The sequence below is a fragment of the Nocardia sp. NPDC056541 genome (assembly GCF_042794235.1).
Taxonomy (GTDB): domain Bacteria; phylum Actinomycetota; class Actinomycetes; order Mycobacteriales; family Mycobacteriaceae; genus Nocardia.
The window spans coordinates 1-55108 of sequence record NZ_JBHTUD010000009.1 but is presented as its reverse complement, the minus strand read 5'-3'; the positions used below and the strand labels follow the sequence as shown (position 1 = coordinate 55108).

Here is a 55108-nt window from a genome sequence, read left to right as displayed (position 1 = left end):
GGCATCACCAGCAGCGCACCGATGGACCCACCGCCCGCGGACTGCCCGAAAACGGTGACGTTGGCGGGGTCGCCACCGAATGCGGCGATGTTGTCCTGGACCCAGCGCAGAGCAGCGATCTGGTCGAGGATGCCGCGATTGTCCGGAGCTCCGGTAATGCGGGCGAAACCGTCGACGCCGACTCGATAGTTCATGCTGACCACCACCACGCCGGCCGCTGCGAGCAGCGCACCGTCGCAATGCGGGTTGGCGGTGTCGTTCTCGAGGTAGGTGCCGCCCTGGATCCACACCATCACCGGCAGTTTCGCGGCCCCGAGGTCGGGTGACCAGACATTCAGGGTCAGACAGTCCTCGGATCCGTCATCGGTCGAGCCGGACGCCGACGACATCACCGAACCGCCATTGCGGACCTGTGGAACCGGAGGGCCGAACATCAGCGCGTCGCGAACGCCCTGCCACCGCTGTGCAGGCCCCGGCGCCGCGAACCGTCGTGCGCCGACCGGCGGCGCTGCATAGCTGATCCCCCGAAAGACCGCGACAGCGCCTTCCCACCGGCCGCGCACAACACCGGCGCCCGTGCGGATTTCAGGTTCGTTGCCCACTCGATACTCACTTCCTGGTGTCAGAGGCCGCGCATCGTCGACCACATCGACGACCACGGCTGTATCGGACCCACGCATTCCCAGATCGTGGCATCGGTGGTGATGCCGGGAATTCCGAGCGGGTAGTCGGTTCGGCCCGCTGGGACGACGGAGGTGAACCAGCGACGCAGATCCGCTTCGGTACCGCCGACGTAGACGACGGTATCCGCGGTATCCGGCGGGACGCCGAAGTAGCCGAAGCCGCGGTTCGGACTGAAGACCGGCGGTAGACCCGCAGTGGAACGAGCGTGATCGAGCGCTGACGCTTGCACATACCATTGCGTCACGACCACGGCCGTGCGCTGCCGGTGCGGCGGTAATGCGCGGTAGGCGTTCGCGGTAGCCGCCACCAGCTCGGGCCATCCGAGTTCGCTGTATGCCGAAGGTCCCAGTGCGGCAGCGAGATCGGGGGCAGGGGCGTAGTCCGAGGCGGCACGCCACGGCGTCACGTACACGACGGCCGCAACCATCGACAGCGCTGCCGCCTGCACCGCGACGATGGTGAGCCAGCGTCTGGGTATCGCGGCCGATCCCACGGCCCCGGCCGCGATCACCACCGGGTAGATGCCCGCACCGTAGCCGCTGCGACCGCCGCTGATCGCGATGATCGCCACCGCCAGTAGAAACGCCACACCGAGGAACCGGTAGCGGCGCAGGAGCGGCGATCGGCACAACTGCCACACACCACACACCACGAGCACCGCGGCGAGCGGACCCCACCATGGCAAGGTGCGCGGGACGAACCACAGCGAGCCGGCGAAACCGCCGGTCTGGCCGCGAACCACCGCCCCCATGCCCAGATGCGGCCAACCGTTCATGGCCTGCCAGATCAGCCCCGGCGCCGCCGCTAGTACCACAATGCTCGCGCTCCACCACAGCGCCGGTCGCCGCAACAACGCCCTGGGCCCCAGCCAGGCCACGGCGACGACCACCGCGATCCAGAAAATCGGGATCAACCATTTGACCTGCACGGCAACGGCTGTCGCGAGCCCAGCCGCCCACAGCAACGCATCGTCGCGGGTCCGGACCCAGCGCACCAGCAGCCAGGTGAGCACCGCCCACAGCAAGGTATCGATGGCGTTCGTCGACAGAGTCTGCGCCTGGCCGAGTACGAACGCCGATGTCGCGCAGGCGATCGCTGTCACTGACTGGGCTCCGCGAGCACCGCCCAGTTCGCGGGCGATGGCCGCGCTCAACACCACTACGGCGAGCGACGCCGCCACTGCCGGAATGCGCAATGCGATGAACGATCCGGGAAACAGCCAGTCCATCGAGCGCGCGAGCAGCGGCACCAGTGGACCTTGGTCGGCATAGCCGAACGCGGGGTGCTTGCCCGCGGCAATGAAATACAGCTCGTCGTAGTAGTAGCCGTACCGCGTCGCGGACAGCGTCGCGACGATGCCGAAGACCACTGCCACCACCGTAACAGCGAACCCCGCGAAGGGCGGGCGTGGATCATCGGTCGTAGAAGGAGATCGAGCTGAGTCGACAACCACCCCTGGCACGGTGTCCGACACTACCGGCTCGGCGGGAACGACAAGCATGCAAACGATCCAGTCCTGGCCTACGCCAAGGGTTTCGGGCCTCGGAGGCGCTGTCGCATCGACACGCGTCCGACGCCGCCCCCCTGTCGGCGGACAACGGCATCAGCTTCGGTCTGCTGCGGTGCCGCTATCGCACACCGATGCTGCCGACGATCAGATCGGTCAGCGCCGAGATCGCTTCGTCAGGCGTGGTCGTACCCAGGTTCAGTTCCGCGGCCAGTGTTTCGGCCGCGCCGAGCACGCCGACGCAGCGCAGTCGCAGTGCTGTGGCGGTGAGTGGCGAGAACGGTTGCAGGGTGGCTGCCATCCAGTCGCGGTAGCTGTCGAGCATGTCGTGCTGGATCGCCTGGACGTCCGGATTGCCTTTCAGGGCGGCGGAAATCGCGTCGAATTCGGGCATGTCGGTGGCGCAGGCGAAGTAGGCGGTGCTCATGACGCGGGCGATCTCGTCGACGGTGGGGGTGGCGTCGCGGGCGGCTTGTTCCGAGGCCAGGCGGTGGCGTTCGTCGAGTTGACGGTAGAGCGCGAGGAGCAGTTCGGGGCGGGTACCGAAGTGGTCGTAGACGATCGGCCTACTCACGCCCGCAGCTTCGGCGAGAGTGGCCAAGGTCAGGCCGTCGGTGCCTTGCTCTCGTACCAGCGTCAAGGCGGTGTCGAGCAGCTGCTCGCGCCTGGCCGGCTTCGCCAATCTGCCCGATCGTGTGGTCATCGTCCTCCCTTGCGCCATGTCCACAGCTTAGCTACAAAGAGTAAGTTACAATTTGTAGCTTAGCGGAGAGGGATTTCACCATGGAGCAATCGGTACTGATCTTGGGCGGGTCGGGACAGGCGGGGTCGGACACCGCCGCCCTGTTGCGTCAATGGCATCCGACCCTGCCGTTGACCATCGCGGGCCGTGATCTCGGTCGTGCGCAACGGGTCGCCGACGCCGTCGGCACTGCCACGGCGGTGACGATCGATCTGTCACGCCGCGACCTCGGTCTCGCCGACGCCGACTACTCCGCGATCGTCGCGACCCTGTGGGACCATCGGCTCAACGGCCTGCACTACGCACAGGACCGTGGCCTGCCCTACCTCAGCATCTCCAGCGGCCTGCTCGACATCGGCCCGGAGATCGTCGCGGGCGCACAAAGGTCCAGTGCGGCGCCGGTTCTGGTCGCCAGCCACTTGATGGCGGGCATCATCGTTCTCGCCGCACTGGATTCCACGCGCGAGTTCGACCGGGTCGACACGGTCCGAGTCGGCGTCGTGCTCGATGACACCGACACCGGCGGACCCGCGGGAATCGCCGACCTGGAACGCTGGTCGGCCGTCACCACGGCGGGTCTCGTGCGCCGCGACGGCGTCTTCACCTGGCTCGCCGAGACCGACGCGCAAGCCGACGTCCGCACCGTCGACGGCACCGCCCTGCCCGGCCAGAGCATCCCGGTTCTCGACGTGCCCAGCCTGGCCCTCGCTACCGGCGCACCGAACGTCCGGGTCGACTTCGCGGTCGGTGCCACCCCGAGCAGGCGCCGCGGTGAACCTGCCTCCGTCGAGGTTCGGATCGATCTCGCCGGAACCGGCCGGAACGGCGCACCGCTCAACAGAACACAGCACCTCGTCCATCAGGACGGTCAGCGACCGCTGACCGCAGTGGGGATCGCACTCGGCGTCGAACGGCTGCTCGGCCTGCGCGGCGACCGTCCCGCACCGGGCATCCACACCCCGGAGGCATTGATCGACCCCACCTACGCCGTCGAGCGGCTGAGCGAGATCGGTGCCGCGTGGCATCGAAACGGCGACGGCCCCCGGCCATAACCGGGGGCCACCGACTCCTACCGCACCGACCGGAAGAACTCGCGCACATCATCGATCAGTAGCTCGGGCGCTTCCATCGCGGCGAAGTGGCCCCCGCGGTCGTATTCGGTCCATCGGACGAGGTTGTTCTGCTTCTCGGCGATGCCGCGAATCGTGGTGTCACCGGGGAAGACCGCGACCGCTGTGGGGACACCGGAGCTGGGCAGGTCCGCGCCCCACTGCTGGGATTCCTTGTACAGCCGCATCGAGGAGCCCGCGGTCCCGGTGAACCACAAGATCGCTGTTTCGGCGAGCATGGCGTCGCGGTCGAGGGAATCCTCGGGCAGCGCGGCGGCGGGGTCCTTGTAGGTGTTGACGACATCGACGACCCACGCGAGCAGACCTGCTGGTGAATCGGCGAGGGCGTGGGCCAGGGTGTGCGGGCGGGTGCTGTGCACACCCGCGTAGGCAGAAGTTTCGTTGCTGCTCCAATCCTGGAGCGCGGCAAGCTTTTCCTGATCCTGCTCGGTGTAGCCCGCACCGTCGTCGTTCCAGGCGGGGATGGTGATCGCGGCGTTGAGGTGCACACCGGCGACCCGCTCGGTGTCGACCCGACCCACCTGCGGGGCAATGAACGAGCCCGCGTCGCTACCCTGCACGCCGTAGCGCTGGTAGCCCAATTCGCCCATCAGCCGGGCGATCAGGTCCGCGGATCGCTCGGTGGCCGCCTGGCCGGGCTGGTGGGTGGGTCCGGAGAAGCCGAATCCGGGCAGGGTCGGGATGATGAGGTCGAAGGCGTCGCGCGGGTCGCCGCCGTGCGCGCGGGGGTCGGTCAGCGGTCCGATCGTCGCACCGAAGTCGGTGAACGGCCAGCCGTGCACCAAGACCAGCGGCAATGCGCCGGATTCGGGTGAGCGCACGTGGGTGAAGTGCAGGCGCTGCCCATCGATCTCGGTGACGAACTGCGGGTGGGCGTTGCGTGCGGTTTCCGCGGCGCGCCAGTCGAACCCGGTCCGCCAGTAGTCGGCGAGCTCGCGCAGATAGGCGGTGGGCAGGCCGTAGGTCCAGCCGGTGCCGGGCAGGTCGTCGACCCAGCGGGTGCGGGCGAGCCGCTCACGCAGGTCGTCGAGGTCGGATTGCGGGATGTCGATCCGGAAGCTGTCGATGTCGCTCATACCGACAACGCTAGGCAGCACTTAGGTCAGTACTGTTCCTAAGTTCGCGGCATGATGGAGAGATGTCCGAAACATCCGCTCGGCTGCTCCGGCTGCTGTCGCTGTTGCAGACCCGCCGCGCGTGGTCGGGTGCCGAACTCGCTACCAAGCTCGATGTCACCGCGCGCACCGTGCGCCGCGACGTGGAACGGTTGCGCGGATTGGGCTATCCGGTGCAGGCATGGCAGGGCAGCGCGGGGTATCGGCTGGGAGCGGGTGCGTCGATGCCGCCGCTGCTGCTCGACGACGAGGAGGCCGTGGCCGTCGCGGTCGGCTTGCGCACCACCTCGGGCGGCACGGTCACCGGTATCGAGGACGCCTCGCTACGCGCGCTCGCCAAGCTGGAACAGGTGCTCCCCTCGCGACTGCGGCACCGGCTCACCACCTTGCAGCAATCGATGGTGCGGGTCGCCGCCGAAGCACCGCGGGTGGCATCCGAGACGCTGCTGACGATCGCGCAGGCGTGTCGATGCCACGAGCGTCTGCGCTTCGACTACACCGATCACGCCGGTCGGACGTCTCGCCGCGATGTCGAACCCGATTCGCTGGTCAATGTGAGTAGGCATTGGTATCTGGTCGGGTGGGATGTCGATCGAGCCGATTGGCGGTCGTTCCGCGTCGACCGGCTCGAGCCGCGAGTGCCGACGGGCCCACGGTTCACCCCGCGACCGCTGCCCGACGGTGACGCGGCGACCTATCTGTCCCGCAGGCTCTCGGTCGCGTCGTGGCCGTGGCGCACCGTCGTCACCCTGCACGGGTCGGCCACCGAGGTGGCCGATCGGGTCTGGCCGGGCATGGGCGTCCTCGAAGCGGTCGACGATGTCAGCTGCCTGTTGCATCTGGGCGCCGATTCCCCGGCCGCACTGGCCTGGATGATCACCGCCCTGGACATCGGATTCACGGTCACCGACCCGCCTGAGCTCGTCGCGGCGCTGCGGACGGTGAGCGAACGATGCCGTGACGCGATCGTTGATGCACCCGGTGCCGACTTACAGCGTGTGCCATTTCCGCGTTGACGGCGTCGCGGAGTCACCTCGACCTTGCTGCGCGGCGGCCGGCGCCCCGACCAGGCGAAGGATTCAGTCGCACAGCGCGTGGGTGAGCATCCCGCCGAGATCGACAGACGACGATGTGCCGGTATAGGCGATGGTGACCGCGAGGCCGGACCCCGTGGCACCGGCGACAGTGGAGAAGCCGGGGATGCCGCCGATGTGGCCGACATACTGCGCACCGCACGGCAGCTGGGTGTACCCGAGGCCGAGACCGTAGGACATGCCGTCACCGTTGCCCATGCCGATGCCGTCGAGCATCTGCGCGAGTTGGGGTTGGGGCACGACCCGACCGGCCAGCAGCGCGAGAAAGAACCGATTCACATCGGCGCCGGTGCTCACCAGCGCGCCCGATGCCCACGGCACCGACGGCTCCATCAGGGTCGTGTCGGTGAGTGTCCCGTCGACGGTGGTGTAGCCGGTCGGATGCGGTTGACGGAGACCGGTTTCGCCGGTGGCGGGCAGGTAGGTATTCGACAGGCCGAGCGGTGTCAGGATGCGGTCGCGCAGTTCGTCGGTGTAGCGATGCCCGGTCACGGCTTCGATCAGCATGCCCGCGACGATGTAGTTGATGTTGGCGTACTCGAACCGGCCGCCGGGCGCGAACTTCGCCGGATGTTCCAGGGCCAGGGCGACCTCCTGAGCCGGGGTGAAGGTGCGGCCGTTCTTCGCCGCTTCGTGTTCGTCGAGCTCCGGGGAGCGGGCCGGCTCGGGCAGCCCGCTTCGATGGCCCAGGATCTGGCGGACGGTGATCGCGCGCCCGTCCACGCCCGCACCGGTGAGCAATCCGGGCAGATACGTGTCGACGGACCTGTCGAGGTCGACGCGGTGTTCGGCCACCAGCTGCAACACGATCGCGGCGGTGAACGACTTGGTGACACTGCCGACCCGGACATGTTGGGGACCATCGGTTCCGATCGGGGTCGCCGCGCCCGCGTCGGCCAGTCCGGAACCGATAACGGTGTCGGCTTCGTGCTCGGTCAGCGTGGCGATGGCTCCGACGGCACCGGAGCCGACTAGCCCGTGGAGGTCGCCGCGCACGCTGTCCACACGAGCCGAGGCGAGGGGATCGGCCGTGCTGATCGTGCAGGCGGACAAGCCCAGCACGACGGCGAATATCGGCACAGTGAGGGTTCGAAAACGCATGATCGAACGGTAGGAAGCCGAGGCCCGCACACGCATCGGACTGCGGTACTACCCCCGCCTCGGTCTTCGGTAGCGGGGCAGGGCGGTCCGGTTGCCCTGCCCCACTACCTCATCCGATCAGTTCCGGCGCAACGCCAGCACCGGAATGGTGCGGATGCCCTTCGTCTTCTCCTCGTATCCAGCGAAACCGGGATACCGTCGTGCCTGCTCGGCGTAGAGGCGGTCGCGTTCGTCGCCGGTCACTTCGGTAACGGTGACCGGAAAGGTCTCGGTGCCGACCTCGGCGTCGGCCGCGCCCGCCGAGATGAGGTTGTAGTACCAGTCGGGATTGGTGGGGGCACCGGCTTTGGACGCGAAGACGTACATGAGCTTCGGGTCGTTCTCGTCGGCCAAGTACATCATCGGCGACACCAGTTGCCGGTCGGTGCGCCGCCCTCGGTGATGCACCAGCATCATCGGCGCACCCTCGAAGGGCCCACCGACGCGGCCTTCGTTGGCTCGGAACTCGGCGATGATCTTGCTGTTCCAGTCCTGTGATTCGCTCATGCCTGGCATCTTCTCCCCCGGCCCGCTCGTGCGCGAGCAACCACGCTCACGGCTCGTCGAGTACTTCTTGCAGGCGGGTGGCGAAGGTGACGGCATCGTTGACGAATCCGATGTGGTCGCCGGGGAACAGGACCGGGTCGACGCCCAGCGCCGATGCCAGTTCCCGCGAGGTGCGATCGCAGAACTGACCGGTGGACTCGGCACCGATCCCGACGATCACCCGGGTGGGGATCGAACGCAGCAACGGCGGGTCCGGTACCCAGGCGGTGGTCGGGCGCAGTTCATGGGCGAACCAGAAACGTTCGCTGGCGACCTGTCGGGGATCGCGGTCGCCGCCGAAGATCTCTACGAGCATCGGTTCCGGGATGGCAATAGCGGCTTGGGCGAAGAACTTTCGCCAGGCGCCGATCACATCGCCGGAGGCGTAGGTGGCGACGATGTCCTCGGTGAGTGGGCGCTGGGCTTCGGCGTCGGGGAGCAGTTCACGCAGCGGCGCTTCATGGGCCACGACAGTGGTGACCAGGTCGGGGTTGGTCTGGGCCAGGGCCAACGCGGTGACCGCGCCACCGCTGGATCCGAACACCACGGCGGGGCCCGCGCCGAGATGGGTGATGAGCTGGGCGAGGTCCCCGGCGCGGGCGAGCACCGTCGAATCCTGATTCGGGTCGTCGAGGGGGCTGCCGAAATGCCCGCGCGGATCGGTGGTGAGCACGGTGTTGGTGGTGGCGAGTTGTTCGGCGGCCGCGGCGAACGAGGCGGCGTTCATCGGGGCACCGACGAGGACGAGCAGCGGTCCCGCACCACGGACCTCGTAGTACAGGCAGGCGTCCGGCACCACGAGGGTGCCGGTGGTGACGGCGGAACTGGCGGTCATGAGGCTCTCCCGGATCTCGGCTACAGGTAGCACTCATACAGACGGTGCGCGCCGGAAGAACTCATCGCTCGCCACGAACATTCTTTTCAGACAGTCTCTTCCGCAGGTCAGGCGAATTCTTGCGGTTGCCCTGGGGTACCGACGTGCAGGCCGTCGCCGATCGCGGGCAATGCCACGGTGACGATCGTCGCGTCGAGCTCGACGACGAACAGGCTCAGCGAGCACACGGCCAGCGCGTGGAGTGTACAGACGTGCACTGAATGCTCTTGAGCCCTCCTCGTCGAAGGACGGCAAGTGCGCGAACGCGACGGAGAGAGCGAGCCTTGGCGCGCCCGACGAGGTGATGCGTCAGGGGCGCTCGGTGGGCAGTTCGCCGTATAGCTGCCGCGCCCGAGCAGTCAGCAGCGGCAGCACAACGGTGCGCCAGGTCGGCAGGTCCACAGCTTCGGATCGTCCTTCGACCAGTACGGACGCCTCGGACAACGCGTCGGCATCGTCGACGTCGACCCCGGTCACCTGGACGATCTCACGCCGCAGCAGCGTCACGAACTCCGTCGCGGTCTCCGGCGGGACCTGCGCGCAGACCTTGTCCCGCACCGCATTCCAAGCCACCGGGTCCGCGGGCGACCCCCAGTGGCGCGGTCGCCGATCGAAGAGCCGGGCTATCTCGGAAGAATCTGGCACCCGCCGAATCCTACCGAGACCCGCTCGCCGCCGCCGCGGCGACTTCCCGCGAACGCCGCAGCGGCATGGAGGAATCCGCGCGGGGGCGCACTCAACGGCGGCGGCGGAGCTCGTCAGCGCTGGCCCGCAGCGTTCCGGCGACCAGTTCACGTCCCTCGTGCGCCAGATCGACCACCTCGCGCGCGCTCTTGCGGCCCGCGTCGCCCAAGATGGCGGCGAGCGCGGTCCCGGTGCGGCGTGCCGCGATGGACAGCTCGTGGATCAGTTCTCGGCCGGGTTCGAATTTGTCCATCTCGGTGGAACTCCATTCGCAGTGCGGGCCAGCTCGGATGCCTGGCAACACATCAGTGTACAGTCGTGCGCCGAACTCGTGTCAACCCCCGAATCCGGCACTACAGTCCACCCGCCACCTGAACACAAATCGGTGCGACGCCGCATGTCCTGAACGCATCCTCCTGGCCACCGGAACACCGGTGCCGCGCAGCCGGGGAGCTGCGCGGCACCGGGGCGGCGAGTTCAGTTGTAGGAGTTGGCAACCCCGTCGAGCAGGTGCTCGAGGGTCTCGTAGGCCGGCACGTCGACGACGTCGATCAGATCAGCGGCCACCGGCACCGAACGTTCGGCGGCGACCGAGGTGAACTGGGCGGTGTCGCCGGTACGGAAGCCGTGTTCGGCGGCCAGGCGACGCAATTCGGCGTTGTCGGTGAGCAGTTTGCCGATCTTGTCGCCGGTGGCGTCGAGCGGGACGAGGGTGTGGCTCGACAGGACCGTCGGGGTCGGATAGGTCAGCACCATGTCCGGCTTGATCCGGCCCTTGCCCGCGGCTTCGACGAACTGCGCCTCGTAGATGCAGACCAGCGGGGTCGGGCCCATGCCGTTGGTGAGGTACTGGTTGAACGGTCCGTCGCTGCTGTTGTCGGTGTAACCCTGGGCGAGGAACAGTTTCGACAGTGCCGGCAACACGTGCTGTTCGGCGGTGGCGCCGCGCACGATGGTGTGGTCGTTGGCGACATAGCTGGCGATCGAGAGGTACATGGCCGCGGAGTTCGAGCTGCGCGGGTCGGTCGTCGAGACCAGGATGTTCTTGGCGACCGGGTAGGTGGTGTTGTCGGGCAGGTCGTCCCACTGCACGCCGGTCCCGGCCAGCTCCAGATACTTGCCCATGTCGAACGTCGCGACCGGGCCGGGCTTGATCACCCCGGCCGCTGTGAGCAGGTCCGCGATCGGCCGGTAGGTGGCGATGGCGATCGGTGACGAGAACGGCGTGTACTTGGTGGTGATGTTGCGCTGGCGCTGGATTCGCTCGGCGGCCGGAATGCTCGACGGGAACGCGAAATCGAACGCACCGAGGTCGACGGTGGTCGCGATCTGGCGCGAACCGGCCGGTTCGACCTCGACCCGCAGGCCGTTGTCGGCGAGCACCTTCGCCACGCGCTCGTCGGCGAAGAACGACATCTTCTCCGACCCCACCACCCCGCGCACCACCGTCACGGCGGCGACAGGAGCGGCGGCCGGCGCATCGGCGCCGCCGGGCAAGAGCACGACTCCGGCGACGACACCGGCCACGACCACGGCCGCGCCGATCGACAACGGCACCACCGCACGCCTGCTCACCGCCCGCTTCGGCGGTTCGTCGGTGGTGTTCGACTCGCGCGCGATCAGTTCCGCGGCGCGCACGCCGGCCGCGGGGGCGGGAACCCGTACCGTCGGGTCGGGATCGGCGAGTTCGCGGCGCACGATCCGCTCGACCAGGATCGGCACGAACTCCCGGATCGGTTTACCGGTGAATCGGTGGTGCGCGGCGCCGACCGCCGACGTCACCTGGTCGACGGGGACGTTCTCGGACAGGTCTTCGACCAAACTCTCGGTCATGCGCCGCATAGCCAGCTCTTCACGCTGGACGGCATCGGCAGCTACGCCGGGGACTACGCGCGACACCACATTCTCCTGGGCTCACATTCGGGCTGCGGACGCGGCGCGCCGAACAGGGCCCTCCCCGTGCGCACGCCGCGGGCCACGCTACCGTCGCGCAGCACAGATACCCCAGCCGTGAGCGAGGGTGCACGCAGAGTTCAGCGCTCGCTCGACTGCCCGCAATGTCACGTTGTCCGTGAGTTCGCGTAAACCTCGAATCTTGAAGTCGCAGTGTGTGATTCGCTACTGCAGCTCGGTAGCGGCCCGAACCGGCGGCGGCTGCTCCTCGGTCGCGGACCCGCGCGCCGCCTGCATCGCCGCCCGCCCGAGCCCACCGGCGAGCAGTTCCATCACGGCGATCACGACCAGCCCGGCACCGGCCATCGTGGCCAGCCCGGTGACCGTCTGGAAGGTGATCGCGATGATGGCGATGCCGATCGCGGTGGTGGCGAGCCCGCACAGTTCGTGCGCCCAGCCGTCCTCGACGCTGTCGTCCCACGCGGCGACCAGCGCGTGCACCACACCGCGCACCGACCAGCCGATGCCGATCCACAGGGCCAGCAGTTCGATATTGCCGCCCTGGAAGGCCAGGCCCGCCAAGATCCCCGTCAGTGCGGCGCTGACCAGTACCAGCACCCGCAGCGGGAACGCGATCCGTGCCATGAACGCCAGATACACCTGCACCACGGTGCTCAGGATCAGCGAGACCCCGAACAGCGTCGCCAGCGTGGATTCGTCGCGCCCGGGCCACAGCAGCAGCGCCACACCGAGCAGGAACGAACATCCGCCGGCGACGAGCATCGCGGTGCGGGTCCGATCCGCGCTCCCGGTCATGTCAGCCGCTCCAGCAGGTAGGGCGCAGTCCGGCTGACCGCACTGTCCGCCACCTGTTTCGGTGTCCCCTGCGCCACGATCCGGCCTCCCTGCCCGCCGCCGCCCGGCCCCATGTCGATCACGTGGTCGGCCCCGGCGACAACGGTCATGTCGTGTTCGACCACCACCACACTGGCGCAGCTGTCGACGAGCGAATTCAGTTGTGTCATCAGGATATCGGTGTCGGCCGGATGCAGCCCGGTCGTCGGTTCGTCGAGCAGGTAGACCGTGCCCGCGCGCCGGGCCCGCTGCAATTCGGTGGCCAGTTTCACCCGTTGGGCCTCACCGCCGGACAGTTCGGTGGCGGGTTGGCCCAGCCGCAGGTAGCCGAGGCCGACATCGCGCAGCGTGCGCAGGGCACGCGCGACGACGTCGACGTCGTCGAGGAAGTCGGCGGCCTGGTCGACGGTCAGATCGAGCACCTCGGCGATGGTTTTGTCGCGGTAGGTGATGTCGAGGGTTTCGGGGTTGTAGCGCGCACCGTGGCAGGCCGGGCACGGACTGTAGGTGCTGGGCAGGAACAGCAGCTCCACGGTGATGTATCCCTCGCCCTGGCAGGTCGGGCAACGGCCTTCGGCGACATTGAACGAGAACCGGCCGACGCCGTATCCGCGGGCTTTGGCGGCGTCGGTCGCGGCGAAGAGTTTGCGGACCGTGTCGAACAGGCCGGTGTAGGTGGCCAGGTTCGACCGTGGGGTGCGCCCGATCGGCGCCTGATCGACTTCGACGACTCGCACGATGTCCGGGTCGGCGGCGGCGGTCGTCGACACAGCGTGCAGCAGAGTGGATTTGCCCGAACCGGAGACGCCGGTGATCGCGGTGAACACGCCGAGGGGGATGTCGGCGTCGAGGTCGTGCAGGTTGTGGCTGGTGACGGCGCGTAATCGGAGCTCGCCGGTCGGGGTGCGGGCCGCGCGCGGTGGGCGGACGATCTCGTCGAACAGGTAGGGCCGGGTGACCGAGTCGGCCACCTGCCGCAACCCCTCGACCTCACCGGCGTAGAGCACCTCACCGCCGTTCACACCGGCGCCGGGACCGATGTCGATGAGCCAGTCGGCGTGGCGGACGACGTCGAGATCGTGTTCGACCAGGAACACGCTGTTGCCCGAGCGCTTGAGCCGGTCCAGCACTGTCGTCAGTGCCGCGGTGTCGGCCGGGTGCAGTCCCGCCGAGGGTTCGTCGAGAATGTAGACGACACCGAACAGGCCCGACCGCAACTGCCCGGCCAACCGTAATCGTTGCAGCTCACCGCCGGACAGTGTCGGGCTCTCCCGGTCGACGCTCAGATAGCCGAGCCCGAGCTCGATGAGCACATCGATGCGGGAGGTGAGGTCCTGGGTGAGAACCGCCGCGGCTTCCGTGCCGGGGGTGTAGGGGCGCAGCACCTCGACGAGTTCGCTGAGCGGCAGGTCGGCGAGCTCGGTGATGTTGTACCCGGCGAAGGTCACCGCGAGCGCTTCGGGTTTGAGTCGTCGCCCCGCACACAGTCCGCAGACGGCGGTGTGCAGGTATTCGGCCGCGCGGGCCCTGGTCGCCGCGCTCTTGGATTCGGCGTGCGAGCGCAACAGCAACTGCTTGGCGCCGGTGTAGGTGCCCTGATAGGGGCGGTGGATGCGGTGCGGTTCGCGCACCGGTTCCACTGTGACCACCGGCTTCTCCTCGGTGAACAGGATCCATTCGCGGGCGGCGGGTGAGAGTTCACGCCACGGGCGGTCGATGTCGTAGCCCAGCGCGCCGAGTACGTCGCGTAGATTCTTGCCCTGCCAGGCACCGGGCCACGAGGCGATCGCGCCCTCGCGGATGCTCAGCGACGGGTCCGGGACCATCGACGCCTCGGTGGCCTCGTGGACGACGCCCTGTCCGTGGCAGCGCGGGCAGGCGCCTTCGACGGTGTTCGGGGAGAACGCGTCGGAGTAGAGACGGTTGGTGCCCTCCGGGTAGTGCCCGGGGCCCGTCCTGGCCGGGGTGTCGGGATAATCGCCTTCGCGGGACATGAGCATGCGCAGCGTGTTCGAGATCGCGGTGACGGTGCCGACCGTCGAGCGTGACGACGGCGAGGATCGGCGCTGGGCCAGGGCCACCGTCGGCGGCAGGCCGGTGACGGTGTCGACATCGGGCGCTTCCACCTGGTTCAGCAACCGGCGGGCATACGGTGCCACCGACTCCAGGTAGCGGCGTTGCGATTCCGCGTAGAGCGTGCCGAACGCCAACGAAGACTTGCCGGAACCCGACACTCCTGTGAAGGCGACCAGGGCATTTCGTGGCATGTCCGCGTCGACATCACGCAGGTTGTGGACCCGGGCGCCACGCACCCGAACCGAAGAATCGACCTCGTGCGAATCCACAGCTACCCACCGTACTCCCGGGGGAGCAACCTTCGGGGCGAACGCGCCCGTTGCCGAGATATTAGAAGAACCACCCCAATTGCGGGGCACGGTCGGTGGTGAAGGCTTCGTCGAACGCACGCAATGCCTTCGGGTCCTCGACGGCGATCCGGTGCGCGGCGGCGAACGTGTTCGCGCGATGGGCACCGAAGTAGAGGGCGCCGAGAATATTGATATCGAAGCCGAGAGTCGCTGTCCGGGTGGTCGGCTCGCACTCGGCGACGCCGTCGCGGATCCGCAGGGCGAAGTTCCCGCCGGCGTCGCGGAACGGATCGCGCACCGCCACGACGGTATCGAGGTCGGCGCGGTAGGCGCGGGCGGTCAAAGCGGCGGGGACATCCATGACCCGCGCCCACAGTGCGTCACCGCGGTGGGTCATCTGCACGGTGCGCGGGTCGGTGAGCATGTAGGCGAGCGGATCGTCGTCGGCGATCTCGGCTTCCACGGTGTCGACGAGGTCCATACCGAGCAGCACCCGCCACAGCGCGGCGTGCGCGTCCGGGGTGACCGCACGCAATTCCCACACCGAGGCGATGTCACGGTTCTCGCGCCGCGAGCGCCGATACAGGGCATAGCCGTCGGCGTGCAGCAGGACGAACAGCGTCGTCGCACCGTGGCGGTGGCGTTCTATGTCGGCGAAGAACAGGTCCCACTTGGCATCCGGCCGAACCTGTGCCCCCGCCGTCACCTGCTGCCAGCGCTCGTAGATCTCGCGGATCCGCGGGGCGGCATCGTGCAATGTCTCCAAGGTGACGCCACCGGGATCCGGTGTGGTGGAACGGAATTCGGCACGCCGCGGATCGATGGAGATCGCGGTGTCGAGGACGGCCACCTCGTAGCCGAACCGCCCGTAGATCGTGCCCTCGCTGGCGGTGAAGATCGTCAACGGCAACCCGTCGGCCTCGGTCCGAGCATGCTGGGCCCGATACAGCTCGCGCAGGATCCCCCGCCGCCGGTGCGTCGGCGCCACCGCGACCCCCGACACCCCACACGCGCGCACCGTCCGCTCCCCCGGCACCGTGATCGTCATCGTCCGATCCACCGTGTGCCCGACGATCCGGTCACCCTCCACCGCGACCAGTGACCGTTCGACCGGAAAGACCGCTCCCCGGTATTCGTTCTCATCACTCCCGTACCGCATCCCGAACCCGGCCTCCTGCAACCCCGCGATCGCCGCGGAGTCCGCAGGAGTCGCCGTCCGAACGCACACGCTCTTCGCCGATGCCATGCTCGTACCCTGCCACGCCACCCCGCCCCGGCACATCCGGTTTTCTCCCCGGCAGAGCACGTGTCGGTCCGTCCCGCACGGGCAGCGCTATGCCCAGTCGGTCACCACGCTGATCAACTCGACAACCGGGCCCAGCGCCGAGGGCGCGGCGACCGAACCGGCTCCGCCGACCCACAACGACACCGGCACCCGATGGAATCGCACGGCAGCGGACCCCCAGGGCACATCGGTGTGCGCGACGCCGTCCACAGCCGGGCCGAGGTTGCCGTCGGCCGACCCGGCCGGTGTCACAACGACCGTCGGGTCAGTCGTGTCGCTCAGACTCTGAGCCTGAGCGGTCGCGCGGCCGGTCAGCAGATCGATGACGGCGGCGATCGCGACCGGATCGCGGGTCGCGTCGTAGATCCAGCGCCGGCCGAGCACCCCGTGCTCGGCAGTGCCGATCAGCGCCGAGTCGCCGCCGTGCAGCGGTGCCCCGCGATAGGTCATCGGCACCTGATACAGCACCTGGTCGGCACCGGAACCGTCGACGAACAGCACGAATTCGATCCCGACCTCACCGGCCGGGTCGTCGAGGCGGAAGCCACCGACTCTGTCCAGGCACGGGGTCGTGCCCAGGTACCACTGCCGACTGGGCAACCACGCCGCGACGAGATCGCGCTTGGACGGGGTGACGGTGGTCTGATGGATCACTGCCATCGGGGGCCTCAGCCTTTCGCGGTCATGGCGCGCACGTCGGGCAGGGTGCCGATGCGCTGGGTGGTCGGACGGCCGGGGGCCGCGGTTTGGGGCGAGCCGGTGGTGCGGAGCAGGGTCCGGATCTGGTCCGGGGTCGCGCGGCCGGGGCCGGTGGTGCGAATGCCCTGGTAGGCGGCGATGGCGCCGACGACGATCGGAGACGCGCTGGAGGTGCCGCTGAATTCGTCGGTGTACCAGAGGTCTTCGTCGGGACCGCCTTGCAGGTCGCCGTAGCCGGCGGTGGTGACTTCGCGGCCCCAGCCCTGGGCGTCGAGGCGGGCGCCGTGGTTGGAGAAGTCCAGGCGCGAGCGGGCGGGCCCGTGGTCGCGGCCGTGCAGGCCCGGCGGTGGGGCGCCCGCGCCGACCAGGATGGCACCGGAATCGGCGGGGCCCGCGCGAAACGGGTTGTGCCAGGTGGCGGGGAAGTCGCCGGGGCGGGTGTCGTAGACGGCGTCATCGAGGTTCTCACCGCCGTTGCCCGCCGCTTCCACGACGACGATGCCCCGGCTCACCGCGTAGCGGATGGCGGCGAGGTCGTCGGGCCACCATTCCACCGCGATGTAGCCGCGCTGATCGGGGGTGGCCTGGTAGTCGAATCGTGGTCCGGGGCGGTGCAGTTCGATGAGCACGATGTCGCCGGGACGCAGGGCGTCGGCCGCGGAGCGGATCGCGGCGGCCGAGCCGATGCCGAAAATCGAGATGGCCCTGATGTGGGCGTCGGGTGCGATTCCGGTGACGCCGAATTCGTTGAGGTCGCCACTGATCTCGCCGGCGACGGCGGTGCCGTGGTTGCGCCATCCCAGATCGGCGGAGGCGGTACCGCCGATGACTCCGCCCTGGTTCTGTCGCAGATCTTCGTGGGTGAACCGCCACGCACCCTCGACGTCGATCACCCGCACACCGGTGCCGAGCCCGCCGGGCCTGCCATGGGCCCACACCGCGTCGATGCCGTGCGGCGCGGCGTCGAGATAGGCCTGTCTGACCCGGAAATCGGGTGTCACAGCGGGCGCTCGCGGTGCGACGATGTTCTCCGCGAGGGGTGCCAGCGGCGGTTCGGCCGCCGGCTTGACGTAGGCGGCGGCGACGGTGTCGTCCTCGCGCAGCCGGTGCGCGAGCTCTCCGAGGTCGCCCAGTTCACCGTGCACCGAGTAGTAGCTGAGGTACTCCCCCGCGACCGGCGCCTGCGGGGTGTCGGCCAGGCGGGCCGCGAGCCGGTTGTCCGGGCCGAAGATCGGTACCAAACGCGCGGTGGCCGGCAGGAGCTCGTCGACCCTGGTGCGCACGGACCGGTTCTCACGCAGCGCGATCGGCGTGATCTCCGGGCCGGTCGGCGTGGTGACGACGATCAGTTCGCCCGGCGGGACCGAGGGTGCGGGCACCCCGGGTCGGCGCTGCCTGCTGGATCGGGTGGAGGCCATGGCTACCAGTCAACCGTGCCCCGCGCCCGCCCGCTACCGTTCTGCCACACCGGCTTTGGCGACACGCCGCTACCACACCGCGGCGACGGCCCCGATCACGGCGATCGCCCCGACATACCCCAGCACCAGCCGGGTATCGCGCAACCAGCATCGACTGCGTTTCAACCCCGCCCGCCACGCCCGCCAGTATCCGGCGAACGCGAGCGCACCGAACCCGACCACCGCCCACGGCCCCACCAACCACGTCAGCAACGCCACCGTCGCGACCACACACAAGGTCAACGGGTCGTGCGGTTGCTGCCCGCGCATAGCCTCCTCGTAGTAGACCCCGCGTTCGCTCACCGCACCTCCACCGGCAACAACGCCCGCCCCGCCGGTGCCGCCGCCGACAACCGCTGCCGCGACAGTGCGGGCCAGGCCTGCACCGCACAGAACGGCGCGCACTGATCGGCATCGGCACGGGTCCCCACGTGCACGCAGCACTGGGTGAGCCGTTCCTCGATCATCGTCGACATATCCATGAACGGTTTCACCGTGATCCGCACAACGCGTTCCCCGAGCAGTGTGCGCAACCGTTGACGCCGCCCCGGCAACGCCGACGACGCCAGCGTGAGCAGCGTGGACATTCCCAGATCGCAGTTCTCGCAGATGTTTCGCCACACCCGCCCGATCTCGGGATGCGACAGCGACGACTGCTCCGAGAGCAATCCCAGCAACGATTCCTGGACCGCTACCCGCAGTTCGGCGGGCAGCGCCGAGTCCGCGATCCGGTTGGACACCAGTCCCAGCTGCTGCTTCAGTCTCTCGTGTCCGATCAGCGAGACCAGCGACCGCCATTCACCCGCGTCGTCACGCAGCAGGTAGCCCACCGAGCAGCAGTGTGGATGCGAGCACGGCAGTGCGGTGAGGTCACGCCAGGTCACCAATCCGTCGGTCTGGGGGCCGAGTCGGGCCAGCACACCGGTGTGGGTGAGCCGGTTCATCGGGTTGATCGTTCCCGAACGCCCGGAACCGAATTGCGGTTGGATCGAGACCCCGCCGACGAACGGTGTGTCCATGGCGGTGCGCAGGACCGCGCCGATCTCGTCGTCGTTCACACCCAGGGCCACGGTCATCACCAACGTGGTGAAGACGGCGTTCGACGACAGCCGTCGCAGTGCCTGCTGTTTACGGACACGCAGGTCACCGCCACGGTGATGGCGCGAGGCCTGCGCGGTCTCCCCGTCGTATTGCAGATACACCTCGACCCGGTCGCGATGGGCACGCAGCAGCGCCAGCAGTTCGTCGTCGACGGCGATGCGCAGCCCGTTGGTGTTGAGCAGGATCCGGGTGATCGGCCGTGCGGTCAATTCGGTCAGCAGCCGCGCCAACTGTGGATGCAGAGTCGGTTCGCCGCCGCTGAGCATCAGTACGTCCAAGCGCCCGTTCTCGCGGGCAAGGCGCTGATCGACATTGGCCAGCACGTCCTCGACCGACACCACCCCGCGCAGTTCGGGCGAGGAGTCGGCGAAACAGGTGGGGCAGCGCAGGTTACAGCTGTCGATGATGTCTTCGAGGAGAATGCAGGTGTGCTGGGTCTGCATCTCGGGCAGCCCCCGTAGATACGCCGAGGGCACCGGGTCGAAATTGCCCACGGTGTCGGGCAGGTGCGCTTTGGTCGGAGCGGTCCATTCTTCGAGGTAGGCCAGGATTTCGGGGTCCTCGTCGTAGAGGGTGCGCACCATGCCGTGGGTTCGACACCCTCGTTCGAGAAAGACCTTCCCGTCGCGTTCGGCGAGCCACCCCGACAGTCTCGCGACATCGGGCAGCGCGGTGTCGGGGTGTTCGTCGTGGCAGCGGGGACAGAACGCGGTCACGTAGCGCAGGATCCGATCGCCCCGCAACGGCATCCCGGTCATCGCGCCATCCCGAACATGCCCGTGTACAGCTCCGGGTTGATGGCCGTGCACAAACCCGCCGTGCACACCGTGACCAGCGACCACCCGATCATCAGCCCCATCCCGAACCCTTTGGGCGCGGGCCGTTTGCGCCGGATCAACAGCCAGCCACCCCCGAATGCCGCTGCCGCGCTGACCACCGCGGTCAGCCCGAACAGCGCTTTGGTCGCGGCGTCGTCATCGAGGGAGGCGACGACCATGAACACGAAGAATCCCGCCATCGCGTTCGCCACGATGAACGCCATCGCCCCCGCCAACGCCATCGCCGCGACCTGACCGCCCTGGCCCGGCGGTTTCCCGCCTTGCTGCGGCGGTGGGGGCGGCATGTTCGGTGGTGGGCCAGGAGGAAAGTTCATGCCACGACCTTTCGTCGAAGTACACCGTCGTAGTTCCCGCGCCGGTAGCCGATGCTCCAGCGCACCGCGACCAGGACCAGTCCCGGCACCAGGAACCATTGCGGGCGCGTCAGATCCAGCCATACCGTGTCGTTGGCGCGGGTGAACTCGACCAGGAACCGGAAGATCGCGTACGCCCCGACGTAGAGGGTGAACAGCTCACCCGGGGTGCTGATCCGGTCTCGCAACCACCACAGTGCGCCGAAAGCGGCCAACTGGAACACGATTTCGTAGAGAAAGCTCGGATGCATCGCGACACCGGCCACGCATCCCGGGCACTGCGGCACCGTCGCGGGTGCGTGGATCGCCCATGGCAGGTTCGTCGGCCGTCCCGGTGCCTCGGTGAGCAAGCAGCCGACGCGCCCCACCGCCATGCCCAGCGCCACCGCGGGTGCGAACAGGTCACCGGTCCGTTCCCGATATCCGATGATCTTTTTCGCGATCAACACGCCCACATACGCGCCGAACAATCCGCCGAGCACGCTGCGCGCACCGAACATCCAGCTCTCGTACGGATCGAGGGTCTCGACCAGACTCGACAACCGCATGCCGATCGCCCCACCGACCAGTGCCCCGGTGACCGCGACCAGGGACTCTTCGCGCAGCGCGTCGCGGCGCCTGCACTCGGACACGAACACCACCGCGGCCACGGCGACACCGAGCGCGACGAAGAACCCGTGCGTCGGGATCCCCCACATCAGCTGCGCCACCATGGCGAAAGGTTAGCGGGCCCACGGGCCGGCACGCGTGAGTGAAACTACTCCCGAATTCGGGTACTACCCTGTTCGTTGGTGAACGCCGGTGCAGGAGTGAGTGTTTCGTTTAGAATGATGCACGGTGAGATCCTCACCCCCGGTGCCGCTCCTCGGGTACCAGCGTCAATCATCGCGATAGTTCCACCATCTCGGAATTCCATCGGATACGCAGCCATACAGGGGGTCAATCATGTCTACAGCTGTCGATTTCGCGGCCAGGCTCATCGAACCGCGGGCGATCGTCGCGGCGGGCCATTCGGCGGTTCTCGCCTACATCTCACCGAGCAGGCCGGGTGCGAACTTCGGTGCCAAACCGATCACCGCCGACTACGCTCGCGCGCTCACCGCCGCCGGGCTCGACATCGTCTCCATCTGGCAGTACGGCAAACCCGGCGACGCGACCCCCTCGGACTGGACTACCGGTTTCGAGGGCGGTCGCCGGATGGCCGAACAGGCGTCGGCCACCCACCTGAGCGTGGGCGCGCCTGAACACGCACCGATCTTCTTCGCCGTCGACGAGGACATCTCGCTGTCGCAGTGGAACAGCACGGCCGTGGAGTTCTTCCGGGGCGTGAACTCGGTACTGGGGACCGCCTGGACCGGGATCTACGGGCATTCGCGAGTGTGTGCGTGGGCGATCGAGGACGGGGTGGTCGGCGCACGCGGGGAATTCAGCTGGGCATGGCAGACGCGGGCCTGGTCGGGTACCGAACGGGAACCACGCGCGGTGCTCTACCAGCGGGTGATCGACACCCCGAGCAACCCCGGACCGATCATCGACGGCACCCGCGTCGACGTCAACGACATCCTCGCCCCCGACTTCGGGCAGTGGGCGCTCGACCGTTCGGTATCGGTACCTCAGTTCACCGAGATCGACCGGCTCGGACCCTCGCACTCCCCGCGCGAAGGGGCTCGCATCACCAATTTCCTGTTGCACACCCAAGAGGGCAACGGCACCGCCGAATCCCTTGCCGCCTACCTCAACAACCCCGCCAACGGGGTGTCCTACCACTACACACTGCGCGACGCGGTGGTGGTGCGCGTGGTGCCCGAGGAGCTCGCGTCCTGGTCGGTGCTCTCGGCGAACCCTTTCACGGTGAATCTGTGCTTCGCGGGCAGCCGGATCGCGTGGTCGCGGCAACAGTGGCTGGCCATCGACGGCGACCTGCGGATCGCGGCGTTCCTCGCTGTCCGCAGCGCGCACCGGCACGGGTACTCGACCGAGGTGATCGAGCCGGATTACCACGTCGGCGACGGGATCTCCGACCATCAGTACGTCACGAGGGCACTGGGCATCGGCTCGCATACCGATGTGGGCCCGAACTTCCCGTGGGATGTGTTCGCCGCCCACGTCGCCTCGTTCGCCGACGGGACCGGACCGAACGCGATCGATGTCCGTGCCGCCGCGTCCCCGTGGTTGGGCGCGCGGCGCACCGACGGTGAACTCAGCACACCGGACGGGGTGGGACGTTTCGCCGAATTCGAGCACGGCTACGTGTACTGGCATCCGAGCACCGATGCCCACGCCGTCCCCACCGCGGTCATGGACAAGTACGCGGAGTTGGAGTGGGAGACAGGCCCCTTGGGCTATCCGACGGCCGAGCACACCGAACTGCCCGATCCACGCGGGTCCGGCCCCGGGCTGGCGCAAGCGTTTCAGGGCGGCATGGTCTACCGGCGCGCCGGCCAACCCGCGTACTGGGTGCACGGTGCGATCGGTGCGCGGTGGGCGGCGGCCGGGTACGAGAACGGCGAGCTCGGCTGGCCGGCCTCCGACGAGACCGCCCACGACGACGGGGTCTACCAGGCGTTCGAGTTCGGCCGGATCTACTGGGTGCCCGAACAGATCGTCGCGCTGCGAAATTCCGGCGAACCCGACACTCCGCTGTCCCGGCCCGCGTGAGAGGTCAGGCCAGCAGGATCGCGAGGGTGGTGGCACCGGCGCCCAGTAGCAGTGCCACCACCACCAGGATCGCGATCAGTCGCGTCCGTGAGGTCGGTCCGGTGTAGGTTTCGTCGGCGTTCAGCATGTCGTCGATGTCGATGGCGGCGAACTCACGCGTCGATTCGAGAGGGCCGGGCTGCTCGGTCATGTGCGTGACGCTAGTCCAGGTCACTGCTCGCCGCCCCCGATACCCCCGCTCATGTTTGCGGTACCGGGGTGCGGGTGGTGGCGAGGAGTTCGTCGAGCTGCGCTTCGGCGCGTTCGGCACGGGCCAGCGTTTGTTTGCGGGCGTCGTCGAGCGCGGCCCACCGTTCGGCGGCTTCGGTGCGCACCTGCTCGAGTGCGGCTGCCGCTTCGTCGCGGCGCTGCTGGGTTTCGGCGGTGGTGGTACGGCGCAGCTCGGCGAGTTCGGTACGGGTGCGGTCGAGTTCACCGCGCGCGGTGTCGAGTTCGGTGCGGGCCCGGCGCCACTCCTCGCGTGCTTCGGCGGCGGCCTCCACGCGTTCGGCGGTGGCTTGTTCGGCGCGTTCGGTGGCACGGTCGGCGTCGGCGGCCCGCTGGATCGCCAGGTCCCGTTCGGCGTTCGCGGCGGCGATCCGGGCCTCGGCGTCGCGGCGCTGGTGCGCGATCTCGGAGTCGGCGCGCTGTTGGGCACGGGCCACGGTGTCGTCGGCTTCTTGTCGCGCCGCGTCGATGTCGTCGGCTGCTTGTTGGTGTGCCGCACGTACTTGCGCCTCGGCGTCGCTGCGCGCGGCGAACACATCTTCGGAGGCTTGTCGGGTGAGCGCGTCGACCGAGGCCACGACTTCGTCCCTGGCCGCGAGCGCTTCCCCCACCGCCTGTTCGGCGTGTTCCGCGGCCGCCACCGCCTCTTCGGCCACTGATTCCGCCAGTGCGCGTGCCTCTTCGGCCTCGCGCCGCGCTTGTTCGGCCGCCACTGTCGCCATCTCCGCCTCGGCGATCCGGCGAGCCGCGTCGGCTTGGACAGCCTGGACCTGGGCCTCGGCCACCGACGGATCCCCGATTGTCTGCAGCTCGGCGACCGCCGCGTTCAGCGTGGTCCCCAGCTGCTCGGCCAGTCCCCGGAATTGCCCGAGCAGCTCATCGGCCCGCAGACGCGCCACCGTCACCGGCCCCTGAGCCGTCACAGTGACGGTAGGGGCCGCACTCTCGGACTCCTGTTGCTGCCGTTGCCTTTCCCGCCACGCCCGCCACCGCGTGTGGTCGGGGTGATCGCAGTACTCGGAGGGACGACCCGGCCCACCGGCGCGGGTAATGGGACGGGCACAGCCCGGATAGTTGCATACGCTCGACACGGGTGAATCGTAGCGTTGGTTTCGTCAATAAGTTACGTATTACACGAAACGAAATCCGTGTCGCCCCTTCGCGAGTCGGATCCGGCCATTCCCAGTCTGACCTCCGATAAGTGAACATTATCGGTGGTCAGGATCTGAGATCGTTTCGAATGACCTTGAATGATTTACGTTTACGTTTGGTCGAAGACAACGAAACGAAATAGCTACGGAACTCATGAAAAACTGTGCTCGCCTGTACGGGCGTACCAATGACCGATTCACTGTGAGCTCGCGGCCGATTCAGCGACTGCACGAAACCCGTGGCCCTGGAAATCAGATGCTCACCCTTGCCAGTCGACATAGCGTCACCCGATGGTCCGCGGCCCAAGGCATCACACGGTTTCGAAGCTCAGGACGCCCCTGGGCGGGAGACGACCGCGCCTGTTGTGGTGATGGGTTCGCTCGGGATCGCCACCTCGGGCGTGTTCATCGCACTGGCAGCGGTCTCCCCCGTGACTGCCATCTTCTTTCGATGTGCGCTGGCCGTGCCCGCACTGTGGCTGCTCGCGCAGGGAACGTCGTCGGACGGTCCACTGTCTCGGCGGCCGGTCATGGTCGCGGCGATAGCCGGGGTACTGTTCGCCGCTGACGGGCTGAGCAGCACAGTGAATGCCGCCGTCCTCATGCTGGTCCCGGTCGGCGCGCTGGAGTCGGCGGCGCTCTTCCTCGATGAGAACCCCGCGCAGCTTTGACTATTCGGATGCGTCGTGATGCTTGCCGCCGCCTACACCGCAGCGACTCGGGGCGACCACCGTCGATCGCTTGGTTGATCGGAGCCGGTGTCCGGCAGCGGGCTGCTCACCTCCGATCTCGCGTTGCCGGAACGGAGCACTCGGGCCGTCGCCCGCGCTGTCCTCACCGCGCCGATCTCACGGACGAACGCGGGTGGCGCCTTGCCTCGTGTCGATGGCCGAGGTGGTGTGGAGATGCTGCAGATCCGAGCGGCTGATCGTCACGGCCGCGATGACGACGCCGACCGTGACGCCGATCAGGGTGTCCACGATCCGGCTGACGCCGATCTCGGGCGAGAGGTGCACCCCGAGGCCGACCATCAGCAACGCCATCGGCGTGACCGCCAGTGAGGTGAGCGCGTAGCTGCGTGCGGCCATCACTTCGGCGCTCACCTGGAACACCACAATCACCACGGCCGTCGCCCAATACCCCAGGCCCGCCGCGATCAGCAGCGCCCCGATGACCGCGCCGCCGACATTGCCGAGCAGTCGCTGGATGCCGCGCTGCACGGTCATCGCGTACGAGACACCCTGCATCGCGGCCATCGCACCCATCGACGCCCACAGCGGATGGGTGAGCCCGGCGGCCGCCGCGAACCACCCCGCGCAGGCCGAGGCGAGCGCGATGCGCGCCGCGTTGCCGAGGACCGCGCGTGAGCGCAGTCCGGACAGGCCCGTCGCCAAAAACCCCTCGGGACGCGGCAGCGCGGACGCCCCGACTTCGGCGCCACGGTCGAAAATGATGCTGCGCCGCTTGATCTTGCGCAGTTCTGCCTCGTGCCCGACCACGTCGAGCAGTCGCGTTCGGTCCCCCGCTGTCCAGTCGTCGACCGCGGCTTCCGCCTCGTCGAGCAAGGTGATCAGGTCACGGTGGTGTCTGGCATCTCCGCCCCGAACACCGCTGAGCGCCACCTTCTCCCGCGCGTGCGCGATCGCGACGCGGGCCGGTTCGACGGACCCACCGCGATCGAGCGCGGCGACAGTCGAGAGCGCCCGGGCGACGGCCAGCCGGGCGGGCCCCAGGGGTAGCACCAGCAGTGGCGCCGTCTGCGCGAGCAGTCCCACCGCGGCGCCGATCGCCGCGACCGAGCACACGCGGACGACATCGCCGGGGGCACTCACGTATCCGATCGCCGCGGTGGCCGCGAAGACGAGAATCACCGGGCCGGGACCGGTGATCCGGAATGCCGATACCGACATCGCCGCAACCGCGGCACCGACCGACATCAACGCGACCTCGGCCCACATCGGCACGTGCGCGAGGGCGAGCAGCCCACCTCCTGCGACGAAAGCGACAACCAGCACACCGACGAGCGTCACCTTGGCAGCGACCCGAACCATCGGCTCGTGCCGCGCGAAAGCGGAGGCCAGTGCACCGAGTACCGCGAAGCCGACGTACTGCCGCAAATCGAACAGACCACAGCCGACGAAGACCAGCGCTGCGGCAACGCCGACGCGCAACGAGGCCGCCACGGTCGCGTCGGCAGGCCGAACCTCGAACGCACGCCGCCAGGTGGACGCGGAGATCGAGTGCGCCAACGCGCCACGGGAGTGCCGCAGCCGGGTGGCGGTGGGCGGGTTGTGTAGGTCGGAAGTCGCGGCAGGCACGCTGCCATCCTAAATGTATTTTACTAGTAAAGTATATCTGAAATAGTGTGAGACCGATCGCTAGGATGAGTACATGGCCGACACCTCCCCCGACTTCGTCGACGGCGTTCGAGCCGAATGGGCCGAGACCTATCCCGAGGTGGACACCTCCACGATCGAGGTGATCGGGCGGATCAACCGGATCAGTTCGCTGGCGCTGCACCAGCTCGACCGGGCACTCGCGCCGAGTGGCGTCAACCGCGGCGAATTCGACATCCTGTGCGCCCTGGCCCGCGCCGGCCGCCCACTGCGCGCCAGCGAGGTGACCGCGAGGACCATGACCAGCGGCGCTTCGACCACCAAGCACGCCGACCGGCTGACCAAGATCGGACTGGTCGAACGGCTGCCGTTCGAGCGCGACGGCCGGGTGGTGCTGCTGCAGCTGACCGCGGCCGGGCGCGATCTCGTCGACACCGAACTGCCCAGCCGCGTAGCACGCGACCATCGGCTGCTGGAGGGACTCGATGAGCAGGAGCGGCAGACGCTCGCGACCCTGCTCCGCCGGGTATCGCGCAACACCGACGCGGCCGCCTGGCCGGCCCCCGGATCATGAGCCTTCCCGGCGGCTTGGCCGTCACAGCTGCGCACCGCGTCGGAGGGTGATCACACCGGGACTGCTCGGACCTCAGCCGCTCAGCGCGGCACGCATGGCCTCGGCGGTGGCGGCGGGGTCATAGTCCTCGGCGACCCCGCCGACCAGGATGATGTCGCCCTCGATGTGCCGCGAGCGCAACGGCGCGATCTCCTGGTACGCCGGTGAGTCCCACCAGGCGCGCGCCTGGTCGATCCCCGGGAAGCCGATCATCACGATGCCCCCGCTCCAGCTGCCTTCCTTCACTTCGTGTGGTGTCACGTGCACGAGAAAGCGGCCTCCGTACGGCTCGAAGGTGGCGGGAATGCGCTCGATGTAGTCGGCGATGTCCGCGTGCAGCGGGGCGTCCTGCAATCTGGCGATGGCGTAGGCGGTCATGATTCTCCTCGGCTCCGTTGCGGCTCGATGCTCGAAATCGCGTTGTCGTCACCAAGTTAGGTGGCCGACAGCGATCCGGAATCTGTCGTCTATAGGTACTGAGGAGACAGCCACCACGGCTCTACTGCGGCGCCTGGAAGCCGCCGATCTTCTGTTCGAGCAGTTCGGCAAGCCGCAGTGGGGTGCGGTCCTCGAACTGCGGGCCGATCAGCTGCACCCCGACCGGTAGGCCCTCGGGTGAGCGTCCCGCCGGGATGGCGGTGGCGGGCAAGCCGGGCATCGTGGCAACACCGGCCCAGACAAGCTGGTCGAGATACGGGTGATCCGCACCGTCGATGTCGAGCCGGCGGCCCACCAGGTCGGGGTCGTGATCGTGGGCGAACGCGGGCGTGGGCGTGATCGGGCACACGACGGCATCGAATTCGGTGAACAGTCGCCGCCAGCCGGCGCGGTGGAGTTCGCGACTGTTGTTCGCTTCGAGCCAGTCGCGGTGGCTGAACACCAGCGCGCGTTGGCGCACCGCGACGAGACTGCGATCGTCGACGCTCAGCTGTGCGACTCGGGTCCGTAGTTGCTCGTAGGCGTCGACGGGAAAACGTGCGCCCGCGCCGGCGAACAGCAACTGCATGTAGACCGTCGCGGCTTCGGCGAGATCCGGCAGCAGGGAACTGTGTCGTGCCACGCGGGCGCCACTGTCGACCAGCGCGTCGGCCACCCGGTTCACACCTGCGCGCACCGCGGATCCGGTCGGGATGAGCGGATGCTCGTCGAGGATCAGGACACGGAAGTCGGCGAGTCGCTCATGGCGCGAAGGCGGTAGTGCCAGGTCGTATGCCACACCGTTCGTCAGCGGGTCCGGTCCCGCCATGACGTCGAGGAGCAGGGTGAGGTCGCGAGCCGTACGCGCCATCGGACCGACAACCGCGAGGTCGAGATCGGTCGGCAATGCCGTCGCGGGCGGTGCGACCATGCCGCGGCTCGCGGCCAGCCCGAGTGTCGGCTTGTGTGCGTAGACGCCGCAGAAATGCGCGGGGGTGCGCAGAGAACCGCCGATGTCGGACCCGATGGACAGCGCACCGAATCCGGACGCCAATGCCGCCGCGGACCCGCCGGAGGATCCACCGGGGGTGCGAGCGTGATCCCACGGGTTGTTGGTGGTGCCGTAGATCTCGTTGAAGCTCTGCACGTCCTGCAGTCCCAGCGGCACATTGGTCTTGCCGAGCACCACCGCGCCCGCAGCGGCGAGCCGCGACACCTGCACCGCGTCCGCGGGCGGAGAGTAGTTCGCGAATTGCGGCATGCCCCAGGTCGTGGGAAGCCCGGCGATGTTGTAGGACTCTTTGACCGTCACCGGAATTCCGAGCAGTGCGCTGTCGGCACCGCGGGCGCGTGCCTGGTCGGCACGGTGTGCGGCCTGCCTCGCACGGTCGAAATCACGCACACAGATCGCATTGATCGCCGTGTCGTCACGCTCGATGCGGCCGATTGCCTCCTCGGTCAGTTCCACCGATGACACCGCACCCGCCCGCAGCGCGGAGACGAGTTGTTCGGCCGATTGAAAGCTCCACTCCATGAATCCGACCGTACCGAGCTGCCGTGGGCTCTCGCTCTCGCTGCGCGCGCCCCTGTCCGCCAGATATGACCAACGGTTCACCCGCACTGCGGAATTCACGTCCAGGTTGTGCCGTCGACAGAGAATCATCCCAGTTCACAGCGCCGACGCCACGGGGCACAGGCGCACGTCGGCCACGAAATACCGCTGCGCACAACGCGAGGGATGTCTCACTGCGCATCTCGACGATCGAGGTTTTCGACAGTGGGTGTCCTGGGTAGTTCGTTCAGGGCAGTCGCCCCGCCCTCAACGGATGGACCGCGCTGCCGCGGTGCCGACGGTCGTCCGCCGACTGATCGGCACCGGAATCTCGCCGAATCAACTGCCAGGAGAAAAATGCGTTCTGTCACAGCCGGTGCCGTCGCGGTAGCCGTCGCCGCCACCATCGCCTGCCTCGCCGGGCCGGCCAATGCCGTCGACAACCCCGCGGAGCCCAACGAGATCATCACCATCGACCTCAATCTGCTCGGGTGCTCCATCGGCGCCGGGCTCGGTGGCGAACTCGCCGCCGCGTTCACCGGAGCTACGACGGGCTCGGCCACCGGATCGAGCAGCAGCGTCGACACCGGCTTCGCCTCCCGCCTGCGTGCGGCCGGCTGCTTGCCGTCCTGGAAGTAGCCAGACGAACACCGACGCCGAGTCACCGGGACGCTGTCCTGCTGGTGACTCGGCGTCGGTCTCGTACAGAGTCCGCTGGCGGCCGACTCCCGCTTCGGGTACGACTGGAGGCGAGCAGAGGGGGAAGCTGTGCGGGAATCGAAAAGCGCGACATCAGCGATCGGTCATGGGGCAGGTGGGCGAAGAGTGCGTTCCACCGAGGAATGGCTCGCCTACTTCCAGCAGAATGCGCTCCGGCAGCGTGAGATTCCGTGGCAATCGAACGGGGTCGGGGCATCTCCCGCCGAGATGGCGCCCCTTCGCCGGTCGCTGCAGGCCTGGCAGCTCGGCGAAACATCGGATGGACAGCATCTGGCGGCGTCCGCTGACCGATTTGCCACTGCCACCGACGATCCCGCGTATCGCGATGTCATCGACCTGTTCATCCGTGAGGAGCAACGCCACGGCGCGCTGCTGGGCCGGATCTTGGACGATGCGGGCATCCCACGGCGACACGCTGATTGGGGCGACACACTCTTTCGCAGACTTCGGTACAGCATCACCGACATCGAGGTCTGGACCACCCCCGTGGTCATGGTCGAAGTTCTGGCGATGGTCTATTACAACGCGATCCGTCGGGCTACCGACTCACCGGTCCTGCGTGCGGTCTGCGCCCAGATCCTCGCCGACGAAGTGCCCCATGTGCGGTTGCAATGTGAGCGACTCGCGGTGCTGCTGCACAACCGCTCCCGCACCCGCTACCGCTGCACCATGCTTGTCCACCGTGTCCTGTTCCTCGCAGTGATGCTCCTGGTGTGGGTCGGTCACCATCGCGCGCTGCGCGCCGGCGGGTACACATGGACGCACTACCGCCGGGCCGCCTACACCACGATGAACCGAGCATGGCGACGCATGGATCCGCAACGCTACGTCTGGACCTGATTCAGCCCAGCAGCTTTTCGATCAGGTCGGCCGCGCGCATCGTCCCGCCTTCGGCGTGTGTGTCGGCGCGCAGCCGAGCGCAGCGGCGAGCGACGTCCGGATCTGTGACCATGTCGTGCAGAGCCTGGCGGAGGTTCGCGGCGGTGGCGTCCGCGGTGTCGATGCGGCGCGCAACGCCCAGTTCCACGAGCCGGTCCGCGTTCATGAACTGCTCGGCGCCCTGGGGCACGGCGATCATCGGGACACCCGCCAGCAGTCCCTCGCCGCAGCCGCCCATGCCGGCGTGGGTGACGGAGGCGTCCGCGCGTTCCAGGATCGCCCGCTGGGGAACCCAGGAGTGCACTTCGACATTGGCGGCGATGTCGCCGAGCTCGCTCGGGTCGGTGTGTTTGCCGATCTGCAGAACGACGTGCCAGCCGGGGAGGCCGCCGAAGGCTTGGAGGCACTGGCGGTAGAACTCGGGTCGGCGGGTGTATGCCGAGCCCAGGGAGATCAGCAGGACCTTCTCGGCGTGGGCGGGGCGGTCCCAGCCCGCTGACGGGCGGGTGTCGAAGCAGGGGCCGACGAAAGTCACTGTGCCGGAATCGACTCGGTCGGCGTGCGGTTGCATCGCTCGGGGAATCAGCGCCAGCGCCTGGTCGGGCACGCCGGAGAAGTCGTCGACATCGGTGGTCGCGGCACCGCAGTCGGCGAGCCAGCGTGTGAATCTCGCCTGGTAGTCGTCGGCGCCCGGCAGCTGCCGCAACGGTGCAGCGACTTCGTTTTCGTAGCCCTTCCACGCCACGAAAGTGGGCGAGAGCTGGATCATGTGGCGGTGTTGGGTTTCGGCGAGGGCGCGGCCGGCGTAGGCGCCGATGTCGTAGAGATAGAGATCTGCGGGGTCGTGGTCGTAGGCCGCGCGTAGCTGAGGCAGCGCGAGCTGGGCATTGTCGAGGAACAGGTTCATCACCGCGACAGGGTCTTCGGGCCAGGTGTTGTCGGCCACCGGCAGCATCGAGGTGCACGCGATCAGCTCGGCGCCGGCTTCGGTGATCAGGTCCGCGACGGCCGGGTCGTTGGCGTAGGTGACGCGATGGCCCCGAGCCACCAGCTCACGGATCACTTCCAGGCTCGGCAGGACATGGCTGACGATGGGGATGCCGATCATCGCGATATGGGCTGGACGAGAAGGCATTTCGCTCACTTCGAGGATTCGGCGGCGGCTTCGAGGTCGTCGATGCTGCCGGACATGATCGTCGGCACGTGTGTGGTGATGTGCTCGGCGGGCCAGTCCCACCACGCGACTGCCAGCAGGCGGGCGATGTCGCGGTCGCCGAAGCGGGTGCGGATGAGGCGGGCGGGATTTCCGCCGACGATGCCGTAGTCGGGGACGTCGCCGGTGACGACGGAGCCGGTGCTGATGATGGCGCCGTGGCCGATCCGCACGCCGGGCATCACCGTCGCGCCGTTGCCGAACCAGACGTCGTTGCCCACGACGGTGTCGCCTCGCCCCGGCAGGCCGGTGAGCAGGTCGAAGTGGTCCGACCAGGAACCGCCCATGGTGGGAAACGGGAAGGTCGACGGGCCGTCCATGCGGTGGTTGGCCCCGTTCATGATGAACCGCGTTCCGGTGCCCAGGGCGCAGAACTTCCCGATGATCAGTTTCTCCGGGCCGTAGTGGTAGAGGACGTTGCGGGTTTCGAAGGCGGTCGGGTCGTCGGGATCGTCGTAGTAGGAGTACTCGCCGACTTCGATGAGCGGTGAGGTGATCAGCGGCTTCAACAGTACGACTCGCGGCTGCTCGGGCATGGGGTGCAGCACGGTCGGGTCGGCGGGAACAGGCGAGTGATCGTGCTGCACAGCGGAACTCCTTCGGCGCGTGGGCTATCCGGTGGAGGCCGAACACCTACGGCTTCCTAATACGACAACTGTCGCACTAAGCTACGACGGTAGTACTGTCCCGTCAAGCGATCGGATTGCCGACAATGAGATCCGCATCGGATGCTTCCGAACCCCCGTCCCCGGCACGCTCGCGTCCCGGTGGCCGAACCGCCCGCATCCGAACCCAAGTGCTCGACGCCGTCACCGCCGAGCTGGCCGAACACGGCTACGACGCGCTCAGCATGGACGTGGTCGCGGCCCGCGCGAACGTCCACCGCGCCACGGTGTATCGCCGCTGGCACGACGTCGGCGGCCTGCTCGCCGACCTCTTCGACGCGGCGGGCGGCCGGCAATGGCACCCCCGCGACACCGGCTCCCTACGCGGTGACCTCGCCGCACTCAACCACGAGATCCAGGATTCGTTCACCGAGGTGCCCTCGCTCGCGATGGCGCTGATCGCCGCCTCGTTCCGATCCGAGGAAGCCGCCCGAGCACTGCGTCGCCTCTGGGATGACCGCTACACCCAGTCCGAGATCATCGTCGAGCGCGCGATCGGTCGCGGCGAGCTGCCCTCCGAGGTCGACGCACGAGCCCTCCTGATCGCCGCGACCGCACCGATCTACCACCACCTGGTCCTGTTACGTACCCCACCCGGTCCTCATCTGCCCGACCTCGCGGCGACCAGCGCCGCCCTCGCAGCAGATGCGGGCGCATTCACCCGATGACCCCTCCCACCGATCGGGGACGCGGTCACTGCGAGGACGGCGAGGCGGCACGCGAACGGCTACGTGCGCACCAGCTTCGAGACCCTCGGTCTATACGAGGGTTCCGTGGCCGACGGTGACGTTGCCGTACAGGTTGCGCGCGAAGACCTGAACGGCCTCTCCGTTCCCCGTCGACTGATCGACGGGTTCCATCCGGTTCTGCACACTGCCGTGCAGGGCGTTGACCTCCAGCCGCGCCGCGCTACCCGGCCGGATGCCGACCTCGAGATCGCCCATCGACGTCTCCAGTCGCAGCACCCCTCGCGCGGCCTCGTCGACGCGGATGTTGCCCTTGGCGGTCTTCGCGCTGACCGAACCGCTCGGGCGTTCGACCACGATGTCACCGGCGGACACTTCGAGATCGCACCGGTCGAATTCACCGACGCTCACCAGTCGACCCATCGCGAGGGTCGCGTCGAGAGCGGAGCCGATCGGCACCTCGACGGTCACCGAGACCGACGGGTTGCCACCGAACGGGGTGAAGGACTTCCATTTCTTCGGAGCCTCGACCGTGAGCGTGCCGTCGGCGAACTCGACCCGAAGCTGTTCGGCGGCACGGACATCAGCCTTGCTGGCGGTATCGACCGGGCGGACCTCGACCACAGTGTCGGCGCGATCGGAGGCAACCACGGTGACGTCACCACAGGGCACATCGACGGCGACGGCGACCGGCTGCGGCGTCTGGAAAGTAGGCATCTGTACTCCTAGGCTACGAAGGTTGTACGTAGATGTATACGTACATTGCGTGCTCTCACTATAAGTAGATGTATACGTATAGCGCAAGCGCGAGTTTTCGCCTGTGCACAGATGATCAGGGAGCGAGCCTCGCGACATCGGGCGCGTAGACCGTCATCCAGTGTGGACGCAGGCGGTAGTAGACCACCTCGTTGTCCCAGTCGAAGGCGTCGCCGCCGTAGAAGTCCTGGAAGTACGCCAGCAGTTCCGGCCAGCCCGTGCCGGGCTCGCCGCCCAGCGGGTTGAGGATCTCGACCGTGCCGTGGGTGAACACGCCCAAGTTCTCACCGCGCAAGTGCGCGACGCTGGCAGCGGGCCTGGCCGCGAGGTGGCGCGCCTTCGCGGCAGTGCGCGCCGTGCCGAAGTGCCAGTGTCCGTGCAGGAAATGTCCGTCTACCGCGCTGATCCGAGGTTCACCCTTCGCCGTCACGGTGGACAGCGCGAGGGTGCACATGCCGGTGAGGGTCTGGGTGAGTTCCGCTGCGGTCAGCGTGTTCTCGGCGTCGATGATCGATCGCAAGTGGGATGTGGCGCTGGTGAGCGAGGCGTCGAGAAGCGCCTGAAGTGCTGCGAGATCTTCTGGAGTTTCACGCAAGGCGGTCCCTTATCTGTGGATGGTGCGGCAACGGACGATTCCCATCCTCGACCACAACCTTGACATCTTGTGTCAGGTTTCCGTCCGATCTTCGCCGCCCGACAGGCAGATCGACATTGCCCGGCGAGGGCGTGCATCAACGTCTTCGCGTCGGGGAGTCGGTCGAGGTCCAGCTCCTGACAGCGGCGGCGAGGCGACCGTTGGACAGGCGTTGACAGTGAATTTACTATTTTGTAAATTACTCATACGTCAATAGGAGGAGTCGGCTTGCTGTCCGTGTTCTGGGACCACATCAACAACCCTTTGATCTACGCAGTTCCGTTCTTTCTCGTCTTCATCGCCATCGAAGCGCTGAGTCTGCGCCACGCGGACGCCGAGGACACACCGCGGGCCTACTCGCCCATCGACTCGCGCACCAGCATCACGATGGGTTTCGGTGCGATGGGCGCGATGGCACTGTTCAAGCTCGCGACGCTGTTCGTGTTCGTGATCCTCTACGCCGAGCTGGCGCCGTGGAAGTTGCCCACCGGCTCCTGGTGGTACTGGCCGCTGTTGCTGGTGGTCGTCGATATCGCCTGGTACTGCAATCACCGGTTCTCCCACCGTGTCCGCATCGGCTGGGCCGCACATCAGGCACATCACTCGAGTGAGTACTTCAACCTCGGCACCGCCCTGCGACAGAAGTGGAACCCCTGGTCGGAGGCGATCTTCTGGGCGCCGCTACCCCTGCTGGGCTTCGCACCGTGGACGATCTATGTGGCCTTCGCCTTCAACCTGATATACCAGTTCTTCACCCACACCGAGACGATCGACAAGATGTGGCGCCCGCTCGAATTCGTGTTCAACACCCCGTCCCACCATCGCGTCCATCACGGCAGCGACCCCGAATACCTGGACCGCAACTACGGCGGCATCCTGATCATCTGGGACCGCATGTTCGGCACCTTCCAGGCGGAACTGCACACTCCCACCTACGGTCTCACCACCCCGGTCGGCACCTACAACGTGCTGCGCCTGCAGTACCACGAGTACGCCAACATCGTCCGCGACGTTCGCCGCGCGAGCCGGTGGCGTGACCGGCTCGGCTACGTCTTCGCGCCGCCCGGGTGGCAACCGGCTGTGCGGGAACCCGTGGTGGGTGTCGCGAAGAAGCAGGCGGCATGAATTCCGTCGACGCCGCGGCCCTCGTTCTCCGGCTCACCCTCGGCACCGTCGTCCTCGCTCACGGCATCAATCACGCCTGGGGTGACGGCAAGCTGACCGGCACGGCGGGCTGGTTCGCCTCGATGGGTCTGCGTCCAGGGATGGTGCACGCGGTGCTCGCCACGGTGACCGAGATCGTGGCCGGCCTGCTGCTCATCGTCGGGCTGCTCACGCCTTTCGCCGCGGCCGCGGTTGTCTCGATCATGATGGTCGCCTTGGTCACCGCGCACCGAGACAACGGGTTCTTCATCTTCCGACCCGGCCAGGGCTGGGAGTACACCGCCGTCCTCGCCGCGACTGCCGTGGTCATTGCCATTCTCGGGCCGGGTCGCTGGTCGGTTGATCATCTGGTCGGCATCGCGATGGACGGCACAGCACCGCTGATGATCTCGGTCGTGCTCGGCGTCGTCTCTGCGACGCTGCTGCTCGGTGTGTTCTGGCGGCCCACACCGCGCGACAGCCGCTGAGCGAGGTCAGCCCTCCTTGATGCTGTTCAGGAAGAACTCTCGGATATCGGCGGCGAGCAGGTCGGGAACCTCCATCGCGGCGAAGTGACCGCCTCGGTCGAATTCCGACCAGTGCCTGATGTCGTAGAGCTGCTCGGCCAGCGGGCGCACCGACTGGGTGATGTCATGGGCGAAGACGGCGACGCCCAGAGGCACCGGGCACGGCGCGCTCCCCCTCGCCGATTCGCGGTGTAGCCGTGCCGAGGATGCCGCGGTGGCGGTGAGCCAGTACAGGGAGATATCGGTGAGCATCCGGTCGTCGCTGATCGGTGAGCGTGGATCTGTCCATTGCGCGAAACGTTCGGCGATCCAGGCGAGTTGGCCGACGGGCGAGTCGGTGAGCGCGTAGCCGATGGTCTGCGGGGTGGCGGCCTGGAGCGCCTGGTAGGGCGGTCGATTCGCCATCAGCTGTTTGATCGTGCCAAGTCGCGCTTCGTCGGCGTCGGAGAGTTCGACATCCGGGTTCGGCCGCGTCGGCAGGTAGTTCACATGGACGCCGACAACGGTGTCCGGCGCCACCGCTGCGAGCGACTGGGAGATACCCGAGCCGAAGTCGCCACCCTGCGCGCCGTAACGCTCGTAGCCGAGCCGCCGCATCAACTCGGCCCACGCGCGCGCCACCCGGGCGATGTCCCAGCCGCGCTCGTGGGTCGGCCCGGAGAAGCCGTAGCCCGGAATGGACGGGATCACCAGGTGGAAGTCGCGCGACAGTGGCTCGATCACGTCGAGGAATTCCAGGAACGAGCCGGGCCAGCCGTGGGTGAGGATCAGGGCGAGCGCGTCCGGCTTCGGCGAGCGGACATGGACGAAATGGATGTTCTGGCCGTCGATTTCGGTGGTGAAGTGCGCGAATTCGTTGAGTCTCGCCTCGTGCGCTCGCCAGTCGTAGCCGGTGCGCCAGTATTCGGCGAGTTCCTTCAGCCGCGCCAGCGGGAAGCCGTAGTCCCAGCCGGCATCGGCGAGCTCGTTGGGCCAGCGGGTGCGGGCGAGGCGGTCGTTGAGGTCGTCGATATCAGCCTGGGGGATGTCGACGCGGAACGGCTCGATCATGGTCTCAACTCCTTCGTCTACCCAACGTTCGGGTGACTAATGTTTGTGTGACCAACGATATCGCGATCGTTGGTCACACAAACGATTTGTTAGAGTTGTCACATGCAACACCCACCCGAGCCGACCCCAGCCAGGTGGAAAAGCCTGCCCACCTGGCTACTCACCCAAACAGCGAACCACGCCCACCGCCTGGTCAGCGATGGTTTCGCGGCCGCCGACGCTCGCGGCTACCACTACCGGATCCTGGCCACCCTCGACGAATTCGGTCCAGCCAGCCAAGCCACCCTCGGTCGCCGCAGCGGCATCCACGTCAGCGACATGGTCGCCACCATCAACGAACTCGCCGAACTCGACCTCGTCGACCGCACCCCCGACCCCACCGACCGCCGCCGCAACGTCATCACTCTCACCACCCCGGGCAAACGCCAACTCCGCCGCCTGGAAAAACAACTCGCCCACAGCCAAGAAGAACTCCTCGACCCGCTCTCCCCCGGCGAGCGAGACCAACTGACCGAGCTGCTCTCGAAGCTGCTGGACCACCACGATCAACAAACCGGGAACTCGGACCAGCCGCCGCACTGAATGACCACGGCACACCAATGATGGACACACGCGCAGTGTCGGTCGAGCGACAGCACTGGTTGCGCCTCGTTCGGTGCGGACAGCCGAGCAGGCCGCGCTGAGCGATTACCTGGCTTGCAGGAACTGCCCGGCGTGCACCCTGGTGCCGAATCCTTCGGCGAAAACACCGTATTCGTAGAGCACGTGCCCGGCCACGATCGTGGCCGCGACGGCGCGGTCGTTGCGGTTGACCATGCGGTCGACCCCATCGAGGCCGGGCATGGGCGATTCGGCGTAGGCGGCACTGGAACCGTCGAAGCCGGCAGGGTCGATGATCGCGATATCGGCGCGCGACCCGAGGGTCAGGTGTCCGGCGTCGAGCCCGTACCAATCGGCCAACTCGCCGGTGAGGCGATGCACCGCGGCCTCGAGGGGCATGAATTTGCGGGTGTGTACCCGCTCGAGCATCCGGACCCCGAAGTTGTAGAAGGCCATATTGCGCAGGTGGGCGCCGGAATCAGCGAACCCGACCTGCACTTGGGCCGATTGCTGGAGTCGATCGAGCACATCGTCGCGGTCATTGGCGATGGTGGTGCGCCAGCGCAGGTCCGTACCGTAGGCCACCGCCAGATCCAGCAGCGCGTCGACCGGGGAGACGCCCCGCTCGACCGCGACCGAACCGAACGACTTTCCCACCACCGAGGCGTCCGGGCAGGCCACGATCTCGGCGTCGTGCAGGTCGCGATGCCATACCTTGAAGCCGCTCGCCGTCATCTCCTCGCGGAAGCGCTCTCGGAAGGTTTCATCGTCCAGCAGTTCGCCGCGGGCGATGACCTCACGAATGTTCAACGCCGCCGCACCGGAACCGAATTCCTCGAATACGACCACGTCGATACCGTCGGCATAGACCTCGAACGGGACCGGTAGGTGCTGCCAGCGGAACCCGTCACCGCCGAGTGTGTTGACGATCTTCGCCGCGGCGATCGCCATGCGTACCACGGTGCGGTCGGCCTTGACGTCGGCGGCACTGATGATGGTGGTCTTGAGCGGCTTGCGCTTTCGGCCCATGCTCTGGGCGAAGTAGCGCGCCATCTCCGAGCGTTTGGCGAGATTGGGTGTGCTCTGATGGATCCGGCCACGCGCGCGCAGCAGCGCGTTGAGCGCACCGAATTCGCGCCAACTGGCATAGGTCGAGGGCAGCAACCGTGCCGGCCAGCGGGTCCCCTCCAGCTTGGAGAACGAGCTGCGGATCGTGGAAAGACCGACGAATCCGGCATCGAGGGCGGCGGTCAGCATGGCTTTCATCCGCGCCAGCTCGGCGTCGGTGGGGACGACACCCGGCGAGGTCGCGCGATCCAAACCCATGACCGCGGCACGGATGTCGGAGTGCCCGAGAAATCCGGCGATATTGCAACCGAGCGGTAGTGCGTTGATGGCATCGACGTAGGACTGGGGATCGGTCCAGGTCTTGTGCTCCTTGACCGCGGAATGCACTGCGTCCCAGGGCAATGCCTCGACGCGGGCGAACAGGTCGGCGCAGTCGTCGGCGTCGGCATAGACAGTCGAGAGCGAACAATTGCCGAGCACGACCGAGGTGACTCCGTGCCGCACGCTCTCACCCAGGCCCGGCGATCCCAGGACCTCGGCGTCGTAGTGGGTGTGTACATCGAGCATGCCGGGGATCACCCATTTGCCGGTGGCGTCGATCTCGCGCTCGGCAGTCGCCGACTCGATGGTCCCGAGCGCGACGATCTTGCCTTCACGCACGCCGATATCAGTGCGAACGGGTGCCGACCCCGCACCGTCGAACACGGTGCCGTTGCGGATGACGAGCGAATAGTGCGACATCAGAACCCCTCGATACTGGCGAGTATTGAAATTTCGATACTGGCGAGTATCGTCAGCATGGTGACCACAGTCAACCCCCGAATCCGCACTCCTCGCGCCGAAGTACGGGAAAGAGTCCTGGCCGCGGCCCTGTCCGAGTTCGCAGGCAAAGGGTTCGTCGGCACCACGATCGACGCGATCGCCGACGTCGCCGGATTCACCAAGGGCGCCGTCTACTCCAACTTCGGTTCCAAAGACGACTTGTTCTTCGCGCTGCTCGATCAGCAGATCAGTCGACGGATCGAGGCGGTCACCGCGCTGGCCGACGCCGCAGCCACTCGCCCCACGATCACAGCGATCGGCGATCTGCTGATGCAGGGCATGCTCGACAACCGAGACTGGCAGCTGCTGTTCACCGAATACTGGCTGCGCGCGCTCCGAGACGAGTCCGTCCGCGAGAGATTCGTACAGCACCGTCGTATCGTCCGCGCCGCGATCGCGGCGGCGGTCGAGCGCTTGGATCTCGGAACCGAGATCGACCCCGCCACGACCGCGGTCCTGGTGCTGGCACTCAACAGCGGGCTCTCGATAGAGGAATTCACCGAACCCGGTGTCGTGCCCGCAGACCTGTTCGGCACCGTCCTGCAAGCCGTCACAGCACAGCGATGACACGAGCCCGCCGACTACCTCGGCACCTGGCAGACCAGCATCTCGTTGGCGCCCGCCTGAAATTCGTAGTCGACCTTCGCGATTCGGCTGCTGATACCTGATTCGGCCAGATCGGCGAGCAACTTCTCGAGCTGCGGGTAGCGCTCCGACGAACCGATGGGAGTCAGGGGAAACAGCCGGATCTCGGTGGTGGCGACGCGTGCGAGTTCCATGATGGATTGGTGATGGAAGGTGTAGTCGAGGTCGTCGGCGTAGCTGAAGAGCAGATGGGAGCTCAGGGCCAGGTCGAAGGTGTTGTCGGTGAACGGGAGTGTGGGCAGGCGGCCTGGGATGTAGTGGTGGGGGGAGGTGCGGGTGTGGGTGGCGAAGTGTTGCGCCGACTCGCGGCGGGCGCGGTGGTGTTCGTCGGGGTCGGCGAAGAAGGTCCAGCGGTAGGCGTCGGCGTGCTCGCGGACGTATCTGTTGCCGCGGTCGGCTTCGGCGACCGCGGTGGCGGCCACTCGGTCGAGACCATCGTCGAAATAGGCTACGTCGCAGGCGGTGACATCACCGCCGCGTCGACTGACCTCGGCGGCGAAGCCGGCCGCCCCACCCGGGCAGTCCAGAATTCGGCGCCCGAGATCGTCGTCGGTGAGCGCGAACATCGCCCGGTACTCGTGCAGGGAGCGCGAGCTGACGAGGATCTCGCCGAACCCTCCGATCCCCGTAGACGCGTCGTTGTCGATCATGGTCGTCCTTCCGTTCCAGGGCCGCCTGTGGGGCCGGAACAGATGTCGTCACGACAGATCTGGCCACCCTCGGGGCGGCCGCGCACAACTCGGTCAGCCGCTAGGTCAGCGGCCACCACTGTTGCGCGAACATCATCACCCGGTGATTGAACCACGTGGAAGTTCGCTCGAGTAGGAGATTTTCACCGCTGTAGCGGATCATGTGGCGGTGAATCAAGATCGATTGAGGGTCAGGGCGACGGAATTCGCCGGCACGCTCGAGGTTCGGATGCTGGTGTGGCGTCCGGTCGTGATGATCTGCGGTCTGACATGAATCCGACCGAGCTCGCAGCGGATCTGGATGAGCGACAGTTCGCCCGGTACGAATGTCCCTGCTGCGAAGAGCCGATCGAGCGCACCTGGAACATGGTCACCCGCGACGGAATCGCCTACGCGGCGTACTTCGCCAACAGCTACCACCACACCGACCAGGCCCATGACACCTGGATCGACGTCATCCTCGGAACCTGGGATACCGAATCCGCAGACGATCATGTGACTTTCGGTTGTCGCGTCGGCCCGGTCCAGAGCAACCCGTACCCGGCGGCGACCCTGGTCCAGGCTTGCTTGGACGGATCCGCCGACGACGTCCACGGCGTGGTGCTCTCGCGCGCGGACGGCTTGGTCCACCCCCGCCTCCCGGAGTTCTGGGACGTCGTCGACTTCGTCTTGGCCAACGACCCGACCGTCACCGCACACCTGTACCAGTAGACAAGGGGTCATCCGGTGTGGATGACCCCTTGCGCTCAGTCGAGTGGACTGTGCCCCAGCAGAACTCGGCCGCTGAAGCGAGTCTGCTTCGCGCGAGGCAGTGGGTGGAATTGGCAGCCGTGGATGTCACGGTAGAGGCGTTCGAGGTCGCAGGCGCGGGAATAGCCTGCGCCGCCGGTGGTTTCGATCGCCAGGCGGACGGTGGTGATGAGCGCGTCGGCCGCGACGGTCTTGCGGCTGAGGGTGCGCGCGGCGTAGGCATCGGTGTTGGGGAAGCTCAGGTTCTCCGAGGCGGTGAACATGGCGGTGACGAGGTCCTCGGCGGTGGTGTAGGCGTTGAGCATCTCACCTGCCGACTGGACCGTGTGGGCGTCGGAACGGCCTTCCAGCAGACGCGCGGTGAGCTCGACAGCAGCGTCCGCGACACCGAGATAGGCGGCCAGCACCAGCGGAAGCGCCGCACCGATCACCACATTCAGCACCGGCGGCCACGGACCCGCCGGGCGAGTCATCGAGATCGCGGCATCGGGCACGAACACCTCGTCGAGCACGACCGTGTGCGACCCACTCGCCCGCAAACCGAACGAATCCCAGGTCTTGTCGATGCTCACGCCCGCGGCGGCCAACGGGATCGCGAAATGCAGCACCTCACCGTCGCAGCGGACACTGGTGACGAGCACATCGCCCACCTCACACCCACTCGCGGGCGCCTTACGCGCACTCACCCGATACCCACCCTCGACGCGCACCGCCTGCCCGTTGGAATCGACCCAATCCGAGGCGCCGGTACTGACCAGAATCGCACCGCCGGCCACCTTCGCGAACACCGCCGAAGCGTCCACCCCATGGTTGTGCCGCCACACCTGCGCGGCCACCAGGTGTGAGTGCATCGCGAACGCGACCGCCGTCGACGGATCGTGCCTGCCGAGTTCGCGCAGGATCTCCCCCATCTCCCGATGAGAGGCGCCCCCACCGCCGAACTCGACCGGCACGAGCGCCGCGGAGAGTCCGCTCGCTCGCAATCGATCGAACGCGGCGACAGAGATTTCGCCGGTGCGGTCCCGCTCAGGGACCTCGAGACGCAAGGTTTCACCGATCTCGCGGGCCACCGATACCCGGTCGGTGCTGGACGTGGTGTCAGAAATTGTGGAAGTCATGTTTCGAAGTTAGAAAGCGCCGCGATAACCAGATAGTCCAGAAAGTGGACTCTCCCGGTCCAGAAAGTGGACCCCGTCGGTGCGACGGAGGAGCAATTGCCGACCGCTGAGGTGCCCATGACAATCACGACCGCAGGCTATGGCCAGTACTGTCCGATCTCGCGTGCTCTCGACGTGCTCGGCGAACGCTGGTCGTTGCTCATCCTGCGCGACCTGTTCCTCGGCACCACCCGCTTCAACGACCTCGCCCGCGGCCTGCCGGGCCTGTCGCGCAGCCTGCTCGCCAAACGCCTGCGCCAGTTCGAACGGGCCGGACTCATCGAGAAACTCGGCACCGAACACCTGCTCACCGAAGCAGGCAGCCAGCTCGAGCCCATTCTGTTCGGCCTCGGCGAATGGGGCGCACGCTGGACCTTCGGCGCGCCACAGGAGGAAGAACTCGACGCCGCCCTGCTCGTGTGGTGGATGCACACACGCGTCGACACCTCCATACTGCCGGGCCGACGGCAGGTGCTGCACGTCCGGTTCACCGACGACGTTCGTCGCTTCTGGATCGTGGTCGAAGGCGCGGTGCCCTCGGTGTGTGAGACCGATCCGGGCTATCCCGTCGACGTCACGATCAGCGCGGATGTCGCTGGGCTCTACGAAGTGTGGTTGGGGCGCATGCCGCTCACCCACGCGCAACGCATCGGGCGGATCACCTTCACCGGCCCGCCCGCGCTGACCCGCCGCATGCCCGCGGTGTTGCGGTTGAGTCCGGTGGCCGGATATGTCGCGGCAACTGCGCGCCCCGATCCGCAAGCACGCGCCTCATGAGCCGAAAGGTCTTGCCGTTCAGGTGGATCCGGCTCGCCCGGCGATGCTCATCGCCCAGTGGTACAGCTCTACCGGATCTCCCAGCGTCGCCTGCGATTCAGGCCGCACGAGGACGCCGTTCGCCGCTGACAGCAAGTCGTACAGGCCCAGATAGACCCACTCCCACAGCATGCTGTCGAAGTTGTAGGACATCATCGCCCGTTCGACGCGCCCACGGATCTCGGCGATCTCCTTCGACTCCAGTCCCACCCCGTGCAACCGTGCTTCGGTCGCCCGCTGGTCCTCGGCATCGAACCAGGTGTCGAGGAACGGCTCGAGCAGATCAGCCCAGATATCGAGACGTCGATGGATCGCGATCGCGTTGCGTCGGCAGAAATCGTCCAGCCCGCGACGATGCTCAGCGTGCACGAACAGCGTCTCACCGGTGACGGTGCGCAGATATGGGCGTATCGCGCCCGGATCGGCTTCGCCGATCGCGAATACCGCGATCACGCCGTCGGGATACACCGACGCGCCCGCGAAAGGGTAGTCGACGAACCGGATTTCCGTGTCGGCGATGACCACCTGCATCGGTCCATGATGTCGGCCGGCGCGGGCTCCGACCGGGTGTCATGAACTATATGGAACAAAACGTGGCGGTAATCACTACTTGCCACGTCATGTTGGCAGCCGCCGTAATCAAAACGTTAGGATTCGACCATGGTGCGTACCGGAGCAGTAACCTCAGAGCCGTACGAACCGAATGTACCTCTGCCCCAACAGCATCCGGCCCGTCTCGAACTGGTCAGCGAAGCTCCCGAGACCGCCTCGGCGCCTGATCGGGAGGTCGACGACCACTTCCCGCGCCTGGGCGATACCAGCTTCCTCACCGGCGCTGCCCGCCACCGCCTCGCGGCCTACATCCACACCCAGCTCGCCGAACTCGAAGAGATGCAGTGACCGCACGCCGATGACATAAGCTGCGACACCGGCAACCATCGGCGGCAGAGGCGATTCACGCGGAGGAGTGGCGAGCTTGAGCGACGCATCGGTGGTGCTTCCCGAGCAGGTCCGCACCGAACTGCGCCGAGGAGTGCGCAGCGTCCTCGTCGACACCGCAGCCCTGCGCCTGGTCCGCGAACGCTTCGACGACACCCAGGCAGGCGCACTGCGCCGCTACCTCGAAGCGTCCCAATCGGCGAACACTCTGCGCGCCTACCGGACCGACTGGATCGCCTGGGCAGGCTGGTGCGCGGCCGAACACCGACAGGCCCTGCCCGCCGACCCACTCGACGTAGCCGTCTACCTGGCCGCCTCCGCCGACGCCCGACGAGAAATCGGCACGTGGGCGTTCAGCCCGGCCACCCTGGATCGCAAGTCCGCCGCCATCGCCGCAGTCCACGCCGCCAACGGACTCCCCTCACCGACCCGCTCCGACGTCGTGCGACTCACCCTGCGCGGCATCCGCCGCACCCGTCGCACCCCGCCGACCCGGAAACGACCGGTCCTGCTGCACACCCTCGACCAACTTCTCGCCGAACTCCCCGCACCCGCCTGGCCCACTGAGCCCGCGCGCCGCCGAGACGGTCTGGCGTTGCTGGTCGGCTTCGCCGGCGCACTGCGGCGCAGCGAACTCGCGGGCCTGCGCATCAGCGACGTACACGTACGCACCGACCACACCACCGGCGAACCGCTGCTCGTCGTGCACCTGCCGACAACCAAGACCGACCCGACCGGCGTCGCCGAACAGCGCATCGCCCTACCCCGCGGCAAACACCCACGCACCTGCCCGATCTGTGCGTTCGCCGACTGGGTCCGCCTGCTGGAAGTCCACGCCGACACCGGCGACGAGGGCACACGATCCTGGACAGCGAACAACCTCGCCGCCGACCCCGCGATCCACCGCTGCCACGGCTTCACCGGAACCCGGCTCAGCACCGACACCGACCGCGCGCTGTTCCCCACCATCAACCGGCACGGCTCGATCGGTGCCACCGCGCTGTCCGGCCGGGCCGTGGCCGAACTGGTCAAGCGCTACGCGGCTCGCGCGGGCCTCGACCCCGACCTGTTCTCCGGGCATTCCCTGCGCGCGGGCTTCGCCACCCAGGCCGCCCTCGGCGGCGCCAGCGACCGCGAGATCATGCGCCAAGGCCGCTGGGCCAACCCCCGCACCGTCCACGGCTACATCCGCACCGCGAATCCGCTCGAAGACAACGCCGTCACCAAACTCGGCCTCTGAACCAGCCCGTGCGGCGACAATCGGCCGTCAGTGCCGCAAACGCGATCGAAGCTCGCGAGCCACCGACAATGCCCTCTGATCAGACGATCCGGTCGAGTCGGAAGATGCGGAACTCGCGACCTCCCGAGCGCTGGAACTCCATCTCGTAGCCCGGCCAGAATTCCACGGCCTGGTCCCACACCCGCTTACGCTCGACACCGGCGATCTCGGTGACCGACACCGGGAACGCGGAGCTGCCGTCGAAGCGCGCCGATGCCGTGCGGGCCGCGCGCAGGTTCGCCGACCAGGCCGGATGCTCCGGCTTGCCCCAGTTCGAGCCCACCAGATAGAAGCCGTCGCCGTCGGGCACACACAGCAGCGAGGTGGTGCGCGGCTGTCCCGACTTGCGCCCGACCACCGTGATCTCGATCGACGGGAGCCCGGCCAGATCGAGCACACCCCACCGACCGCCGCTGAGCCTGCGCAACAGCCGCTCGGTCGGCAGAACAACGCCGGCGCCACGCATCACCCAGGGCTGCGACGCGAACACGCGCGCAAAGCCCGGCAAGGGATTCCAAACCATCCCCGAATCCTGGCTCGAGCGAACCCGGTTCGCCCACTCACGACGGTGTGCTGAGAGCCAACTCACTCGGTGCGCTGGACGGCCGATCACCGCAGGCGGACCATAGGGGCATGGACGAGGCCCGAAACGAAGCCCGGCGCACCGCGGCGCAGGCCGAAATCGGCAAACACGGGCGGCTCGTTCGCGGCCCTCGCGACGGCAAGCTGCTCAGCGCGGGCATGCTGCCGTTCTTCCGCCTCCGCACACCGCGTGGGTACGGGATTCTGACCACCACGGGGCGCAAGTCCGGTCTTGCTCGCCCGAAGTGCGTCCGGATCCTGCGCGACGGCGATCGCGCGTACCTGGTCCAGTTGATGCCGCCGCACGTGACGGTTGAGCAGCCCGGCGCGGTCAATTCCTGGCTGCTCAACGTCCGCGCCGATCCGCACGTCACCGTGAAGCTGCCCGACGGCACCCACAGCGGAATTGCCAGGGAGATCACTGACCCGGCCGAACTCGCCACCGCGCGCGCTCTGCTGTGCGACACCGTCTTGCTGGTCGACTTCGGCGAATGCACGCTTCACCTGCGCGGTATGCCCTCACGGGCAAAGATCCGGCGGCTGCACGAGTACTGGTTCGACACCGGTCGTGCGGTAGCCGTAGACCTCGCGGTCTAACGGAAGCCCCTCCTCTGTCTGTGCTGGTGAGTTCACCTCTTCTTTCGAACATGTCGTGAATTGAGCGATGTTTGGGGTCATGATGAGGTCATACATATGTAGATGCGCATATCTACGTAACCACATGTAATTATTGTGACAAGTTCCAGCCTCGCCGCTCCGCCTTAATTCCCCGCACTGTTCCCCTCGATGTCGCACACTGATCTCACTCCCCTCCCCTAGCCCGCCAGGAGTGCCATGCCCTCCCCCAGTGGTCGACGCATCCTCGCTACGTTCGCTGTGGCCGCTTCGGCCCTGCTCACAACCGGCCCCTCCCCCGCTCTCGCCCGACCACCCGCACCGGCCCACCTGGCGCCCCTCGGACCCGAATTCCTGTGGGGCGTGGCAGCTTCCGGCTTTCAGGCCGAAGGTGATGCGCCGGACAGCAATTGGCGCCGCTATGTCGAATCGGGGAGCACGGCCGACCCCTACCTGAACTCGGTGGACTTCCGCACTCGATACCGCTCCGACATCGCCCTTGCCGCGAAACTCGGTGTGCGGGTGTACCGCATCGGCATCGAGTGGGCCCGGGTTCAACCGCAACCCGGAATCTGGGACGAGGCGGCGCTCGCGTTCTACGACGATGTCATCGCGGCCATCACCGAGGCCGGAATGCGGCCGATGCTGACCCTCGACCACTGGGTGTACCCGGGCTGGGCAGCCGACCGCGGCGGCTGGCGCGATCCGGAGATCGTGGCGAACTGGCTGTCCAACGCCCGCCGCGTCGTCGACCGGTACGCCGGCACCGACCCGTTGTGGGTGACGTTCAACGAGCCCACGTTCTATCTGGTCAACGATCTGCGGCACGGCGGCATCGGCGCGGCCGACGTACTGACGATGGGTGAACGAATCACCCAGGCCCACAACAGTATCTACGACTACATCCACGCCGTACACCCCGGCGCTCAGGTGACCAGCAACGTCGCCTACATCCCCAGCGTCGACGACGCGGTCAGCGGACCCCTGCTCGACCGGATCTCCGCCCGCCTGGACTACATCGGCATCGACTATTACTACGGCTTCTCCCCCGCACAGCTGCAAGTCCCCGATCCCGACCGCCTCTGGACGATTCCGCTGCAACCCGAAGGCATCTACTACGCGCTCGACCACTACGCGCGGAAGTTCCCCGGCCGCCCGCTCTACATCGTCGAAAACGGCATCCCCACCGAGAACGGCCGCCCGCGCGCCGACGGCTACACCCGCGCGGATTCGCTCCGCGACACCGTCTACTGGCTGCAGCGCGCCGCCGCCGACGGCATCCCGGTGATGGGCTACAACTACTGGAGCCTGACCGACAACTACGAATGGGGCTCCTACACACCACGTTTCGGCCTATACACCGTCGACGTGCTCACCGACCCGACGCTGACCCGCACACCGACCGACGCGGTCGCGGCCTACCGGGCGATCACCACGGCGGGAGGCGTCGGCCCCGACTACCGGCCGACGCGCCCCGTCGCTGCGTGCTCGCTCGTCGACGGACTCGCCAGTTGCACCGATCCGGTGTCGGTCCCCCGGTAGGGGTTTGAAGCGTCAACGTTTGCTCTACACTCGGGCGGGTGTCGAGCACAGCGTCACGCCCCTCCAGCGCCGTGAGCGGCAGGCAAGCCCGATGGCAGCCGCACAACGACAGCCGCCGGGAGCGGATCGTGCTGGCCGCGGTCGAGCTGATCGAACAGGCGCCCGCCGGCGTCGAGGTGCCGATCATCCAGATCGCCGAGCACGCGGGGCTCGCGAAATCGGTGGTCTACCGGCAGTTCGCCGGTCGCGACGAGCTGGATCGCCGGATCAGGAGCGAGATCGCCGACCGTTTCGTCGCCGACATCGAGGACGCGCTCGACATCGCCGAGGGCTCCATCCACGAAATCCTGGTGCGCACGATCGGCGGCGTCGTCACCTGGATCCAGGATCACCCCCGATTACACGAGTTCCTGCGGACCGGGCCGTCGGAGGCCGATCCCGATATCGACGCGATGAGCGCGCTGATCGCCACTATCGCGGGGTCGACCCGGGCTCTGGTCACCGGCCTGGCCGGGGTGGTCGGCGTGACCGACGAAGCCTCGGCCGACACGATGACCTTCGCCATCGTGTCGATGACCGAGGCCACCGTCACCCGCTGGGCCAACGACCCCGAGCCCGCCCTCACCAGGGATCAGCTCATCGAGGAAGTCGCCTCCTACGCCTGGCACGTGGTCGACGGCGTCGCCCGCCGCCACGGCCTGAACCTCGATCCCGATCAGCAACTCACCGAGATCATCACCCAACGCGTCGCCGGCAACTGAATCGCCGCCGGGATCCGCTCACGCGGCGCGGCGCGCGCTGCGCTCTGGCTCGCTGCGGTAGCGCGACGCCGGCCCGTCGATACCGAACTTGCGCCACAGCCACTTGGCGGTCGGGTTCATCAGACCGAGGTCATTGGCCAGTTTGCGCATATCGCCGAAGTAGCCCGACAGGATCTGCTGGGAATGCTCCGACTTCCAGAACGCCTGCTCGATGACCTCGCGCGGAATGTCGAACTCGCGCTCGAACGACCGCGGCGGCGCCATGATCTCGTTGGCCAGCCAGCGCATCGCGATCGGGAAGGCCACCGAGCAGACGCCGCGATTGAACTTGCCCATCCGCCCGATGTGCGCGGTGAGGAAGTCACCGGCGAAGGAGATGTGACGCGCTTCCTCGGCGATATGGATCTCCATGGTGCGCAACACCATCGGCGGCATCGTCGCGCCCGCGCGGATGACGGCCTTCTGGTAGTGATCGATCGGTTCCTCGCCGCCGAGGATGCCGATGAACAGGATCGTGTGGGCGTAGCCGCCCGCCACACCGATCAGCGGCGACAACGCGCGAAACATCGGCCGCATGCCGGGCACGTCGACGTCGATGCGGTTGACCAGCTCCTGGAACATCTGGATGTGGTTGCACTCTTCGGTCATCTCGTGCAAGCAGTACCGGAACTCGGGCGACCCGTTCGGCAGCTTCATGATGTATTGCATCATGCCGCGGATCAGGATGCTCTCGAAGGCGGCGCCGACCTTGATCGAATTGGCTGTGCGCCATTTGCCGATCTCGATGCGCCGGTCCAGCGGTTGATCGCGGTACCACTGCGTAGCGCCGAGCGGGTCGATCTCCGGCGAGAGGACCCACCGCACGTCGTTCGGGTCAAGGGCGAGCTCGGGTGAATCCCAGTCGATATCGAGGTAGGGATCGAAATGACGGTCGACAGAACCCTGTGACAGGGTTGCCAGCGCCTCTCGGTACTCCTCGGTGATGGGTCCGCCACGGCTCGATTCGGTCAGCGTCATCGGTGCCTCCTCGGTTCGCGTCCGGCGCGCACGGCACTGTTATCGCCGTCACACCGTTCCCCGAGAATAACTGAGACCGTCAGTCCCACACAACCCTGGCGCGATAACGTTTTCTCCCCGCCTACTCGACGAGCAGCACCACCAACTGACGAGCCAGCTCGACATCACCGGGACCACCGAGCCAGATCAGTGGGCGACGTTGATCGAGATGGTCCAGCGCTTCGGGCAGGGATACGAAAACGCGATCGGCGCGCACGACGCAGACCTGGGGCACGGACTCAGAGACAGCGGGTCCACCATCGACATCGAGTGCCAGCGAACCGGTCGAGGCGTCGCCTGCCACCGCATCGCGAACCACCGCGTCACCGGACTCGACCGAATCCGAACCGCTGTGCACGACCTGATGACCCGGCGCGCCGGCCCAGTGATCCAGCCACGCCGGGCCCGGCTCGACCGCGGCGAGCACTGTCTGCACGCTCATGCCGTAGAGGACGTCGGCGACCGCGGCGGGCAGGCCCGCTACATCGACGGTGCGCACCAGCGATCCGTACTCGCGCAATCGGTCGACGAACCGCTCGAGCACCTCGGCCCGCTCGGTCGGATCCACGATCGCGTGCCTGCCCGCGGATCGACGCATGGGTACCCGGCGCTCGTCCTCGGGCAGGTCGAGCAGCCCGTCACGGACTCGGCGCAAGATCTCCTCGCGAGAATTCACTCGGGCACTCTCCTTCGTTGGCGACGCCGATGTCGCCGTTCACACATTCCCTCTCCCCACATACCGCGGGAACTCTTCAATTCGCTACCGTACCGACCGGTCCACATGATCCGGGCGCGGCACGACGAAGCCCAGCAGAAGCAGAAGCTGGTCGATGTTCAGGTCGAAGATCTCCGCCCGATCAGCGAAGGTGTCGCGCCCGTACATGTCGAACACGTCGAAGTTCACGGCACCGAAGAGCGTGGTCCACGCGGTGAGGGCGGACGCGATCACCCGATCGGGGGCGGCGAGGCCGAACTGCTCGCGGATCGTCGCGAAATCGGCAGCCGTCCGCGAAGAGATCGCGGGCTCGAGCACGGGGCCGTTGAGCTGACCCAGTCGGTAGGCACCATCGACGATGCCCAGCAGAATCGCGATCACGCGCACGCCCGGCGCTTCCGTGTCGGCCGCCGGTGCGGCATAGCCGGGGACGGGGGTACCGAAGAGCAGGCCGTACCAGGCGGGTTCGGCCAGCGCCCACCCCCGTACCGCTCGCGCGGCGACCCGGAAGCGGGTCGCGGGGTCGTCGGGTGCGTCGAGCAGGGCCGCGTCCACCGCGTCGCCCAGTGCGTTGTAGCCGTCGACCACCAGCATGGTCAGCAGTTCTTCGCGGCTGCGGACATACCGGTACACCGCCGACGACACCACGCCCAGATCGCGGGCAACCGCGCGCAACGACAACGCCGCCGCACCCTGCGTGGCCAGATGCTCGCGGCCGATGCGTTTGATGTCGGCGATCGTCTGCGCGCGGGCCAGTGCGCGCGGACCCGGCTGGTCGGAGCTCATCGTCCGATCATCGCCCACTCACGGCGCGGGCCGGATCCCGGCGTCCGGCCGTGTCGTCCTCGGCGGCGGCGCGTTCGATCTCGGCGGCCAAGGTCGCGCCGCCGACCGCCCAGGCCGTCGCCAGCAATCGGTCGCGGAAGCGGCTCAGGTCCACGCCCACCCCTTCACCGCCGTACCCGGTGCCCGAGGCATCGCGCACCGTGCCGACCACCTCGTCGGCGAGATCGGCGATGCGCGACTGGATCAGCGTCCGCAAGACCCCGCTGAGCGTGACGTCGATACCCACGTCGTAGAGGACCAGTGCGGCCTTGAGCATCGTGCGGTCCGCGACGAACCATCGGTGGCCGCGTCGTTCCAGGTACCCCGCCGCGGCGAGTTCGGTGAGCACATCGGTGCCACGCTCCCCCAGCATCGCGGCGAGTTCGGCATCGTCGAGGTAGGACGAGCGTTCGATCGACTGTCCCGCGCGCGGATCGAACAGCGTGCGCCAGTCGCCTGCCTGCGGTTCGGTGTCGAATACCTCACGGATGGCGTCCAGCCGCAGCCCGCGTGCCTGCATGGCGACGATGTCGCGCAGCCGGTCCAAGTGCTCGTCGGTGTAGACGACTTCCTTGCCCGCTCGGCCGGGTTTCGGCAGCACGCCGAGCGAGTGGTAGTAGCGGATGGTGCGCGACGCCACGCCGCTGACGTCGGCGAGTTCCGCTCGGGTGTATCGGGCCACCCGACCAGCATAGGTGGGCTCGGAGCCAACGTTGACAGCTCTGGCTGTCGCCATTAGCGTTACCCGCGTCACTGTCGACACCGATCGAGGAGCTCCCCCATGCCCGAGCGCACCACCGATTTCGACGTTCTGATCGTCGGTTCCGGCTTCGGTGGCAGTGTCACCGCACTGCGGCTGGTGGAGAAGGGCTACAAGGTCGGCGTCATCGAAGCCGGTCGCCGCTTCGCCGATGACGAACTACCCAAGACCAGCTGGGACCTGCGCAAATTCGTGTGGGCGCCGAAGCTCGGCTGCTACGGCATCCAGCGCATCCACCCGCTGCGCGACGTCCTGATCCTGGGCGGCGCCGGCGTCGGCGGTGGCTCGCTGAACTACGCCAACACTCTCTACGTGCCGCCGGAGCCGTTCTTCCAGGACCCGCAGTGGCGCGAGATCACCGACTGGCGCAGCGAGCTCACTCCCTATTACGAGCAAGCGAAGAAAATGCTCGGTGTGGTGACGAATCCCCACATGACTCCCGCCGACGAGATCTTCAAGGCCGTCGCCGAGGACATGGGTGTGGGCGAGACGTTCGTGCAGACACCCGTCGGGGTGTTCTTCGGTACGCCAGGCAAGACCGAGGCCGACCCCTACTTCGGTGGTGCCGGCCCCGAGCGCACCGGCTGCGTGGAATGCGGCGACTGCATGGTCGGCTGTAAGTTCGGCGCCAAGAACACCCTGGTGAAGAACTACCTCTATCTCGCGGAACAGGCCGGCGCACAGGTCATTCCGATGACCACGGTGTCGTCGCTGCGACCGCTGCCCGACGGCACCTGGGATGTGGCCACCGAGCGCACCGGCGCCTGGGTGCGCAAGGCGCCCAAGACCGTGACCGCCAAGCATGTCGTGCTCGCGGCGGGCACGCTCGGCACGCAGAAGTTGCTGCACGCGATGCGCGACGAAGGTGCGCTGCCGAACCTCTCGGACAAGCTCGGCCTGCTCACCCGCACGAACTCCGAGTCGATCGTCGGTGCCGCGACCAAGACGCTCGGGCCCGACCAGGACTTCACCAAGGGCGTCGCGATCACCTCGTCGATCCACCCCACCCCCGACACCCACGTCGAGCCGGTGCGCTACGGCAAAGGCTCGAACTCGATGGGCATGCTGCAAACGCTCATGGTCGACGGCGGCGGGCGGGTGCCGCGGTGGCTGCGGTTCCTGGGCCTCGTGCTGTCCAACCCCCTGATCTTCCTGCGCTTCATGAGTGTGAAGAACTGGAGCGAGCGCACGATCATCTCCCTCGTCATGCAGCACCTGGACAACTCGATCACCACCTACACCAAGCGCGGACTGTTCGGTGGCCGCAAGCTGACCTCCAAACAGGGCCACGGACAACCGAACCCGACCTGGATCCCGGCGGGCAACGATGTGACCCGCCGGGTCGCGGAGAAGATCGGCGGCGTCGCCGGTGGTACCTGGGGTGATGTGTTCAATGTGCCGATGACCGCGCACTTCCTCGGCGGCGCGGCGATCGGCGCCGACCGTGAGCACGGCGTGATCGACGCCTACCACCGCGTGTACGGCTACCCGACGCTCAGCGTCGTCGACGGAGCCGCCGTGTCGGCCAACCTCGGCGTGAACCCGTCGCTCACCATCACCGCGCAGGCCGAGCGCGCAGCCGCCTACTGGCCGAACAAGGGCGAACTCGACACCCGCCCCGAACAGGACGCCGGCTACACCAAGATCGCCCCGGTCCGCCCCAACCAGCCGGTCGTGCCCGCGGGCGCACCTGCCGCCCTGGTCCTGCCGATCGTCGAGATCCGCAGCTCGGAGAAGACCGCGGGCTGATTCGAACGAACCCGGCCCCGGGGGGGGCGGGGTGGAACACCCCCCCCCGGGGGCGGGCGATTTGGGATTCAGGAAAGGGTATAAGATTGGTAAGATTAAAAAAAAAA

58 protein-coding genes and 1 pseudogene (1 of these 59 cut by a window edge) are annotated in these 55108 nt (G+C 67.4%); 20 read left to right on the top strand and 39 right to left on the bottom strand.

Annotation, left to right across the window (positions count from 1 at the left end; translation table 11 throughout):
• The 3 genes from ACFQ9R_RS17340 to ACFQ9R_RS17330 form a co-directional block, all read right to left on the bottom strand.
• Nucleotides 1-602, bottom strand: the 5' portion of a protein-coding gene (locus ACFQ9R_RS17340; RefSeq protein ID WP_378991716.1) for a carboxylesterase/lipase family protein. Its footprint begins 907 nt before the window's first position; the window shows 602 of its 1509 coding nt (coding positions 1-602); it begins with the start codon at nt 600-602; the stop codon falls past the left edge of the window.
• 20 nt (nt 603-622) lie between these two features.
• A complete protein-coding gene (locus ACFQ9R_RS17335) occupies nt 623-2062 on the bottom strand; it encodes an ArnT family glycosyltransferase (protein WP_378991715.1) in 1440 nt (479 codons plus the stop codon).
• A 250-nt stretch (nt 2063-2312) separates the two neighbouring features.
• Nucleotides 2313-2894 (bottom strand): TetR/AcrR family transcriptional regulator, encoded by a 582-nt coding sequence (locus ACFQ9R_RS17330; RefSeq protein ID WP_378991714.1) that lies wholly within the window; start codon nt 2892-2894, stop codon nt 2313-2315.
• 80 nt (nt 2895-2974) lie between these two features.
• On the opposite strand from ACFQ9R_RS17330, the gene ACFQ9R_RS17325 reads away from it, so the two are divergent.
• Nucleotides 2975-3985 (top strand): saccharopine dehydrogenase, encoded by a 1011-nt coding sequence (locus ACFQ9R_RS17325; RefSeq protein WP_378991713.1) that lies wholly within the window; start codon nt 2975-2977, stop codon nt 3983-3985.
• A 17-nt stretch (nt 3986-4002) separates the two neighbouring features.
• On the opposite strand, the gene ACFQ9R_RS17320 is transcribed toward ACFQ9R_RS17325, so the two are convergent.
• The gene (locus tag ACFQ9R_RS17320) at nt 4003-5139 is read right to left on the bottom strand and encodes an epoxide hydrolase family protein (RefSeq protein WP_378991711.1); all 1137 of its coding nucleotides are present in this window, start codon (nt 5137-5139) and stop codon (nt 4003-4005) included.
• Nucleotides 5140-5201: 62 nt separating this feature from the next.
• Here ACFQ9R_RS17320 and ACFQ9R_RS17315 point away from each other — a divergent pair, with 62 nt between their 5' ends.
• Nucleotides 5202-6194, top strand: a complete 993-nt coding sequence (locus ACFQ9R_RS17315; protein ID WP_378991710.1) for a helix-turn-helix transcriptional regulator — start codon at nt 5202-5204, stop codon at nt 6192-6194.
• 63 nt (nt 6195-6257) lie between these two features.
• On the opposite strand, the gene ACFQ9R_RS17310 is transcribed toward ACFQ9R_RS17315, so the two are convergent.
• The 16 genes from ACFQ9R_RS17310 to ACFQ9R_RS17235 all read right to left on the bottom strand — a co-directional run bounded on the left by ACFQ9R_RS17310 (nt 6258) and on the right by ACFQ9R_RS17235 (nt 21077).
• A complete protein-coding gene (locus ACFQ9R_RS17310; RefSeq protein WP_378991709.1) occupies nt 6258-7373 on the bottom strand; it encodes a serine hydrolase domain-containing protein in 1116 nt (371 codons plus the stop codon).
• 117 nt (nt 7374-7490) lie between these two features.
• The gene (locus tag ACFQ9R_RS17305; protein ID WP_378991707.1) at nt 7491-7919 is read right to left on the bottom strand and encodes a nitroreductase/quinone reductase family protein; all 429 of its coding nucleotides are present in this window, start codon (nt 7917-7919) and stop codon (nt 7491-7493) included.
• Between the two features lie 46 nt (nt 7920-7965).
• The gene (locus ACFQ9R_RS17300; protein ID WP_378991705.1) at nt 7966-8793 is read right to left on the bottom strand and encodes an alpha/beta fold hydrolase; all 828 of its coding nucleotides are present in this window, start codon (nt 8791-8793) and stop codon (nt 7966-7968) included.
• A 107-nt stretch (nt 8794-8900) separates the two neighbouring features.
• Nucleotides 8901-9050 (bottom strand): hypothetical protein, encoded by a 150-nt coding sequence (locus ACFQ9R_RS17295; protein ID WP_378991703.1) that lies wholly within the window; start codon nt 9048-9050, stop codon nt 8901-8903.
• Between the two features lie 91 nt (nt 9051-9141).
• Nucleotides 9142-9477, bottom strand: a complete 336-nt coding sequence (locus ACFQ9R_RS17290) for a hypothetical protein (protein WP_378991701.1) — start codon at nt 9475-9477, stop codon at nt 9142-9144.
• 91 nt (nt 9478-9568) lie between these two features.
• Nucleotides 9569-9769: a hypothetical protein gene (locus tag ACFQ9R_RS17285; RefSeq protein ID WP_378629218.1), complete on the bottom strand. Its 201-nt coding sequence runs from the start codon at nt 9767-9769 to the stop codon at nt 9569-9571.
• A gap of 224 nt (nt 9770-9993) precedes the next feature.
• Nucleotides 9994-11415: a three-helix bundle dimerization domain-containing protein gene (locus ACFQ9R_RS17280; RefSeq protein WP_378991699.1), complete on the bottom strand. Its 1422-nt coding sequence runs from the start codon at nt 11413-11415 to the stop codon at nt 9994-9996.
• 219 nt (nt 11416-11634) lie between these two features.
• Nucleotides 11635-12225, bottom strand: coding sequence for a DUF308 domain-containing protein (locus tag ACFQ9R_RS17275; protein ID WP_378991697.1), 591 nt, complete (start codon nt 12223-12225; stop codon nt 11635-11637).
• Nucleotides 12222-14531, bottom strand: coding sequence for an ATP-binding cassette domain-containing protein (locus tag ACFQ9R_RS17270; RefSeq protein ID WP_378992044.1), 2310 nt, complete (start codon nt 14529-14531; stop codon nt 12222-12224). The genes ACFQ9R_RS17275 and ACFQ9R_RS17270 overlap by 4 nt, the downstream gene beginning before the upstream one ends.
• A 139-nt stretch (nt 14532-14670) precedes the next feature.
• Nucleotides 14671-15876 (bottom strand): GNAT family N-acetyltransferase, encoded by a 1206-nt coding sequence (locus ACFQ9R_RS17265; protein ID WP_378991696.1) that lies wholly within the window; start codon nt 15874-15876, stop codon nt 14671-14673.
• Between the two features lie 87 nt (nt 15877-15963).
• Nucleotides 15964-16575 carry a 1,4-alpha-glucan branching protein gene (locus tag ACFQ9R_RS17260; protein WP_378991694.1) on the bottom strand — a complete coding sequence of 204 codons (612 nt, stop codon included), beginning with the start codon at nt 16573-16575 and terminating at the stop codon, nt 15964-15966.
• An 8-nt stretch (nt 16576-16583) separates the two neighbouring features.
• The gene (locus ACFQ9R_RS17255; protein ID WP_378991693.1) at nt 16584-18032 is read right to left on the bottom strand and encodes a S8 family serine peptidase; all 1449 of its coding nucleotides are present in this window, start codon (nt 18030-18032) and stop codon (nt 16584-16586) included.
• 69 nt (nt 18033-18101) lie between these two features.
• A complete protein-coding gene (locus ACFQ9R_RS17250) occupies nt 18102-18374 on the bottom strand; it encodes a hypothetical protein (protein WP_378991692.1) in 273 nt (90 codons plus the stop codon).
• Complete coding sequence (locus ACFQ9R_RS17245) at nt 18371-19921, bottom strand: radical SAM protein (protein ID WP_378992043.1); 1551 nt, start codon at nt 19919-19921, stop codon at nt 18371-18373. The genes ACFQ9R_RS17250 and ACFQ9R_RS17245 overlap by 4 nt, the downstream gene beginning before the upstream one ends.
• Nucleotides 19922-19926: 5 nt before the next feature.
• Nucleotides 19927-20325 carry a hypothetical protein gene (locus tag ACFQ9R_RS17240; protein ID WP_378991691.1) on the bottom strand — a complete coding sequence of 133 codons (399 nt, stop codon included), beginning with the start codon at nt 20323-20325 and terminating at the stop codon, nt 19927-19929.
• Nucleotides 20322-21077 carry a prolipoprotein diacylglyceryl transferase gene (locus ACFQ9R_RS17235; protein WP_378991690.1) on the bottom strand — a complete coding sequence of 252 codons (756 nt, stop codon included), beginning with the start codon at nt 21075-21077 and terminating at the stop codon, nt 20322-20324. Before ACFQ9R_RS17235 ends, ACFQ9R_RS17240 begins: the two co-directional genes overlap by 4 nt.
• 232 nt (nt 21078-21309) lie before the next feature.
• Here ACFQ9R_RS17235 and ACFQ9R_RS17230 point away from each other — a divergent pair, with 232 nt between their 5' ends.
• Nucleotides 21310-23022 carry a glycoside hydrolase domain-containing protein gene (locus ACFQ9R_RS17230; protein ID WP_378991689.1) on the top strand — a complete coding sequence of 571 codons (1713 nt, stop codon included), beginning with the start codon at nt 21310-21312 and terminating at the stop codon, nt 23020-23022.
• Between the two features lie 4 nt (nt 23023-23026).
• On the opposite strand, the gene ACFQ9R_RS17225 is transcribed toward ACFQ9R_RS17230, so the two are convergent.
• Together ACFQ9R_RS17225 and ACFQ9R_RS17220 are read right to left on the bottom strand one after the other, a co-directional pair.
• The gene (locus ACFQ9R_RS17225) at nt 23027-23212 is read right to left on the bottom strand and encodes a hypothetical protein (RefSeq protein WP_378991687.1); all 186 of its coding nucleotides are present in this window, start codon (nt 23210-23212) and stop codon (nt 23027-23029) included.
• 49 nt (nt 23213-23261) lie between these two features.
• On the bottom strand, nt 23262-24212 hold the full coding sequence (locus tag ACFQ9R_RS17220) for a hypothetical protein (protein WP_378991685.1): 951 nt from the start codon (nt 24210-24212) through the stop codon (nt 23262-23264).
• Nucleotides 24213-24811: 599 nt separating this feature from the next.
• Between ACFQ9R_RS17220 and ACFQ9R_RS17215 the strand changes: the two genes are divergently transcribed.
• Nucleotides 24812-25111, top strand: a complete 300-nt coding sequence (locus ACFQ9R_RS17215) for a hypothetical protein (protein ID WP_378991684.1) — start codon at nt 24812-24814, stop codon at nt 25109-25111.
• A 177-nt stretch (nt 25112-25288) separates the two neighbouring features.
• On the opposite strand, the gene ACFQ9R_RS17210 is transcribed toward ACFQ9R_RS17215, so the two are convergent.
• On the bottom strand, nt 25289-26758 hold the full coding sequence (locus ACFQ9R_RS17210) for an FUSC family protein (protein WP_378991682.1): 1470 nt from the start codon (nt 26756-26758) through the stop codon (nt 25289-25291).
• Between the two features lie 65 nt (nt 26759-26823).
• Between ACFQ9R_RS17210 and ACFQ9R_RS17205 the strand changes: the two are divergent.
• Nucleotides 26824-27350, top strand: a pseudogene (locus tag ACFQ9R_RS17205) (MarR family winged helix-turn-helix transcriptional regulator).
• Between the two features lie 72 nt (nt 27351-27422).
• Here the strand turns inward: ACFQ9R_RS17205 and ACFQ9R_RS17200 are convergent.
• Both ACFQ9R_RS17200 and ACFQ9R_RS17195 read right to left on the bottom strand, forming a co-directional pair.
• Entirely contained in the window at nt 27423-27767 is a 345-nt protein-coding gene (locus ACFQ9R_RS17200) for a DUF1330 domain-containing protein (RefSeq protein WP_378991680.1), read from the bottom strand.
• Nucleotides 27768-27888: 121 nt separating this feature from the next.
• Nucleotides 27889-29340 (bottom strand): amidase, encoded by a 1452-nt coding sequence (locus ACFQ9R_RS17195; RefSeq protein WP_378991679.1) that lies wholly within the window; start codon nt 29338-29340, stop codon nt 27889-27891.
• A gap of 375 nt (nt 29341-29715) precedes the next feature.
• Here ACFQ9R_RS17195 and ACFQ9R_RS17190 point away from each other — a divergent pair, with 375 nt between their 5' ends.
• On the top strand, nt 29716-29997 hold the full coding sequence (locus ACFQ9R_RS17190) for a hypothetical protein (RefSeq protein WP_378991678.1): 282 nt from the start codon (nt 29716-29718) through the stop codon (nt 29995-29997).
• Between the two features lie 186 nt (nt 29998-30183).
• Complete coding sequence (locus tag ACFQ9R_RS17185; protein WP_378991677.1) at nt 30184-30918, top strand: ferritin-like domain-containing protein; 735 nt, start codon at nt 30184-30186, stop codon at nt 30916-30918.
• A 1-nt stretch (nt 30919) separates the two neighbouring features.
• Here the strand turns inward: ACFQ9R_RS17185 and ACFQ9R_RS17180 are convergent, their stop codons facing one another.
• Both ACFQ9R_RS17180 and ACFQ9R_RS17175 read right to left on the bottom strand, forming a co-directional pair.
• Nucleotides 30920-32092, bottom strand: coding sequence for a macrolide family glycosyltransferase (locus tag ACFQ9R_RS17180; protein ID WP_378991675.1), 1173 nt, complete (start codon nt 32090-32092; stop codon nt 30920-30922).
• A 5-nt stretch (nt 32093-32097) separates the two neighbouring features.
• A complete protein-coding gene (locus ACFQ9R_RS17175) occupies nt 32098-32706 on the bottom strand; it encodes a CatB-related O-acetyltransferase (RefSeq protein WP_378992042.1) in 609 nt (202 codons plus the stop codon).
• 176 nt (nt 32707-32882) lie between these two features.
• Between ACFQ9R_RS17175 and ACFQ9R_RS17170 the strand changes: the two genes are divergently transcribed.
• Nucleotides 32883-33503: a TetR/AcrR family transcriptional regulator gene (locus ACFQ9R_RS17170; RefSeq protein WP_378991673.1), complete on the top strand. Its 621-nt coding sequence runs from the start codon at nt 32883-32885 to the stop codon at nt 33501-33503.
• A 90-nt stretch (nt 33504-33593) separates the two neighbouring features.
• Here the strand turns inward: ACFQ9R_RS17170 and ACFQ9R_RS17165 are convergent, their stop codons facing one another.
• Nucleotides 33594-34238 carry a hypothetical protein gene (locus ACFQ9R_RS17165; protein WP_378991672.1) on the bottom strand — a complete coding sequence of 215 codons (645 nt, stop codon included), beginning with the start codon at nt 34236-34238 and terminating at the stop codon, nt 33594-33596.
• 115 nt (nt 34239-34353) lie between these two features.
• Nucleotides 34354-34872, bottom strand: a complete 519-nt coding sequence (locus tag ACFQ9R_RS17160) for a pyridoxamine 5'-phosphate oxidase family protein (protein ID WP_378991671.1) — start codon at nt 34870-34872, stop codon at nt 34354-34356.
• 276 nt (nt 34873-35148) lie between these two features.
• On the opposite strand from ACFQ9R_RS17160, the gene ACFQ9R_RS17155 reads away from it, so the two are divergent.
• Nucleotides 35149-36036: a sterol desaturase family protein gene (locus ACFQ9R_RS17155; protein WP_378992040.1), complete on the top strand. Its 888-nt coding sequence runs from the start codon at nt 35149-35151 to the stop codon at nt 36034-36036.
• A complete protein-coding gene (locus ACFQ9R_RS17150) occupies nt 36033-36542 on the top strand; it encodes a DoxX family protein (protein ID WP_378991670.1) in 510 nt (169 codons plus the stop codon). Before ACFQ9R_RS17155 ends, ACFQ9R_RS17150 begins: the two co-directional genes overlap by 4 nt.
• A 6-nt stretch (nt 36543-36548) precedes the next feature.
• Here the strand turns inward: ACFQ9R_RS17150 and ACFQ9R_RS17145 are convergent, their stop codons facing one another.
• Nucleotides 36549-37631: an epoxide hydrolase family protein gene (locus ACFQ9R_RS17145; protein WP_378991669.1), complete on the bottom strand. Its 1083-nt coding sequence runs from the start codon at nt 37629-37631 to the stop codon at nt 36549-36551.
• Nucleotides 37632-37733: 102 nt separating this feature from the next.
• Between ACFQ9R_RS17145 and ACFQ9R_RS17140 the strand changes: the two genes are divergently transcribed.
• Nucleotides 37734-38213 carry a MarR family winged helix-turn-helix transcriptional regulator gene (locus tag ACFQ9R_RS17140; protein WP_378991667.1) on the top strand — a complete coding sequence of 160 codons (480 nt, stop codon included), beginning with the start codon at nt 37734-37736 and terminating at the stop codon, nt 38211-38213.
• A 105-nt stretch (nt 38214-38318) separates the two neighbouring features.
• On the opposite strand, the gene ACFQ9R_RS17135 is transcribed toward ACFQ9R_RS17140, so the two are convergent.
• Nucleotides 38319-40040, bottom strand: a complete 1722-nt coding sequence (locus ACFQ9R_RS17135) for an amidohydrolase family protein (protein WP_378991666.1) — start codon at nt 40038-40040, stop codon at nt 38319-38321.
• A 60-nt stretch (nt 40041-40100) separates the two neighbouring features.
• On the opposite strand from ACFQ9R_RS17135, the gene ACFQ9R_RS17130 reads away from it, so the two are divergent.
• Complete coding sequence (locus tag ACFQ9R_RS17130; protein ID WP_378991665.1) at nt 40101-40688, top strand: TetR/AcrR family transcriptional regulator; 588 nt, start codon at nt 40101-40103, stop codon at nt 40686-40688.
• Between the two features lie 14 nt (nt 40689-40702).
• On the opposite strand, the gene ACFQ9R_RS17125 is transcribed toward ACFQ9R_RS17130, so the two are convergent.
• Nucleotides 40703-41416: a hypothetical protein gene (locus ACFQ9R_RS17125; RefSeq protein ID WP_378991664.1), complete on the bottom strand. Its 714-nt coding sequence runs from the start codon at nt 41414-41416 to the stop codon at nt 40703-40705.
• 309 nt (nt 41417-41725) lie between these two features.
• Here ACFQ9R_RS17125 and ACFQ9R_RS17120 point away from each other — a divergent pair, with 309 nt between their 5' ends.
• Nucleotides 41726-42166 carry a hypothetical protein gene (locus ACFQ9R_RS17120; RefSeq protein WP_378991663.1) on the top strand — a complete coding sequence of 147 codons (441 nt, stop codon included), beginning with the start codon at nt 41726-41728 and terminating at the stop codon, nt 42164-42166.
• 35 nt (nt 42167-42201) lie between these two features.
• On the opposite strand, the gene ACFQ9R_RS17115 is transcribed toward ACFQ9R_RS17120, so the two are convergent.
• Entirely contained in the window at nt 42202-43323 is a 1122-nt protein-coding gene (locus tag ACFQ9R_RS17115; protein ID WP_378991662.1) for an acyl-CoA dehydrogenase family protein, read from the bottom strand.
• Between the two features lie 117 nt (nt 43324-43440).
• Here ACFQ9R_RS17115 and ACFQ9R_RS17110 point away from each other — a divergent pair, with 117 nt between their 5' ends.
• On the top strand, nt 43441-44139 hold the full coding sequence (locus tag ACFQ9R_RS17110; protein WP_378991660.1) for a winged helix-turn-helix transcriptional regulator: 699 nt from the start codon (nt 43441-43443) through the stop codon (nt 44137-44139).
• An 18-nt stretch (nt 44140-44157) separates the two neighbouring features.
• Here ACFQ9R_RS17110 and ACFQ9R_RS17105 read toward each other — a convergent pair whose 3' ends face one another.
• Nucleotides 44158-44709 carry a hypothetical protein gene (locus ACFQ9R_RS17105; protein WP_378991659.1) on the bottom strand — a complete coding sequence of 184 codons (552 nt, stop codon included), beginning with the start codon at nt 44707-44709 and terminating at the stop codon, nt 44158-44160.
• A 129-nt stretch (nt 44710-44838) separates the two neighbouring features.
• On the opposite strand from ACFQ9R_RS17105, the gene ACFQ9R_RS17100 reads away from it, so the two are divergent.
• Both ACFQ9R_RS17100 and ACFQ9R_RS17095 read left to right on the top strand, forming a co-directional pair.
• On the top strand, nt 44839-45078 hold the full coding sequence (locus ACFQ9R_RS17100) for a hypothetical protein (RefSeq protein WP_378991658.1): 240 nt from the start codon (nt 44839-44841) through the stop codon (nt 45076-45078).
• Between the two features lie 76 nt (nt 45079-45154).
• Complete coding sequence (locus tag ACFQ9R_RS17095; RefSeq protein ID WP_378991656.1) at nt 45155-46357, top strand: site-specific integrase; 1203 nt, start codon at nt 45155-45157, stop codon at nt 46355-46357.
• A gap of 79 nt (nt 46358-46436) precedes the next feature.
• Here the strand turns inward: ACFQ9R_RS17095 and ACFQ9R_RS17090 are convergent, their stop codons facing one another.
• Entirely contained in the window at nt 46437-46919 is a 483-nt protein-coding gene (locus ACFQ9R_RS17090; RefSeq protein ID WP_378991654.1) for a nitroreductase family deazaflavin-dependent oxidoreductase, read from the bottom strand.
• Between the two features lie 110 nt (nt 46920-47029).
• Between ACFQ9R_RS17090 and ACFQ9R_RS17085 the strand changes: the two genes are divergently transcribed.
• The 3 genes from ACFQ9R_RS17085 to ACFQ9R_RS17075 all read left to right on the top strand — a co-directional run bounded on the left by ACFQ9R_RS17085 (nt 47030) and on the right by ACFQ9R_RS17075 (nt 49896).
• On the top strand, nt 47030-47575 hold the full coding sequence (locus ACFQ9R_RS17085; protein ID WP_378991652.1) for a nitroreductase/quinone reductase family protein: 546 nt from the start codon (nt 47030-47032) through the stop codon (nt 47573-47575).
• 237 nt (nt 47576-47812) lie between these two features.
• Complete coding sequence (locus ACFQ9R_RS17080; RefSeq protein ID WP_378991651.1) at nt 47813-49135, top strand: family 1 glycosylhydrolase; 1323 nt, start codon at nt 47813-47815, stop codon at nt 49133-49135.
• A gap of 38 nt (nt 49136-49173) precedes the next feature.
• Complete coding sequence (locus ACFQ9R_RS17075) at nt 49174-49896, top strand: TetR/AcrR family transcriptional regulator (protein WP_378991650.1); 723 nt, start codon at nt 49174-49176, stop codon at nt 49894-49896.
• Between the two features lie 18 nt (nt 49897-49914).
• Here ACFQ9R_RS17075 and ACFQ9R_RS17070 read toward each other — a convergent pair whose 3' ends face one another.
• The 4 genes from ACFQ9R_RS17070 to ACFQ9R_RS17055 form a co-directional block, all read right to left on the bottom strand.
• Nucleotides 49915-50913, bottom strand: coding sequence for a diiron oxygenase (locus ACFQ9R_RS17070; RefSeq protein ID WP_378991648.1), 999 nt, complete (start codon nt 50911-50913; stop codon nt 49915-49917).
• Between the two features lie 121 nt (nt 50914-51034).
• Nucleotides 51035-51628, bottom strand: coding sequence for a hypothetical protein (locus ACFQ9R_RS17065; RefSeq protein ID WP_378991646.1), 594 nt, complete (start codon nt 51626-51628; stop codon nt 51035-51037).
• Nucleotides 51629-51712: 84 nt separating this feature from the next.
• Complete coding sequence (locus ACFQ9R_RS17060) at nt 51713-52453, bottom strand: TetR/AcrR family transcriptional regulator (RefSeq protein ID WP_378991644.1); 741 nt, start codon at nt 52451-52453, stop codon at nt 51713-51715.
• Nucleotides 52454-52460: 7 nt separating this feature from the next.
• The gene (locus ACFQ9R_RS17055) at nt 52461-53174 is read right to left on the bottom strand and encodes a MerR family transcriptional regulator (RefSeq protein ID WP_378991643.1); all 714 of its coding nucleotides are present in this window, start codon (nt 53172-53174) and stop codon (nt 52461-52463) included.
• Between the two features lie 99 nt (nt 53175-53273).
• Between ACFQ9R_RS17055 and ACFQ9R_RS17050 the strand changes: the two genes are divergently transcribed.
• On the top strand, nt 53274-55001 hold the full coding sequence (locus ACFQ9R_RS17050) for a GMC oxidoreductase (protein WP_378991642.1): 1728 nt from the start codon (nt 53274-53276) through the stop codon (nt 54999-55001).
• Nucleotides 55002-55108 lie beyond the last annotated feature (107 nt).

Bases quoted from the DNA above. Each gene is read 5' to 3' on its own strand.
- ACFQ9R_RS17265 (WP_378991696.1), bottom strand. From the start codon at position 15,876: ATGGCATCGGCGAAGAGCGTGTGCGTTCGGACGGCGACTCCTGCGGAC.
- ACFQ9R_RS17195 (WP_378991679.1), bottom strand. From the start codon at position 29,340: ATGGAGTGGAGCTTTCAATCGGCCGAACAACTCGTCTCCGCGCTGCGG.
- ACFQ9R_RS17320 (WP_378991711.1), bottom strand. From the start codon at position 5,139: ATGAGCGACATCGACAGCTTCCGGATCGACATCCCGCAATCCGACCTC.
- ACFQ9R_RS17330 (WP_378991714.1), bottom strand. From the start codon at position 2,894: ATGACCACACGATCGGGCAGATTGGCGAAGCCGGCCAGGCGCGAGCAG.
- ACFQ9R_RS17150 (WP_378991670.1), top strand. From the start codon at position 36,033: ATGAATTCCGTCGACGCCGCGGCCCTCGTTCTCCGGCTCACCCTCGGC.
- ACFQ9R_RS17235 (WP_378991690.1), bottom strand. From the start codon at position 21,077: ATGGTGGCGCAGCTGATGTGGGGGATCCCGACGCACGGGTTCTTCGTC.
- ACFQ9R_RS17050 (WP_378991642.1), top strand. From the start codon at position 53,274: ATGCCCGAGCGCACCACCGATTTCGACGTTCTGATCGTCGGTTCCGGC.
- ACFQ9R_RS17260 (WP_378991694.1), bottom strand. From the start codon at position 16,575: ATGGCAGTGATCCATCAGACCACCGTCACCCCGTCCAAGCGCGATCTC.
- ACFQ9R_RS17300 (WP_378991705.1), bottom strand. From the start codon at position 8,793: ATGACCGCCAGTTCCGCCGTCACCACCGGCACCCTCGTGGTGCCGGAC.
- ACFQ9R_RS17240 (WP_378991691.1), bottom strand. From the start codon at position 20,325: ATGAACTTTCCTCCTGGCCCACCACCGAACATGCCGCCCCCACCGCCG.
- ACFQ9R_RS17215 (WP_378991684.1), top strand. From the start codon at position 24,812: ATGGGTTCGCTCGGGATCGCCACCTCGGGCGTGTTCATCGCACTGGCA.
- ACFQ9R_RS17100 (WP_378991658.1), top strand. From the start codon at position 44,839: ATGGTGCGTACCGGAGCAGTAACCTCAGAGCCGTACGAACCGAATGTA.
- ACFQ9R_RS17110 (WP_378991660.1), top strand. From the start codon at position 43,441: ATGACAATCACGACCGCAGGCTATGGCCAGTACTGTCCGATCTCGCGT.
- ACFQ9R_RS17255 (WP_378991693.1), bottom strand. From the start codon at position 18,032: ATGGCCTCCACCCGATCCAGCAGGCAGCGCCGACCCGGGGTGCCCGCA.
- ACFQ9R_RS17230 (WP_378991689.1), top strand. From the start codon at position 21,310: ATGTCTACAGCTGTCGATTTCGCGGCCAGGCTCATCGAACCGCGGGCG.
- ACFQ9R_RS17180 (WP_378991675.1), bottom strand. From the start codon at position 32,092: ATGCCTTCTCGTCCAGCCCATATCGCGATGATCGGCATCCCCATCGTC.
- ACFQ9R_RS17310 (WP_378991709.1), bottom strand. From the start codon at position 7,373: ATGCGTTTTCGAACCCTCACTGTGCCGATATTCGCCGTCGTGCTGGGC.
- ACFQ9R_RS17190 (WP_378991678.1), top strand. From the start codon at position 29,716: ATGCGTTCTGTCACAGCCGGTGCCGTCGCGGTAGCCGTCGCCGCCACC.
- ACFQ9R_RS17175 (WP_378992042.1), bottom strand. From the start codon at position 32,706: ATGCCCGAGCAGCCGCGAGTCGTACTGTTGAAGCCGCTGATCACCTCA.
- ACFQ9R_RS17165 (WP_378991672.1), bottom strand. From the start codon at position 34,238: ATGCCTACTTTCCAGACGCCGCAGCCGGTCGCCGTCGCCGTCGATGTG.
- ACFQ9R_RS17200 (WP_378991680.1), bottom strand. From the start codon at position 27,767: ATGACCGCCTACGCCATCGCCAGATTGCAGGACGCCCCGCTGCACGCG.
- ACFQ9R_RS17305 (WP_378991707.1), bottom strand. From the start codon at position 7,919: ATGAGCGAATCACAGGACTGGAACAGCAAGATCATCGCCGAGTTCCGA.
- ACFQ9R_RS17125 (WP_378991664.1), bottom strand. From the start codon at position 41,416: ATGATCGACAACGACGCGTCTACGGGGATCGGAGGGTTCGGCGAGATC.
- ACFQ9R_RS17085 (WP_378991652.1), top strand. From the start codon at position 47,030: ATGGACGAGGCCCGAAACGAAGCCCGGCGCACCGCGGCGCAGGCCGAA.
- ACFQ9R_RS17285 (WP_378629218.1), bottom strand. From the start codon at position 9,769: ATGGACAAATTCGAACCCGGCCGAGAACTGATCCACGAGCTGTCCATC.
- ACFQ9R_RS17120 (WP_378991663.1), top strand. From the start codon at position 41,726: ATGAATCCGACCGAGCTCGCAGCGGATCTGGATGAGCGACAGTTCGCC.
- ACFQ9R_RS17115 (WP_378991662.1), bottom strand. From the start codon at position 43,323: ATGACTTCCACAATTTCTGACACCACGTCCAGCACCGACCGGGTATCG.
- ACFQ9R_RS17225 (WP_378991687.1), bottom strand. From the start codon at position 23,212: ATGACCGAGCAGCCCGGCCCTCTCGAATCGACGCGTGAGTTCGCCGCC.
- ACFQ9R_RS17315 (WP_378991710.1), top strand. From the start codon at position 5,202: ATGTCCGAAACATCCGCTCGGCTGCTCCGGCTGCTGTCGCTGTTGCAG.
- ACFQ9R_RS17090 (WP_378991654.1), bottom strand. From the start codon at position 46,919: ATGGTTTGGAATCCCTTGCCGGGCTTTGCGCGCGTGTTCGCGTCGCAG.
- ACFQ9R_RS17135 (WP_378991666.1), bottom strand. From the start codon at position 40,040: ATGTCGCACTATTCGCTCGTCATCCGCAACGGCACCGTGTTCGACGGT.
- ACFQ9R_RS17325 (WP_378991713.1), top strand. From the start codon at position 2,975: ATGGAGCAATCGGTACTGATCTTGGGCGGGTCGGGACAGGCGGGGTCG.
- ACFQ9R_RS17105 (WP_378991659.1), bottom strand. From the start codon at position 44,709: ATGCAGGTGGTCATCGCCGACACGGAAATCCGGTTCGTCGACTACCCT.
- ACFQ9R_RS17275 (WP_378991697.1), bottom strand. From the start codon at position 12,225: ATGACCGGGAGCGCGGATCGGACCCGCACCGCGATGCTCGTCGCCGGC.
- ACFQ9R_RS17270 (WP_378992044.1), bottom strand. From the start codon at position 14,531: ATGCCACGAAATGCCCTGGTCGCCTTCACAGGAGTGTCGGGTTCCGGC.
- ACFQ9R_RS17080 (WP_378991651.1), top strand. From the start codon at position 47,813: ATGCCCTCCCCCAGTGGTCGACGCATCCTCGCTACGTTCGCTGTGGCC.
- ACFQ9R_RS17245 (WP_378992043.1), bottom strand. From the start codon at position 19,921: ATGCCGTTGCGGGGCGATCGGATCCTGCGCTACGTGACCGCGTTCTGT.
- ACFQ9R_RS17060 (WP_378991644.1), bottom strand. From the start codon at position 52,453: ATGAGCTCCGACCAGCCGGGTCCGCGCGCACTGGCCCGCGCGCAGACG.
- ACFQ9R_RS17145 (WP_378991669.1), bottom strand. From the start codon at position 37,631: ATGATCGAGCCGTTCCGCGTCGACATCCCCCAGGCTGATATCGACGAC.
- ACFQ9R_RS17140 (WP_378991667.1), top strand. From the start codon at position 37,734: ATGCAACACCCACCCGAGCCGACCCCAGCCAGGTGGAAAAGCCTGCCC.
- ACFQ9R_RS17170 (WP_378991673.1), top strand. From the start codon at position 32,883: ATGAGATCCGCATCGGATGCTTCCGAACCCCCGTCCCCGGCACGCTCG.
- ACFQ9R_RS17070 (WP_378991648.1), bottom strand. From the start codon at position 50,913: ATGACGCTGACCGAATCGAGCCGTGGCGGACCCATCACCGAGGAGTAC.